At 30.3% G+C, this 57,671-nt stretch carries 49 protein-coding genes (2 of these 49 only partly in view); 13 read left to right on the plus strand and 36 right to left on the minus strand.

The window, feature by feature from the left end:
• From H518_RS0116605 to H518_RS0116680, 16 genes are all read right to left on the minus strand, one after another.
• Window positions 1-441, minus strand: partial view of a hypothetical protein gene (locus H518_RS0116605; protein WP_028890111.1) — the 5' portion only. The gene continues 735 nt to the left of window position 1, outside the view; the window shows 441 of its 1,176 coding nt (coding positions 1-441); it begins with the start codon at window positions 439-441; its stop codon lies beyond the left edge, outside the window.
• Window positions 442-661: 220 nt separating this feature from the next.
• Window positions 662-1,240, minus strand: coding sequence for an NAD(P)H-dependent oxidoreductase (locus tag H518_RS0116610; RefSeq protein WP_028890112.1), 579 nt, complete (start codon window positions 1,238-1,240; stop codon window positions 662-664).
• Between the two features lie 61 nt (window positions 1,241-1,301).
• Window positions 1,302-1,865, minus strand: a complete 564-nt coding sequence (locus H518_RS0116615; protein WP_028890113.1) for a Crp/Fnr family transcriptional regulator — start codon at window positions 1,863-1,865, stop codon at window positions 1,302-1,304.
• Between the two features lie 152 nt (window positions 1,866-2,017).
• Window positions 2,018-2,680, minus strand: coding sequence for an SH3 domain-containing protein (locus tag H518_RS0116620; protein ID WP_028890114.1), 663 nt, complete (start codon window positions 2,678-2,680; stop codon window positions 2,018-2,020).
• Window positions 2,681-2,736: 56 nt separating this feature from the next.
• Entirely contained in the window at window positions 2,737-3,198 is a 462-nt protein-coding gene (locus tag H518_RS0116625; RefSeq protein WP_028890115.1) for a hypothetical protein, read from the minus strand.
• Window positions 3,199-3,310: 112 nt separating this feature from the next.
• A complete protein-coding gene (locus H518_RS0116630) occupies window positions 3,311-4,345 on the minus strand; it encodes a S66 family peptidase (RefSeq protein ID WP_043707190.1) in 1,035 nt (344 codons plus the stop codon).
• A gap of 106 nt (window positions 4,346-4,451) precedes the next feature.
• Window positions 4,452-4,991: a sigma-70 family RNA polymerase sigma factor gene (locus H518_RS0116635; RefSeq protein ID WP_028890117.1), complete on the minus strand. Its 540-nt coding sequence runs from the start codon at window positions 4,989-4,991 to the stop codon at window positions 4,452-4,454.
• A gap of 267 nt (window positions 4,992-5,258) precedes the next feature.
• The gene (locus tag H518_RS0116640) at window positions 5,259-5,600 is read right to left on the minus strand and encodes a DUF3703 domain-containing protein (protein ID WP_028890118.1); all 342 of its coding nucleotides are present in this window, start codon (window positions 5,598-5,600) and stop codon (window positions 5,259-5,261) included.
• 50 nt (window positions 5,601-5,650) lie between these two features.
• On the minus strand, window positions 5,651-6,094 hold the full coding sequence (locus H518_RS0116645; RefSeq protein ID WP_028890119.1) for an FKBP-type peptidyl-prolyl cis-trans isomerase: 444 nt from the start codon (window positions 6,092-6,094) through the stop codon (window positions 5,651-5,653).
• A gap of 29 nt (window positions 6,095-6,123) precedes the next feature.
• Window positions 6,124-7,737, minus strand: a complete 1,614-nt coding sequence (locus H518_RS0116650; RefSeq protein ID WP_028890120.1) for an amidohydrolase — start codon at window positions 7,735-7,737, stop codon at window positions 6,124-6,126.
• On the minus strand, window positions 7,738-8,106 hold the full coding sequence (locus tag H518_RS0116655) for a DoxX family protein (RefSeq protein WP_028890121.1): 369 nt from the start codon (window positions 8,104-8,106) through the stop codon (window positions 7,738-7,740).
• Window positions 8,107-8,113: 7 nt separating this feature from the next.
• Entirely contained in the window at window positions 8,114-9,550 is a 1,437-nt protein-coding gene (locus H518_RS0116660) for a M20/M25/M40 family metallo-hydrolase (protein ID WP_028890122.1), read from the minus strand.
• A 63-nt stretch (window positions 9,551-9,613) separates the two neighbouring features.
• Window positions 9,614-11,170 carry an alanine/glycine:cation symporter family protein gene (locus tag H518_RS0116665; RefSeq protein WP_051263826.1) on the minus strand — a complete coding sequence of 519 codons (1,557 nt, stop codon included), beginning with the start codon at window positions 11,168-11,170 and terminating at the stop codon, window positions 9,614-9,616.
• A 111-nt stretch (window positions 11,171-11,281) separates the two neighbouring features.
• Window positions 11,282-12,424 carry a helix-turn-helix transcriptional regulator gene (locus H518_RS0116670; RefSeq protein WP_028890124.1) on the minus strand — a complete coding sequence of 381 codons (1,143 nt, stop codon included), beginning with the start codon at window positions 12,422-12,424 and terminating at the stop codon, window positions 11,282-11,284.
• A 30-nt stretch (window positions 12,425-12,454) separates the two neighbouring features.
• Window positions 12,455-14,248, minus strand: a complete 1,794-nt coding sequence (locus tag H518_RS0116675) for a hypothetical protein (protein WP_155995258.1) — start codon at window positions 14,246-14,248, stop codon at window positions 12,455-12,457.
• A 27-nt stretch (window positions 14,249-14,275) separates the two neighbouring features.
• Window positions 14,276-17,296, minus strand: a complete 3,021-nt coding sequence (locus tag H518_RS0116680; protein ID WP_028890126.1) for a tetratricopeptide repeat protein — start codon at window positions 17,294-17,296, stop codon at window positions 14,276-14,278.
• Window positions 17,297-17,421: 125 nt separating this feature from the next.
• On the opposite strand from H518_RS0116680, the gene H518_RS0116685 reads away from it, so the two are divergent.
• Window positions 17,422-18,105 (plus strand): cell division ATP-binding protein FtsE, encoded by a 684-nt coding sequence (locus H518_RS0116685; RefSeq protein WP_028890127.1) that lies wholly within the window; start codon window positions 17,422-17,424, stop codon window positions 18,103-18,105.
• A 220-nt stretch (window positions 18,106-18,325) separates the two neighbouring features.
• Here H518_RS0116685 and mdh read toward each other — a convergent pair whose 3' ends face one another.
• The 7 genes from mdh to asnB all read right to left on the minus strand — a co-directional run bounded on the left by mdh (window position 18,326) and on the right by asnB (window position 30,867).
• Window positions 18,326-19,252, minus strand: a complete 927-nt coding sequence (gene mdh / locus H518_RS0116690; protein WP_028890128.1) for a malate dehydrogenase — start codon at window positions 19,250-19,252, stop codon at window positions 18,326-18,328.
• Window positions 19,253-19,344: 92 nt separating this feature from the next.
• Window positions 19,345-21,237, minus strand: a complete 1,893-nt coding sequence (locus H518_RS0116695; RefSeq protein ID WP_028890129.1) for a PQQ-binding-like beta-propeller repeat protein — start codon at window positions 21,235-21,237, stop codon at window positions 19,345-19,347.
• Window positions 21,238-21,273: 36 nt separating this feature from the next.
• Entirely contained in the window at window positions 21,274-22,305 is a 1,032-nt protein-coding gene (locus H518_RS0116700; protein ID WP_028890130.1) for a DUF6588 family protein, read from the minus strand.
• A gap of 86 nt (window positions 22,306-22,391) precedes the next feature.
• Window positions 22,392-24,329, minus strand: coding sequence for a DNA topoisomerase (ATP-hydrolyzing) subunit B (gyrB, locus tag H518_RS0116705; RefSeq protein WP_028890131.1), 1,938 nt, complete (start codon window positions 24,327-24,329; stop codon window positions 22,392-22,394).
• A gap of 271 nt (window positions 24,330-24,600) precedes the next feature.
• The gene (locus H518_RS0116710) at window positions 24,601-25,344 is read right to left on the minus strand and encodes a hypothetical protein (RefSeq protein WP_028890132.1); all 744 of its coding nucleotides are present in this window, start codon (window positions 25,342-25,344) and stop codon (window positions 24,601-24,603) included.
• Window positions 25,345-25,551: 207 nt separating this feature from the next.
• Window positions 25,552-29,004, minus strand: a complete 3,453-nt coding sequence (locus tag H518_RS0116715; RefSeq protein WP_028890133.1) for a pyruvate carboxylase — start codon at window positions 29,002-29,004, stop codon at window positions 25,552-25,554.
• Window positions 29,005-29,202: 198 nt separating this feature from the next.
• Entirely contained in the window at window positions 29,203-30,867 is a 1,665-nt protein-coding gene (asnB, locus tag H518_RS0116720; protein WP_028890134.1) for an asparagine synthase B, read from the minus strand.
• Between the two features lie 465 nt (window positions 30,868-31,332).
• Here asnB and H518_RS0116725 point away from each other — a divergent pair, with 465 nt between their 5' ends.
• The 7 genes from H518_RS0116725 to trpA all read left to right on the plus strand — a co-directional run bounded on the left by H518_RS0116725 (window position 31,333) and on the right by trpA (window position 37,933).
• Window positions 31,333-32,724: an anthranilate synthase component I family protein gene (locus H518_RS0116725; protein ID WP_028890135.1), complete on the plus strand. Its 1,392-nt coding sequence runs from the start codon at window positions 31,333-31,335 to the stop codon at window positions 32,722-32,724.
• 1 nt (window position 32,725) lies between these two features.
• On the plus strand, window positions 32,726-33,304 hold the full coding sequence (locus H518_RS0116730) for an anthranilate synthase component II (RefSeq protein ID WP_028890136.1): 579 nt from the start codon (window positions 32,726-32,728) through the stop codon (window positions 33,302-33,304).
• 91 nt (window positions 33,305-33,395) lie between these two features.
• Window positions 33,396-34,382 carry an anthranilate phosphoribosyltransferase gene (gene trpD, locus H518_RS0116735; protein WP_028890137.1) on the plus strand — a complete coding sequence of 329 codons (987 nt, stop codon included), beginning with the start codon at window positions 33,396-33,398 and terminating at the stop codon, window positions 34,380-34,382.
• Between the two features lie 81 nt (window positions 34,383-34,463).
• Window positions 34,464-35,252 (plus strand): indole-3-glycerol phosphate synthase TrpC, encoded by a 789-nt coding sequence (trpC, locus tag H518_RS0116740; protein WP_028890138.1) that lies wholly within the window; start codon window positions 34,464-34,466, stop codon window positions 35,250-35,252.
• A 24-nt stretch (window positions 35,253-35,276) separates the two neighbouring features.
• Window positions 35,277-35,927: a phosphoribosylanthranilate isomerase gene (locus H518_RS0116745; protein WP_043707192.1), complete on the plus strand. Its 651-nt coding sequence runs from the start codon at window positions 35,277-35,279 to the stop codon at window positions 35,925-35,927.
• A 55-nt stretch (window positions 35,928-35,982) separates the two neighbouring features.
• Window positions 35,983-37,167 carry a tryptophan synthase subunit beta gene (gene trpB, locus H518_RS0116750; protein ID WP_028890140.1) on the plus strand — a complete coding sequence of 395 codons (1,185 nt, stop codon included), beginning with the start codon at window positions 35,983-35,985 and terminating at the stop codon, window positions 37,165-37,167.
• Between the two features lies 1 nt (window position 37,168).
• On the plus strand, window positions 37,169-37,933 hold the full coding sequence (trpA, locus tag H518_RS0116755) for a tryptophan synthase subunit alpha (RefSeq protein WP_028890141.1): 765 nt from the start codon (window positions 37,169-37,171) through the stop codon (window positions 37,931-37,933).
• A gap of 85 nt (window positions 37,934-38,018) precedes the next feature.
• Here the strand turns inward: trpA and H518_RS0116760 are convergent, their stop codons facing one another.
• The 9 genes from H518_RS0116760 to H518_RS0116800 form a co-directional block, all read right to left on the minus strand.
• Window positions 38,019-38,276, minus strand: a complete 258-nt coding sequence (locus H518_RS0116760; RefSeq protein WP_028890142.1) for a DUF6952 family protein — start codon at window positions 38,274-38,276, stop codon at window positions 38,019-38,021.
• 86 nt (window positions 38,277-38,362) lie between these two features.
• Window positions 38,363-38,671 (minus strand): thioredoxin family protein, encoded by a 309-nt coding sequence (locus tag H518_RS0116765; RefSeq protein ID WP_028890143.1) that lies wholly within the window; start codon window positions 38,669-38,671, stop codon window positions 38,363-38,365.
• A gap of 84 nt (window positions 38,672-38,755) precedes the next feature.
• Window positions 38,756-39,397, minus strand: coding sequence for a peroxiredoxin (locus H518_RS0116770; RefSeq protein WP_028890144.1), 642 nt, complete (start codon window positions 39,395-39,397; stop codon window positions 38,756-38,758).
• A gap of 389 nt (window positions 39,398-39,786) precedes the next feature.
• Complete coding sequence (locus H518_RS0116775) at window positions 39,787-39,978, minus strand: hypothetical protein (protein WP_028890145.1); 192 nt, start codon at window positions 39,976-39,978, stop codon at window positions 39,787-39,789.
• A gap of 299 nt (window positions 39,979-40,277) precedes the next feature.
• On the minus strand, window positions 40,278-41,441 hold the full coding sequence (locus H518_RS0116780) for a sigma-54-dependent transcriptional regulator (protein WP_028890146.1): 1,164 nt from the start codon (window positions 41,439-41,441) through the stop codon (window positions 40,278-40,280).
• 157 nt (window positions 41,442-41,598) lie between these two features.
• Window positions 41,599-42,291, minus strand: coding sequence for a hypothetical protein (locus H518_RS0116785; protein ID WP_028890147.1), 693 nt, complete (start codon window positions 42,289-42,291; stop codon window positions 41,599-41,601).
• Window positions 42,288-43,118 carry a mechanosensitive ion channel family protein gene (locus H518_RS0116790; protein ID WP_240472530.1) on the minus strand — a complete coding sequence of 277 codons (831 nt, stop codon included), beginning with the start codon at window positions 43,116-43,118 and terminating at the stop codon, window positions 42,288-42,290. The genes H518_RS0116785 and H518_RS0116790 overlap by 4 nt, the downstream gene beginning before the upstream one ends.
• Window positions 43,119-43,194: 76 nt before the next feature.
• Window positions 43,195-44,520, minus strand: coding sequence for an ABC transporter permease (locus H518_RS0116795; RefSeq protein ID WP_028890149.1), 1,326 nt, complete (start codon window positions 44,518-44,520; stop codon window positions 43,195-43,197).
• Window positions 44,521-44,523: 3 nt separating this feature from the next.
• Window positions 44,524-45,453 (minus strand): ABC transporter ATP-binding protein, encoded by a 930-nt coding sequence (locus H518_RS0116800; protein WP_028890150.1) that lies wholly within the window; start codon window positions 45,451-45,453, stop codon window positions 44,524-44,526.
• A gap of 190 nt (window positions 45,454-45,643) precedes the next feature.
• Between H518_RS0116800 and H518_RS0116805 the strand changes: the two genes are divergently transcribed.
• From H518_RS0116805 to H518_RS0116820, 4 genes are read left to right on the plus strand one after another with little or no spacing between them, the layout of a single operon-like run.
• Window positions 45,644-46,102 carry a MarR family winged helix-turn-helix transcriptional regulator gene (locus H518_RS0116805; RefSeq protein WP_028890151.1) on the plus strand — a complete coding sequence of 153 codons (459 nt, stop codon included), beginning with the start codon at window positions 45,644-45,646 and terminating at the stop codon, window positions 46,100-46,102.
• A 16-nt stretch (window positions 46,103-46,118) separates the two neighbouring features.
• The gene (locus H518_RS0116810; protein ID WP_028890152.1) at window positions 46,119-48,524 is read left to right on the plus strand and encodes a 3-hydroxyacyl-CoA dehydrogenase/enoyl-CoA hydratase family protein; all 2,406 of its coding nucleotides are present in this window, start codon (window positions 46,119-46,121) and stop codon (window positions 48,522-48,524) included.
• A gap of 3 nt (window positions 48,525-48,527) precedes the next feature.
• Entirely contained in the window at window positions 48,528-49,718 is a 1,191-nt protein-coding gene (locus tag H518_RS0116815) for an acetyl-CoA C-acyltransferase (RefSeq protein ID WP_028890153.1), read from the plus strand.
• An 18-nt stretch (window positions 49,719-49,736) separates the two neighbouring features.
• Entirely contained in the window at window positions 49,737-51,533 is a 1,797-nt protein-coding gene (locus H518_RS0116820) for an acyl-CoA dehydrogenase family protein (RefSeq protein WP_028890154.1), read from the plus strand.
• Between the two features lie 346 nt (window positions 51,534-51,879).
• Here H518_RS0116820 and H518_RS0116825 read toward each other — a convergent pair whose 3' ends face one another.
• A complete protein-coding gene (locus tag H518_RS0116825) occupies window positions 51,880-52,335 on the minus strand; it encodes a hypothetical protein (protein WP_028890155.1) in 456 nt (151 codons plus the stop codon).
• A 283-nt stretch (window positions 52,336-52,618) separates the two neighbouring features.
• Between H518_RS0116825 and H518_RS0116830 the strand changes: the two genes are divergently transcribed.
• Window positions 52,619-54,640 (plus strand): ComEC/Rec2 family competence protein, encoded by a 2,022-nt coding sequence (locus H518_RS0116830; RefSeq protein WP_028890156.1) that lies wholly within the window; start codon window positions 52,619-52,621, stop codon window positions 54,638-54,640.
• Between the two features lie 6 nt (window positions 54,641-54,646).
• Here H518_RS0116830 and H518_RS0116835 read toward each other — a convergent pair whose 3' ends face one another.
• The 3 genes from H518_RS0116835 to H518_RS0116845 form a co-directional block, all read right to left on the minus strand.
• Window positions 54,647-55,165, minus strand: coding sequence for a thioredoxin family protein (locus tag H518_RS0116835; protein WP_028890157.1), 519 nt, complete (start codon window positions 55,163-55,165; stop codon window positions 54,647-54,649).
• A gap of 97 nt (window positions 55,166-55,262) precedes the next feature.
• Window positions 55,263-56,846: a peptide MFS transporter gene (locus tag H518_RS0116840; RefSeq protein WP_028890158.1), complete on the minus strand. Its 1,584-nt coding sequence runs from the start codon at window positions 56,844-56,846 to the stop codon at window positions 55,263-55,265.
• A gap of 69 nt (window positions 56,847-56,915) precedes the next feature.
• On the minus strand, window positions 56,916-57,671 hold the 3' portion of the coding sequence (locus tag H518_RS0116845) for a peptide MFS transporter (RefSeq protein WP_028890159.1). Its footprint extends 648 nt past the window's final position; only the last 756 of its 1,404 coding nucleotides appear in the window; the start codon falls outside the window, past its right edge — the gene reads right to left on this strand; its stop codon occupies window positions 56,916-56,918.

The raw sequence follows: 57,671 nt of genomic DNA on the forward strand, positions 1-57,671 counted from the left end.
TAGTCTAGTAAGTGAATCATTAACACTAAAACTTTCCTTGTAAGTAGCGTTACGAATAACCTTCTTAGTTGAATATTTTTTTGATAAACCATTTTCTAAAATATCAATAAATTTTTGCTTTAAATCTAGATTATAAAGTACGATTTCATCTAATTGATTTGCTTTTCGGGTAAGTAACAAAGTGTCTTTATTTTTAAAATCTTCAAAAATAAAGACACTTTCAATATAGTTTATATGAGATACAACAATTCTATTATTTTTTAAGGGAATTTTTATTTTACCATCTGCATTAGAAACACTTCCCACTTCTATATCAGGATAAAAAACTTGAACTAAATCTATTGGTTTTTTAGATAAACTATCTAGAATTAAAAACTCTTTAGATTGTGCTAAACTTATGTAGGCTATAAAAAACAGAAACGAAGTAAACTTTATTCTCATTTTATTAACTGGTTAATTGTATGAAATTTATAACACTACCTCAAAATTATTGCCAAAGTATTAAATTATAAATTTATTCTTAATAATCAACAGAAAATGTGTTAAGAATCATTCCTTTTTTCACTAAAATTACCATAATTATATATGCCATAGATTTTATTTTTAAACTTTTGAAAATTAAATCACATTTTACAATACCACCCCAACTTATTCGTTCTAATTATTCCATCTTTTCTCCTAATAAAACTACTTTTTTCAACCATTTTTCTCTAAAATTTAAAGTAGAATCTTTAATTACTGAAATAAAAGTAACTTTAACAGGGTTTATTCCGCAAAACTGTAGTGTCCCTTTTTTAAACTGATTAATAGCTGGTCGTTTCATAATTAAAAAATCATACCATTTTGGTGTGTCTGAAGTAATAATTAACCGTGCAGATTTTCCTTTTAAAAGTTTCTTAGGTAATGGTTTTCCTTCAATTGGTTGAAAAGTAACTCCTGGTAAAAATGTTCTATCAATAAAACCTTTCATTAATGCAGGATAACCTCCCCACCATATTGGAAATATCCATACAATGTGATCTGCTTTTTTAATTTTATCAATTGCATCAACAAGGTCTGGTTCTAACTCCATTCTTTTTCGGTAACCAAACCTCAAATTAGGATTAAAATCTAAATCAGAAATATTAATTTGAGTAAGTTCAGCATCCGTTTTATTTACTCCTTTTATATAAGCTGCTGATAAAGCGTAATTAAAACTCTCTTTATCTGGGTGCCCGTTAATTATTAAAATTTGTTTCATGCTTGTTCTATATCTTTTTACAAAGAACTGCACCTTTTAACTTTTTTGAAAGGACATATGTCTAATTCGAAATAGACTTTCGTATTCTACTTAAATGTCTTTGAGTAATACCTAAATATGAAGAAAGATAGATTAATGGAATTAACTGTAAGAGTTCTGGCTGATTGGTAAGTAAATCTCGATATCGCTGCTCTGCTGTTTCCCTTTGTAATAAGAAAACTCTTTTTTCTAGCTTAATATACTCTTGCTCTGCAATAACCTTTAAAAACTTTAACCAGTTAATACTTAACTCTTCTAATTTTAGAATATCTTCTCTTGAAATAGTTAATAGTTCAACATCAGTTAAAGCCTGAACATTTTCAGCTGTTTTATTTTGTAATAAAAATGAAGAATAAGCACTAACAAAAGTATTAGAGAAAATAAAACAGTATGTAACTTCTTCTTCTGTTGAGGAGTGATAAAATGACCTAAACAATCCTGAAGTTACAAAACTAACTTCTTTACAAACCTGACCTTCTTTAATGTAAAAATCTCCTTTTCTAATTCTTTTTTGCGTTACTTTTTGTTCAAATAAATCAATATCCTCACTCGTTAAGATATTAAATGCTTCTAAATAACTTCTCATTTTACTTATCACTTCGACCATAGCTTATATAAAAAAGGTTTTACACTGAATGTAAAGATACACAAGTCATCAAAATAGTGTATCTAAAACCACATTGTTTATAAATACTTCTTCTATCTTACCTTTTTCAAAATAAAGTAAACGCATAAAAGCTATTCTTTTAAAATTTCTAATTTTACTATCGAAGGAAGGTAAGCTTTAACAATTGTATAATCACCTGAACAACAAGGAAAAGGTGAAACTTTCCAGCTCCAAAATATTTTAAACGATTTCCCTAAATATTTTGGATTATCGTTTAATTCTTTTTTATCAAAAAGTGATATACCTCTAAAATCATTTTGTCCAAATCCAAAATCATATGTTTTTCCTTCTGAATCTTCAAAATTTATGTGATGATAGTCTCCTATGTCATTCCCTTTATAAATAACGATAAGAGGATTCGGAACATCTTGCCATTGCTCTCTTTCATATTCAATAAGCTGTTCTAGTTCTAATTTATAATTCTCTGAACACTCAACTATAAAATCATGAACAGTCCATTCATTCATGTTTGATTCACTCTTTTTATTTATTAGATATTTATCCAAAACATACCCAAAAATGGAGTCCCTCTCAACGCAACTTATTTTAAGCCATTTTTCATCTATTTTTTTAATAACCTGAATCTTTTCTAAATAATTAAGTTGACCTATTATACCAGAGCTTGAATTTGGTTTTTCTCTTATATTCAAACCATTTTTAAGATTAACATATTTTATCTTTTGACTAAAAGAAAAAGTGCTAACTAATAATAAAATTATGTATACTATTCTCATTATTTTTAAATACAAAGTTCACATAAACCTAAAATTTGAAGTAATGATAGGTCTTATTAATTATTTTCTATTTTCGCTACTACTCGTAAATTTAATACCTCTTTTTTGAATTTATATTCTAATTCTTCAAAATTTCTTTCCTCAATTATTTTTCTTTCTTTTAAATCGATAATAAAACTCACTTTTGTAATCCATGTATTTGATACATTTGAAAAATCAGATTCAATAGTTCTTTCATCTGAATTAATTTCTATTTCATAGTCTTCAGTTAGTAAAGTTATTTTAGCCCCTTTAAATGTTTTTAAATCAATTCGACTTAAAATGGTAGAGTTCATAAATAAAACTTCATTTAATTCTTGAAATTCAACCCAAAATTGACCGTCTTTTGATTCCGAAATTTTAATACCTGAAACATTTTTTATTTTATTCTCAGTAAAAGTATCAACATGTAACCTTTTCATTGCTCTCATGTTACCAAGAGATGCTAATATTTCATCTTTTTTTCTAAAAATATTCATTTTGGATTTACTTTTTTAAGTTTAGCTAAAATTAAAATTCTTATTTTATTATTTATCTAGTTTTAGAAAAAATATAGCCTTTTACAATAGCTATCTTTATTAATTGCTTTTTTTAATTTTCTAAAGCATTCTCAACTATAGAAAAAGTCTTATTTATTGGATCTATTTCAGCTTTTATTCCATAAGGAATCGTAAAAGTAGGACAAGTATGCCCAAAATCCATTTCAGTAATTATAGGTAAATCTGTTAAACCAGATTCGTTTCTAATTACTTTTATTAATGCATTCTCATATTCTTTTATATATTTATTATCATAAGGTCTTCCTACTATTAGCCCATTAATATTATGCATTATGCCAGAGGCTACATAATTTCTTAATATCCAAAGAAAATAATGAGGTAACATAGTTGCTTCAGATGTTTCTAAAAACATTATTTTACCTTGCCATTCAGAAGGGCTCACCCACAATTTTGTATCTTTTAAAGTTTCTAAAACATCAAAACACCCTCCTAATAATTCTCCTGAAACAATTTTAGAACCCTGTAAGAAATTCCAACCATTGGATTTTGTTAACTGTCTAGATATATTTTGATTTTTTGGATTATTCCATTCAAGTCGTTCAGATGTCCACCCCTCAATATTTGGTTTAATTTCATTTCTAACTCCATTAGAAAATAAGGTGTTTTTTATATCTGATATTTGATAATTATGCATTCCATTATTTTCTGCAAACCCAACAAGTGTTGATGTTCCATAGAAAGATGTTACTCCTGCTTTATAAAAGCAAAAATGCGCCACTGTTGAATCAGAAAAACCAATAAAAATCTTAGGTTTTTTTTTAATAACATCAAAATCAATAAATGGTAATATTCTTATGCTATCATCACCTCCAATATTAGAAATAATTGCTTTTATTGAATCATCTTCAAGAGCCTCCATTAAGTCTTCTGCTCTTGCTTTAGGATTTTCATAAATCCATTTAGCTGGTTTCAATGCATTTTTGGTTTCAAGAACTTCTAATCCAAAATTGTCATATATCTGCCTTTTACCAATTTCATATCTACTAGGAATTTCACCTGCTCCACCCCATGATAAAGAAATGGTAGCTACCTTATCTCCTTCTTTTAATTTTTTGGGTTTTATCATAGTTATTTTTCTTTCTATACAACGTTATTAAAAATACAATTATACAATAACTAATTATATTCAGTACAAGCTAAATTATTAAAAAAATAAGGAATCAAAGTTGTTTCTAACCGCAAACTTTACAATCGTCTTTATCTTGAATTTCACCAACTAATTTACCATCATCATTTAAAATAAAACCACAACAATCCATAAACCCTTTAGCTATTAATTTACGTGCTCGCTGAATTTGTGATTTTGTGGTTGGTAAACTTTGCTTTAAAGTCGTTGCAACTTCTTGTTGTTTTAATCCTTTAATATCTGATAAAAATAAAGGATCTCTATATTTTTTTGGTAAGTTTTGTAAAATACCACGCAAACAATCTTTTTCTGTATGCGTATGCTCTTCTATTTTTGTTTCCGTTTCAAAATTAGCTAGTTCAAAAGTTTTATTTGTACTTTTAAAATAGTCCATTATAGCGTTTCTAGCAATGGTGAATATCCACGCCTTTAATTTCGTAATATCTTTTAGCGTATGAAGCTTTGTGTGTATTTTAATAAAAGTGTCTTGCAAAATATCATCTGTAACCGTAGCGTCTTTAACCTTACTTAAAATAAAGTATTTAACGTCATCAGCATATTTTGTCCAAACTTGATTTGTTGTCATTTTATAAATTTACAAAAATGTTATTACGAAGTCAAGGCTAATTTTCAATGAAACATTAGAAAAAACACCTTATACTTCGTAATAACAAAAGTTAACAAATTTGCGATTTAACAATTGCAGTTATTACATGAACAGCTTTCGCATGTGCAGTTTGTACAACTTCCTGTTTTACAACCGTCACAATTACACGTACATTGATTTTTATATTTCATGATATTTAATCTTTAAATTCATATAGTAGACTTATTTATATTTAAAAAGATGCATTTATTTATAAAAATATTTTTGAAGTTCTTTTCTAATAGGCATGGGCTTTATTGGCGAAATATTTGCTCCTCCAGTATTTCCTTTTGGTACCCAAATGTTTGTAAACAATATAGCAGCTAAAATTCTAGTAAACTGCCCAATTATTTCTTTTACGCTTATTATTCTAATTCCGTAAATAAACATCCAACAATGAGATAACGTGTGCCTATACAAATGTTTTTGACCTAAAACATGAGCGTTTTCTAAATGATAAAAAGACACTTTAAAGCGATTGCTTTTAAGTGCCTTTTTAGCCAATGTTAATTGATTGTAATATTCTTGTTTACGTTGTAGCTGTGTCATAATTATATCGTTTTAAGAATATGACACTCACTTATATAAAAAGATGCTTTTTAATGTATTTTTAATAAACTAATATCAAAAATTAAAACAGATCCTCCAGGGATTCCTGCATAGTTTTTGCTACCGTATCCTAATTTTGATGGAATTAATAAAATACCACTTCCTCCTTCTTTAAAATAAGTAACACCTTCCGTCCATCCTCTTATTACGCTTTGTAAATTAGTTTTAAACGTTGAGTTTTGATCAAATACTTTTCCATCTAAATAATAACCTTTATAAGCTATGGTTACAGTTGAGTTAGATGTTGGCTGCCCACCAGTACCTTCAGTATTTATAACGTAGTATAAGCCTGAATCGCTTTTTTTAGCTGTTAGGTTATTATCCGCAATATATTTTACAATTTCAGCTTCATTTTGTGCGTCAAAATTAGGTTCTTCACTTGAACAAGAAAAGAATGCTGAAATAATTGTTAATAGGGATGCTATTTTTTTCATTTTTAATAATTTAATATTAGTTCTAAATTCTATTTAACTTTTTCACCGTTTACATAAGTTGCTATAACTTTTGTATTCGGGATTTTATCTCCTTTAACTGTCATAATATCATTTTCTAAAATGATAAAATCGGCAACTTTACCAACTTCAATACTTCCTTTCTCTGCTTCTTCAAAATTACCATAAGCATTCCAAATAGTCATTCCTTTTAAAGCATTTTCTCTAGATAAGGCATTATTCATTTGATATCCGTCTTTAGGATACCCTTTTAAATCTTTTCGTATCGTAGCTGCGTAATAGGTATAAAGTGGACTTACATTTTCAATAGGAAAATCTGTTCCTAAAGCAACTTTACCATATTGTTTTAATAAATCGTTATACGCATATGCTCCTTTAATTCTTTCTGCTCCTACACGGTCTTCCGCCCAATACATATCAGATGTTGCATGCGTAGGCTGAATAGATGGCAAAATGTTTTTAAAATGATGAAAGTCTTTTATAGCTACAATTTGCGCATGTTCTATTCTCCAACGGCGATTTTCTTTATTTTTAAGCGCTTTATTATATGTATTAAGCATTACATAATTAGCTGAATCACCAATAGCATGTGTGTTCATTTGATATTCTGAAGCTGCAATTCTTGTTGCTAAATTTTGAAGGTTAGCATACGAGTTTACTAAAGCTCCAAAATGACCTTTTTTATCAGAATATTCACTTTTTAATGTTGCTCCACGAGAACCCAAAGCACCATCAGCATAAACTTTTACCGAACGAACATGTAGCCTATCTGTTTTTATGATTCCTTTTTTCAAATAATAATTTAAATTGGTTTTATTATTTGAAATCATCGCATAAATACGCATTTTTAAATCACCTGACTGCTGTAAACTATCTATTAATTCTATTACTTGCTTATCTAAGCCAGCATCATCAACAGTGGTTAACCCTAAATCAAAACAAATTTTCTCAGCATCTTTTAATGCTTGAATCTGTTCTCTTTTACTTGGCTTTGGAACTTTAATAAAATTCATAGCATTGTCAATTAATACACCAGTAAGTTTTCCATCTTCTTGTAAGAACTCTCCGCCTTCTATTTTTGAGTTGATTGAAATTCCTGCTAAATTAATTGCTGCTTGATTTACCAACATTGCGTGTCCGTCAATTCTACGAACGGCTACAGGAATTTCAGGAAACAATTTATCTAACTTTTCTTTTGTTGGAAACTCTTTTACCTCCCAATCATTCTGATCCCAACCACGACCTGTTATAAATGTTGTGTTTTTCTCTTTTTGAAACTCAACTAGTTTTTGTAAAACTTCATCGTAACTTTTTGTTCCTACTAAGTTTACTTTTTGTTGCTGTAAACCAAGTCCATAAAAATGACAATGTCCATCTATAAACCCTGGATATATTGGATTATTTTTCGCATCAACAGTTTTTAAAGCAGCATACCTAGCTTTAATTTCTTTATTACTTCCAATAGCTATAAACTTACCATTTTTAATTGCAAAACTTTCAGCTTTATCAAAATTTGAATTTACGGTATAAGTGTTCGCGTTAATAACAATTACATCTGCTTTTTCTTGTGTTTTACAAGAGAAAAATAAACTTACACAGACTACTAATAATACTTTTTTTTTCATTTATTTAATTTCATTTTTATAAATAACATATGCCCACACAATAAATAACACTTGTACTGCAATTCTAATATATGCTGCCATTTTTGAACCTATTGCTGGTACTTCTTTAAAAGCATCCCAGATATGAATAGGCATAAAAGCAATCATTAATAAAAAAATACCATAGGCAGATTTCTTCTCATAACCTTTTTTAAACAACCCAATACCTAACAGAATTTCTATAATACCCGAAATATAATTTACACCTAGTTTTGGTAAAAAATCAGGAATAAATCCATTATAAAACTCTGGGTTTTGAAAATGATTGTACCCTCCGTAAATTAAGAAAACAGCTAATACTATTTTTAAGGCTAAAAAAACATATTTCATATATCAATTAAGGTTTTAATGTTTCGTTATTGTATAAGTATTTATCCATTAAATAAATAATACTCGCCATAGATGCACTTCCTAACTCTAATTCTCTTTTATTAACCTTATCAAACGTATCACTAGCAGCATGATGATAATCAAAATAACGTTGACTATCTGGTCGATATCCTACCAAGGTAACATGCTCATCTTTTAATGGTCCAATGTCAGCACCGCCGCCACCTGCTGTTATATCATGTAAACCATAAGGTGCTAATAGTTTTTTCCAGCTTTGTAATAATTTTCTATTTTTATCATTTGCATCAATTGAAAAACCTCTAGGCGTATGACCACCTGCATCTGATTCTAATGCACCGATATGAACCTCTTTATTTTGTTTTGCTAAACGTGCGTATTCTGTAGCACCTCGCAAACCATTTTCTTCATTCATAAAGAATACAATTCGGATTGTATTTTTTGGTTTAATATTGTTTTTTTTAAGTAAATAAGCAACCTCTAATGACTGTACAACCCCTGTTCCGTCATCATGCGCTCCATCACCTAAATCCCAAGAATCTAAATGCCCTCCGATTACCATAATTTTATCAGGGTTCTCACTTCCTTTAATTTCTCCAATTACATTATGTGAAGGAGCATCTGGTAATGTTTCACAACTTTGTTTTAAATAAAACTTAAGTGTAGGGTTTTCTTTTAAATGCTTACTTAAATTCTCTGCTCCTCTCGAACTAATTGCCGCAGAAGGAATATATTCCGATTTTGGAATATCTCCATACCCCATAGAACCTGTATGCGGATAGTCATCAATTCCATTAGTCATCGAACGAACAATAACTGCTTTAGCCCCAAATTTACCAACTACAGATGCTCCTGCATATCGCTGACCAACACAACCTCCATAAGCTTTAAATGTTTGAATTAAAGTATTATCAAAAGCGCCATTAAAGAAAATAATTTTACCGCTTGCTTTATCTCCTAATCTTTTTGCTTCTTCTATACTTTTTACTTCTATAACTTCGGCTGTAATTCCGTTTATAGGCGTAGCAATAGAACCTCCTATTGCACAGACAGGTACATTTATTTTTTGCCCATTAAAATTATAATTAGCAACTTCTTTTTCTCCACGAACCCAATGTGGAACCATAACAGGTTGCAACCAAACAGAATCTAACCCAACGCTTTTCATTAATTTTTCACTCCAAACTACTGATTTAGCTGCGCCTTCTGACCCAGATAATCTACTACCAATATTGGTAGTTAAATCCCGTAACCATTCATACGATTTACCTTCGGTTAAGGCTGAATTAAAAAGGTGTTTTATTTGAGTTGAATCTATTTTTTCTTCAACAGAGAAAGTAGATGTTATTTTTGATACTTCTTTATGTTCTGGTTTGCAAGATGCTATTAGTAAACTGGATATTAAAAGTAGCGATATGTTTTTCATTTAGTTTTGTAGTTTAAGATTATAAATCTACAAAATTGAATTAAGCTTTTGGTTGTTTAACATTTACAATTTATTTTGAATAGCATTTTTGTATCGATTAAGCTCTTTAACTACTTTAGGTGCTAATAAGATTAAACCAATCATATTCGGAACCATCATTGCAAACACCATAGCATCTGAAAAGTTAACAACGGCATTTAATGTTGCTGACGCACCTATTATAGTAAAAATGCAAAAAATGATTTTATAAACATTTCCCGTTCTTTTTTCTCTTCCAAATAAATAAGACCATGCTTGGTACCCGTAATAAGACCAAGAAATCATTGATGAAAAAGCAAATAATATAACTGCAATTGTTAACACATAAGGAAACCATGATATACCACTTTCAAGAGCTTTTGAAGTAAGAATAGCTCCTTGTTCAAACGATACCTGACTTCCCACTGTAATTTGCCCTGTAATAACTAATGCTAAAGCAGTCATAGTGCAAACTACAACGGTATCTATAAAAGGCTCTAATAAAGCAACCAACCCTTCACTTGCAGCATAGTTTGTTTTTACTGCAGCATGTGCAATTGATGATGAACCAATACCTGCTTCATTTGAAAACGCTCCTCGACGAAACCCTTGAATCATCACTCCAATAACACCTCCTGCAATACCATTAGGATTAAATGCTCCTTGAATAATTTGATTGATCGCATTTGGTATTTGTGTGTAGTTCATTACCAAAATAGTTATAACTGCCAATACGTATACAACTACCATAATTGGTACAACTTTATCTGTAACTTTTGCTATTTTTTTTATGCCTCCTATAATAACAATTCCTGCAAAGATTGCCATGATTAATCCAAATAACCATCCTTTTCCATAAATAAAACTTTGCTCTCCTCCCGTAACGTATTCAAACAATTTAAAAGCTTGGTTTACTTGAAACATATTTCCTCCTCCAAAAGAACCTCCTACACACATAATAGCAAATAGAATAGAAAGTCCCTTTCCTAATTTACTATACCCTAATTCTTTTAACCCTTTTTTTAAATAATACATAGGGCCTCCAAACACTGTTCCGTCAACTTCTATTTCACGATATTTCACTCCCAAAGTACATTCTACAAACTTTGAAGCCATACCTAACAAACCAACAACAATCATCCAAAAAGTTGCCCCAGCTCCGCCAATAGATAATGCTATGGCAACACCTGCAATATTACCCAATCCTACAGTTGCCGAAAGAGCCGCTGTTAATGCTTGAAAATGCGAAACCTCTCCTTCACCTTCCACCTTTATAGTTTCTGAAATATCTATTTTATTTTCAGGCTTATCTATATCATCATACTTACCTCTAACCACATTAATTGCAGTTACAAAACCATTAAAGTTAATTCCTTTAAAATAGAAAGAGAAATAAAGAGCTCCGCCAACTAAAATTATTAACACCCACGGAATAGTTATATTTTCACTTATTGGTATTTGATATAATATAATATCTGTAAACCAACTTGTAGCATTATGAAATGATTGATCGATTTGTTGATCTAAAGATTGAGTTTTATTTTGAGAGATCGTAAAAAAAGAACTGCAAAATAAAGTAATGAATGTAAAAAATTGTTTCATGGTTTTTAAAATTGATTTTGGCTAAATTGCCTATAATCAACATTAAAAAAAAGGTTACGCATTGATGAAAGTTAAATACACTAGTAGTTAAGTATATGATTAAGTAGTAATCTAATCACAAGAAATAGTGGCGAAATCTATTAATTTTTTATCAGTAGCATAAGTGATCAATTGTTCTTTTCCGTCAGCCCCTGAAATGTTTAATGCCTTTTTAATTTGATAAATATGTGCTTGAAAACCATCTACACTTATATTCATAGCCTCTGCAATTTCAGTGTATGATTTTTCAGATCCACAAACACCAAGGTTTGCTAAAACTTCTTTTTGACGATCGGATAACTCAACCTTTGAAGATTTTTTTAATTTTTTATATTTCTTTTTTCTACTTGTTATTTCATATTTCAAGTGCTTGATTGTATCTAAATGGCTTCCGTTAGCTATTAATAAAATTTCTTTATCTTTTTCTAAAGACTCTTTTTTAGTTTTAATTTTTACAAACTCTGACTGTTGTTCTTCTTTTTCTAAGAGTAGTTTCCAACTATAAAGTAAAATGATAAATAAAAGAATAAATAAAAATTTAAAAGAAACTGCAGTAATTACCCCAAGTGAATTCCAAGTATTTAAATACCCCAAAGTTTTAACATATTCAATTGGTATAATTCGATGGGTAACAGCAATAATTATCAAAGTAAATAAAGCAAATGTAGGTAAATACATAAATTGCATTCCTCTATTTTTAAACGCTTTATTTAATTCTTGTAATAAAGAAAAAGCTACGACTAAAGATATAGGGATATCTATCAACCAAATAACATTATTACTTGAATTTTCTTGATTATTACTATAAAAAGAAATCAAAAATACTGACGCTATCATTAATAAAATTCCACCAAAAATGATAAACACTTCTTTATTTGTGAATCGTTCTATAATTCTAATAACCAAATTTCTTTTTTCATAATGCTCTATAGAGGGTATAGACATTAAAATAAATAATGAGTTTATTAATGAAATAAAAACACCTAAACTAACAATGATTTTATGATTACTACTTACATCAAAAAATAAAATTATAAAGATGTTTAAAAAAGCCCCCAATCCCCATGAAAAAATAGCTAATGAAAACCATTGAATACCCTGTACAGATTTACCATCTACATTTTTAGCCCTCTCTTTCACATACACTCGTTGAATTACGAAAGCTGTAATTAAACAAACAATGGCTGTGATATAATTAGATACGATGGCTAACATTCTTCGAATGTAAGACTTTTCTATTAATTTTTAAAACAGCGTATCAAACTTCCATGTTAATCCTCCCATTGCTTGAAAACCTTGAACATTAAAATTATTAAATCTTTGATAACTATTATTTAAAACGTTATTTAAGTTTAAAAACACTGAAAAAGAATCATTAAAATGGTATCCTCCATTAAAGTTTATATCAAAATAACTGTCTATATCAACTGTTGTAAAAGTATCTAATGGTAAAATCTCATGCAATTTCCCTTTTCGTTGACCAACAAAAAATAAATTAGCTCCTGCAAACCATTTCTCTACTTTATAAGTACCAAAAAGCTCTCCTTCAATTTTTGGCGCATTCCAAGCTTCTAATTCATTTGTTAAGGTAAACTTGTTAAATTTCCCATTTACTCCTAGCGTTAAATTTTTAATTCCGTCATAAGCTATTTCTCCAAAAAACGTCATTAATTTAATATCATCATATGTTGTATTAAATGAATTTCCATATTCATATCCTAAAAATGAAAAAGCATTGGTACCCGCATTGTTCGTTCCATTAGATTTTGATTGATTTAATGAAATAAATGGATTGTTTTCTATAGCTGCATAACTTGCTTTAAAGTTATAACTAAACTGAAAATCTAATTTACCTCTAATTCCAGCAAAAGCATCATACTTCTTATTTGTTTGTAATACTTGTTGCGTAGGCGATATATGCGGATTTTTATCTACAAGAGATTTATACGAATTTGTTTCTAAATCACCCGAAGCTCCAACAAAAATATTTGCAAATTCATTTACAATAGGGTATGATATTTCTACATCAGGATAAATGAAAAAATTATTTCCTTTATTTTGAATATCTAATGAGAAATAAGACTTTGCTCCTATTTTTATAGCTAAATCTTGTACTAAAAACTTATAAGTTGGATGAACTCCTACCGTAAAAAAGCTATGCTTTAACTCATCTTGAGTATTATATGAGTTCTCAAACTTACCTCCTAAATAACTAAAAGTAGTGTTTATATATAAATCGTTTAACTCACGGTGAAAACGATCTAAAGAAACTTTAAACTTAGCATTTCCATCAATTAAAAACTCACTACTACTTAACACATCTGAGAAAAAAGAAATGGAACCATTTGCCTCTTCTATATAAGAATCATCAAATTTAATTGTCCCAAAAACCTTAAAAAGATTGTGTGCTTGCTCTTCTTCTATACGGCTAATAGTAGCATCTGTAAAAGTTATATTTTTTGGCAAACCATACCAATTGTACTTGTTTCTTCCCGCGCTTATACCTGCTCTCCAATTAAGGTAACGTTCTTGCTGGGCATAAAACAAGTTTAAATTCATATTGTAATAAGTACTACTAAGTTGTGTTTTTTCAACAGGATCTGCTGAAAGAAGAAACTTTAAATGCACTCCATATTCACTATCATAACTCTCATTTCGTCTCACATACGCCTCAAGAAAAGGAGTGATTTTATTTCCTAATCCAAGAGAAAAATAATTAGGATATAATTGTTCTCTTTTACCTAAATCTACTTTTTTCATAACACCACTTTTAGGAATAAAAGTAGAAGCAACTGGCACTGAAAATATTTTATATTCTAACTCTTTTTTCTGAGTTTCCTTTGTATGCTTTATTACAGGTTTTTGCTTTATTTTAAAAGCGTCAGTTATTTTAGGCACATAAGATGTTACTACTTTAACTACTTCTGTTTTAATTATAGTATCTTTTGTTTTTTCTGGTGCGTTTTTCTCTTGCGAATTTGCAATAGATATTACAAATAAAACTAGTAAACTTAAATGCTTTTTCATTGATCTAATCATTGAACTCTTTTTTGTTATTAACAAATTTTAGTTTTGTGTAGTTACAGATTTGTTTGTTTTTGCTTCTTTATTTTTAATAGTACTAAGCTCATTTTTTGCTTCTTCTATTACATCCTTATACTGCGTAAAATTTTTAACAATGTTCTCTAAAATATAAGTAGCTTGGTAAGCATCTTTTAATGCATAATGATTCTTAGCCATTATAATATAACTTTTAACTCCCCAATATTTATATGATGAGTAATTTGCTATTAAACTTTGCACTGCTTTATTAGATGCTTCATAATCTTTATGATCATTTAAAAAGAAAGCATTATAATACAAACTTTCGGCCTTTAATTCTCCCGTTGCATTTTTACTAACTTCATTAAAAAACTCTTCAGCGTTTAAAAAGTCATTTGTTTTAAATGCTGAACGTGCAAGAATTACTTTTGCATCTTCAGCAATACTCGCATCCAATTTGCTTGTTCCCAAAACTTTCTCGGCATAACTAATTGCTTTTGAATACTCTTTTTTATTATAATAGCCTTTCATTAAATTACTTTGTGCAAAAATGATGTTCTGCGGATAATTAGCTATTTTTTCTAATTTTTCTAAAACTATAATTCCTTTCTCCCAATTTTCTTCTTCTAAATATATTTTAGCAAGCTTATTTAAAGACTCTTCTGAAAACTCACTCTTTTCTTCACTAATTACATGTGCGTAATGAGGAACTGCTTTCTTAAATTGACTTGTATTATTATATGATTCTGCTAGGTAAAAATTAGCTTTTAAAGCATTTAATCCAGCAGGGAAAGCCTGAAGATATTTAGCAAATCCTTGTATTGCTTTAGCGCTATTATTTTCTAAGAATTTATTTTCAGCAGATTGATATGTTGCATTATCTAATTCAGCATCTGTAACATTTACAAATTTCACATTTTTAACCCAAGCTGCATATTCATCTACTTTACCAATATCAATATATACATTTTTAACATTAGTAACAGCTTGTTTAGCTTCTTTAGAGTTTGGATGCTTTGCTACAACTTCTTTATATTTTTCTAAAGCCTTTTTACTATTATTTTTATTGTAATACAACAATCCTTGTCTTAACAGCACATTAGGTACATAGTTACTATTTGAATGTTTTAATAATAAACTATTGTATGTTTTTTGCGCCTTTGATACGTTATTTAAAGTCGTATATGTTGTTGCTAATTGAAACAATGCGTCATCTTCTAATTGAGAACCTGTATATGTAGTAATAAGATTTTTTAAATTTTCAATTTTCTTATCGTTGTCTCCCATAAACCCATTACTCATTGCTGTTTGATATTGTGCGTAATCTGAACCTACACCTCCTTCTTGAATTACCTTATCGTAAGAATTTATTGCCTTCGAGTAATTTTTAGAAGCATAAAAAGAATCTCCCAACCTATTTGAGGTATCATCGTTTAAGTCGTTATCATCTAATTTAAGGTCTAAGAAGTTTTTAAAATATTTCGCAGCATTCGTGTATTTTTTTTGTTTAAAATAAGTGTATGCTATATTATAGTCTAACTTTTTAGCTTCTTCAATATCTTTATCTGTAACCTTTAAAAAACTAGTTAAAGCGGCTTCATAATTACCTAATAAATACTCAGTTTCAGCCAACCAAAAAGCTCCTTTACTACTAACAGTTGAATTTTCTGCTAAAGTGGCTTTTGTAAAATATGGTTTAGCTTGTTTTAGTTTACTTTCATTAAATAATTGAATTCCTCTATACAAAGAAACTTCATTTGCTAGTTTTTCGTTTTCTACAGACTTCGAACTACTTATATAATCTAATGCACCTTGATAATCTTGTTGATATAAATAAGAAGTAATTAATAAATTATTTATTTCAATAGCATTTGGTGAATTAGGATATTTAGTTAAAAAGCTTTTTAATACATCTGGAACACTTTCATATGGGTTTCCTTGCTCATAACTTAATTTAGCATAACTCAACGAAGCACTTTCTGTTATTTTTAAATCAAAATCCATTTCACTAGCATTTTTAAATGCATTTAAAGCTTCAGGTTTTTTCTTTAATTCTAAATAACATTCTCCTAAGTGATAATATGCGTTTTGTGCTACTTTATTATTACCATTTATAATTTTATTAAAATTACCAATAGCTAATTCATATTCCTTTTGCTGATAATAAGCATATCCTAAGTAATAGTAATCAGTATTTGTCCATTTACCCTTTGTTCCTTTATATGCTTTCAAGTATGGAATTGCCTGATCATATTTTTTAAGGTTAAAATAGCTTTCTCCAACTATTTTAGAAACTTGAGAAATTTCTTTTTCGTCTTTTGATTCTTCTAAAAGTTTCTCTCCAATTTTTACTGACTTATCAAAACGTCCCGCTTTAAAACTAATATCTAAAATATAATAGTTTGCTTTGGCTTGATATGTTGCATCGTTTGCTAATTGACTTAAATTATCTTCGGCCTCTCCAAAATTTTCTTGTTTATATGCTATAAAACCGAAATAATAACGAGCATCTGTACCATAAATAGGATTCCCTAATAAAGTTTGAAAACGAGATTTTGCTTCCTTCAAATAATTAGAAACCAACATTGCGTACCCCATTTTGTAATTAAGCTCATCTCTTTCTGGCTGACTTAATAATTTTTCATTTACTTTTTGATACCATCTTAACGCGTGAGCCGCTTTTCTGTTCGCAAAATAATAGTTACCCACATTTAAAAAAGCTTTCTCTTTTTTATTACTATATGGGTAGTTTTCTACAAAATTCAGCACTTTTTCGTTTGCATCATCTTGTATTAATTTTATAGCACACATAGCATCATAATAATCCGCATCAGCTTTAGCGCTTCTATGTTGCTCAGCCTCTTTAGAAACAGCTACAAACAACTGCTGTGCTGCTGCATACGCTTTATTATTGTAAAGTTTTACAGCTTTGTGTAAATTAGATGTAACAGCTGAATTAATTGCTGATTTTTGTGCCACTATAGTTGTTGAAAAAGCAATTAAAAATAACAAATAACAACTCTTCTTATAACAAATAAATTTCATACTTTTTAGTTCTCTAAGGATTATAACGTTCCTTTTTTGTTTTTGTTGGGAAACAATGCATCAAAAGTAAGAAATGTTATAGAATTACATAATAAAATTTTAGATTTGTAAAAACAATTTGATATATGGAAAGACCTGTTTTACATCTTGAAAATGCCGATATTTATCAACAAGATAATTTAGTGTTGTCAAAAATTAATTTCAAATTAAATAAAGGTGGCTTTTATTATTTGATAGGAAAAACAGGAAGCGGTAAAAGTAGCTTGCTAAAAACCCTGTATGGTGATTTAAGACTACAACGAGGCTTAGGTGAAATTGTTGGTTTTGATTTAAAAAAAATTGAAGAAAAAGATATTCCTTTTTTACGAAGAAAGTTAGGTATCGTTTTTCAAGATTTTAAACTATTAAATGACCGAAATGTTTTTGATAATTTAGAGTTTGTTTTAAAAGCTACTGGATGGAAAAATAAAATGGATATGAAAAGTAAAATTCATGAAGTTTTAGATAAAGTAGGAATGAAAGAAAAATACTATAAGAAAACTTTTGAACTTTCTGGAGGTGAACAACAAAGAGTTGCAATAGCACGAGCTTTATTAAATGACCCTGAATTGATTTTAGCTGATGAACCTACTGGAAACTTAGATCCTAAAACGTCATTAGAGGTAATGGAATTACTAAATGAAATTCATAAAAGCGGTAAAACAATATTAATGGCTACTCACGATTATCAATTAATTGTAAAATTTAAGCAAAAAACAATTAAATGTGAAGGCGGAGAACTATTTGAAGTAGTACAACAATCTATTTAAGAAACATTCATAAAAAAAAACCCACTCCATAAAATGAAGTGGGAAAATTGCTATGAAAAACTATGAAAAAAGAAACATTACTAATGTTTCTCTTATACTTAAAGACGTGTTTCTCTAAATAAACTTACAGTTTAGTATAAACTTTAACATTTTTTATAAAAAAATCCCTGAATAATATAATTATTCAGGGATTTATATATTACAAGAAATTAATATCTCTTTATAAATTTAAAGCAGCATTGTTATTCTTAACAGCTTCTGCAGAAGATGCTAAATGCTCTTTTTCTGCATCAGATAAGTTAATCTCAACGATTTTTTCAATTCCGCTTTTTCCTAAAACAACAGGAACTCCAATACATAAATCAGATAAACCATATTCACCATCTAATAATGTTGAACAAGGAAAAATCTTCTTAGTATCACAAGCAATAGCTTGTACCATACCTGAAACTGCTGCTCCTGGAGCATACCAAGCTGAAGTACCTAACAAACCAGTTAAAGTAGCTCCACCAACTTTAGTATCTTGCATAACTTGTGTTAATCTTTCTTCTGATAAAAATTCAGAAACAGGAACTGAATTACGAGTAGCTAAACGTGTTAAAGGCACCATTCCTTTGTCAGAGTGACCACCAATTACCATTCCGTCTACATCAGAAATAGGCGCTCCTAAAGCTTCTGCTAAACGATATTTAAAACGTGCAGAATCTAAAGCTCCTCCCATACCTATAATTCTGTTTTTAGGTAAACCAGTTGCTTTATGAACTAAATAAGTCATAGTATCCATTGGGTTAGAAACTACAATAATTATTGTATTAGGCGACTGTTCTACTAAACTAGAAGCTACTGTTTTTACAATACCTGCGTTTATTCCTAATAACTCGTCACGAGACATACCTGGTTTACGAGCAATACCAGAAGTAATTACACAAATATCAGATTCAGCAGTTTTACTATAATCACCAGTAGTACCGGTAATTTTAGTATCAAAACCATTTAAAGAGGCTGTTTGCATTAAATCCATTGCTTTACCTTCTGCAAAACCTTCTTTAATATCTACCAATACAACTTCTGATGCGAAGTTTTTAATAGCAATATACTCTGCACAACTTGCACCTACAGCACCTGCTCCTACAACTGTTACTTTCATTTTTTTATATTTTTAATTGTGATGATTAATTCTTACCTCAAAAATAAGAAAAAAACAAAAAAGAGCACTGTTAATCAGCGCTCTTTTTCTTTCTATTTAAAAATTTTAACTTGATTTTTTCTTGAATAATAAATTATATCTGTTGCAAAATCAACATCATAAACAGGTTTATTATTCTCTAAAACTATTTTATCAATTTCTTCTCCTGTCTCTTTATTTACTTTAACAAGTAATTTAGCTTTGTTTTCACCTTTCGCAAAAATCAAAGCGTACTTATTGGTTTCTTGCATTGCATTGAATCTATCTTTAAGAAAGCTTGTTGCAACACCTGCAGCAATATAACCTGCCTCTCCAATTGCTTTTGTTCTTTCACCAAATAAAGCTGAAGTATTAGAATTCTTCACTGAATTCCCCTTAGGATCCTTGTATTCAGTAGTAACAGTAACTTCAGCAGTAGCTACTGCTGAAGCAGCTTGTGCTGCTTGCGATAATCCTTTAAATAATTTCCTTCCAAATTCCCCTGGTTGAGAATACTTCTTATGAAACAAAAGTTTTCCACTAAAATCAACTCCTACAACCTCACTCTGCCCTGAAATAGAAATATTATTAGGAAAAAGAATCATACTAGAGATTGTCTTTTCACTCTTAAGCTTTAGTTTTGAGAAAGGCTTTGGTCTTTTAGTTGAATTTTCATTAAACTTATACAATTCTTCATCGTTAAAAACAATAAAATTTCCACTTTTCGCATCATAATCCGCAAATGTTGGTCTTTTTTCATTAAGCTTTAAATTCTTACTCCAAACTTTTTTCCCTGTCTTATAGTCAACCATGTTAGCATAAGTAGAGGTAACATATAATATTCTATTATTATTTGTTTTTTCTAAGAAGAAAATAGGATCATCGTCGTTATCTGATATAGTAACATCTCCTCTCCATAATTTTTTACCATCTTTATCTATTAGCATCATCTCATCATCATACACATAAAGAAAATCACCATCAATAGGAATTACAGATTTAATACCCTTTCCTTTCGGATCTTTTTTCCACAACTTTTTCCCTGTACTATAATCATAAAAATTAAAACCCTTATAATGTGCTAAAAGCATTTTATCTTGCCAATCTTCAAATAATATTAAGAATTTAGTGCTTAAAGGTTTTTTCCATATTTTATCCCCTGTAGGAACATCATAAAGTTCTATTTCATTTTTAAAACCAAAAAAACCTTTTTTCTTAATCGTTATTAATTTATTACCATCTAAAGAATTTTTATAATCAAGAATATTCTTCTCTTCTGATTTCCATAACAATTTCCCTGTTGATTTATCTAAAGTATAAAACTTAGTTTTTATTAAAGCAAAAACTTTATTTTTAGTATACGTAAGCTTGTCTTTAAAAGCTGTAGGGTTTAATTTCAAAAAAGATTTAAAGAAATTTAGAAATTGGTCAGATACAGGAGTCTTCCATGCGAATTTTTTATCAGAAAGCAAATACTTAGCTACTATTAATTTACCTTTGGTAACACCGTATAATAACAAAGCGTTTTCATCAAATAAATATTTAGAATCAAAGTAACTTTCATTATTCGAAGGCTTAAAAATTAGCTCACCACTAAAACTATTGTAAACATATAATTTATTTGAGTAAAATAATTGAATGAATGGAGTGTCGTTAATTATTGAAAACTCTCTTTTACCTGGAAATAAAGAACCTAACACATCTAAATTAACTTTTCCATTAGCTTCAGTAATATCTAAAGTTATATTTTTCTCTTTTAAAACAGTCCATAATATTTCATCTTTAGTAGAATCATAACCATGTATATTATCTCCTTCAGAAATAACACTAATACCATTAAAGGGTACTACTATCAAATCTTTTACTTTATCCTTAAAAGTTAACGTCTTTGATGCTTTACGCTGTGAAAAAGCAACAAATGATACTGTAATTATTAATAAGGTTAGAAACCTCTTTAAGTTAAACATTTTCTATAATTTTTATTGTTTTTTTTTACTAAATTTTTACCTAAAACTAAAAGCAATACCTGCATTTACAGAGTTGTATTCTTGCATAGTATAACTTCCAAATATTTTAAAGAACCCTAAACTTAAACGAGTACCAATTGTAGCATTAAAACTACCTGTATTATTTTTTACTGAAACAGGATCTGTAATTGTATCAACAACTCCACCTCCATAATTCAAATTAAAATCACCTAACATATTAACCTTTGTATTACCTCCATTATACCCTAAACCACCATAGAAATTGATAATCGGAAAATTTATAGAAGCAATTGCCTGAACTGTATAAGCATTTAACCTAAATTGAGCATTAGCGTTATCTGTAGTTATTTGTGTAGAATTTTCGGTGAAATTATAATCTACTGACATATTTGTGTATGCTGCTAAAAAAGATAAATGTAATGGTGTTTTTCCTAAAGGACTTAATAAATCTGTAAACTCCTTTTTTAAACCAAGTCCCCATACACTTCCTTTTGCATCATCAGTTCCGACTTTTGGAACCAAACGTAGCATAACATCAAATTTATAAGGTAACCCTAGTCCTACCTGTACAGAAGGAGCAGGAACTGCATTTACAGGTAAATCAGCACCTTTTGGAAGACTTATTTCTATAGGTGTATTTATTGTTGTACCATCAGCAATTACCGAAATTCCTAATCTAGCAGGAATAGCATCATCACCACCCGCTATAGTAGGAGATGTAGCTCCCTCTGGAATAGCTGCGCCGTTAGGAAAAGTTAAACCTTTTAAACCTAAACTAGAAATATTAAAAATTTCGTCTTTAGCAGGAACAAAAGAAGCGTTAGCTCCAATAGAAATATCAAATCCGAATTTCTTATGCACTTTAGCCGTATGATACCAACCATTATTCATACTGTAAACAAGTCCTTTCATTGCAGGAGCCATATACGCAGATGTTAATTTAGAAGCATCCTCGGTATTAGCTAAAAAAAAGTCTTGAATATTCTGTGCTTTTGCATTAAAAGCTAAAGCAAAAATAGTTAATAGTGATAAAGTAGTTTTTTTCATTTTTCTAAGTTTTTATTTTACAAATATATAAAAAAGCTCAATTCTATTGAAATTGAGCTTTTTTATATATTTAATTTAAATTGCTGTTACGCATCAATATTTGCATATTTTGCATTACGTTCAATAAAATCTCTACGAGGTGGTACCTCATCTCCCATTAGCATAGAGAATACTCTATCTGCTTCTGTTGGACTATCAATAACAACCTTACGTAAAGTTCTAAATTCAGGGTTCATTGTAGTATCCCACAATTGCTCCGCATTCATCTCTCCAAGACCTTTATAACGTTGTATATTTACATTACCGCCTAATTTTTGAGCAATTAAATCACGTTGATTATCATCCCATGCATATTCTCTTTTCTGTCCTTTTTTAACTAAGTATAAAGGTGGAGTAGCAATATAAATATATCCTTGCTCAACCATTTCTCTCATGTACCTAAAGAAAAAAGTTAAAATTAAAGTTGCAATATGACTACCATCTACATCGGCATCACACATAATAACTACTTTATGATAACGTATTTTAGATAAGTTTAAAGCTCTCGGGTCTTCTTCTGTTCCAATTGAAACACCTAAAGCTGTAAACATGTTTTTGATTTCTTCATTCTCAAAAACTTTATGTTGCATCGCTTTCTCTACATTCAATATTTTTCCACGTAGTGGTAAAATCGCTTGAAAATTACGATCACGTCCTTGTTTTGCTGTTCCACCTGCCGAATCTCCCTCAACTAAGAAAATTTCACATTGAGCTGGATCTGTTTCAGAACAATCAGATAATTTACCAGGTAAACCACCAATACTCATTACAGTTTTACGCTGTACCATTTCACGTGCTTTGCGTGCAGCATGACGTGCTTGTGCAGCTAAAATTACTTTCTGAACAATTGTTTTTGCATCATTAGGGTTTTCTTCTAAATAGTCAGTTAACATTTCTGACACTGCTTGAGAAACCGCAGAAGTTACCTCTCTATTCCCTAATTTCGTTTTTGTTTGCCCTTCAAACTGAGGTTCTGCTACTTTCACAGAAATAATAGCTGTTAAACCTTCACGAAAATCATCACCAGCTATTTCAAATTTCACATTTTTAAGCAACCCAGATTCATCTGCATATTTTTTCAACGTATGTGTTAATCCACGTCTAAATCCAGATAAATGTGTTCCTCCTTCATGTGTATTAATGTTATTTACATATGAATGTAAGTTTTCAGAATACGATGTATTATATACCATCGCTACCTCAACTGGAATTCCATTTTTCTCACCTTCCATTGAAATAACATTCGCTGTTAATTGCTCGCGAGTACTATCTAAATATTTGATAAATTCAGGTAATCCTTCTGTACTTCTAAAAGTTTCTTGAATATAATTACCTTCATCGTCTGTATTTCTCTTATCTGTTAAAGTAATTGTAATTCCTTTATTTAAATAAGCTAGCTCTCTTAAACGTGCAGATAATGTATCATAATTATACTCTGTAGTTTGAGCAAATATTGATTTATCTGGTAAAAATGTTACAATTGTACCTGTAAAATCAGTTTCTCCAATTGTTTTAACAGGATATAAAGCTTTTCCTTTCTCATATTCTTGCTGCCAAACCTTACCTTCTTTATGAACCGTTGCTGTTAAATGATCAGATAATGCATTTACACAACTTACACCAACTCCGTGTAATCCTCCAGAAACCTTATAAGAATCTTTATCAAATTTACCTCCAGCTCCAATTTTTGTCATTACAACCTGTAATGCAGAAACACCTTCTTTTTTATGAATTCCGACAGGAATCCCACGACCATTATCTTTGGTCGTTATAGAATTATCTTCATTAATAGTAACATCAATCATATCACAATGACCTCCCATTGCTTCATCAATAGAGTTATCTACAACTTCATATACTAAATGATGTAAACCTCTAACACCAACATCTCCAATATACATTGATGGACGCATTCTTACATGCTCCATTCCTTCTAGTGCCTGAATACTAGAAGCATCATAATTCTTCTTTTTTTCTTCGCTCATTATAAAAAGTAAATGTTTTAATTATTATAATTATAGATAGTGTATTTTAAAAAATACTACACATACAAAACTAAGCTATTTATAGCTCGAATAAAACTTTTTTAATAAATATGAACAAAAATAGCTGTAAAAACAAAACACCTTTAAACCCTTCTTAAAACACCTTAAAGATCCATTGAAATATTTTTCACACTTTTCAATCACTCATAAAAAGCAAAAACCTCGCATAAGCAAGGTTTTTAAAGATTGTAATTTTATAAAAACTTGTGATTTAACCTAAATTAATGGTTTTTTGCCCTGCCGAAAGGCCTTCTATTGAAACAATTACTTTGTAACCGCCTGGTTTAACATTTTCTCTATCAACCTCAATATACGAGGTAACACCTAGTAATTCATTTTTGTAATCTACAATTAGGTTGTTTTTAGTTCCGTTTTTAGCAACAACTATATTATTCTGAGAATCTAAAATTTTTATAGAAACTCTTTTTTTTCCTGGAGCAGCCATTTCATTTTCTAAAACAGAAAAACTAACTTTAAAAGCATCTACCTTATTCTTGTTAGTTGTTTTTGTAAACTTACCACTATTCCTTTTCTTCATCGTTAGGATTTCAGAAATATTTACTTTTAGTAATTTAGCTTTATCTATTTTAGAAGCTAAAAAATTAACTTTTTTTGAAAGTCTTTTAGTTAGCGTTATTTTTTTAGTTAATGCATTTTTATCTTTTTTTAAATCATTATCTAAATCATCTACAGAATCTTTTAAATCTATAATTTTGTTTATTTCAGAAATAACTCGCTTAGATAGTTTTTTATTCCGGACAGCCAACTTTTTATAACTAGCTATTTTTTCATCTAATTCAAGTTGTAATTCATTTTTTTCTTCTACAGATTTTTTAAGTTTAGAACTCACAACTTTATAATCGTAACTCTTATTAAATGCATATATAAAGGAAAATACTGTTGCTATAAATAATAATACAAGTAATAATTTTTTCTTAAATATTGGGGTACTCATTCTCTTTGGGGGGTATTAGTTTCACAAAAGATAAATCTAAATATAGATATAAAATAGTAATAATAAAAAATATTTTTTCTTATCATCCCTAAAACACCATAAAATTAATGGTTTAATTATTTAAAAAACACACAAAACACTTTAAACTTAAAACAAAAAAATCTCGCAAGTGCGAGATTTTTTCTTACCTTTTTATATAAAAAACAATTAAACTAATTCAATTACCAAATCTTCTGAGTTCACCATTATTCCCGATTCTAATACTAATTCCTTTATCGTTGAATCTTCAACAGCAGTAATAGTAGTTTCCATTTTCATTGCTTCAATAATAAATAAAGGTTGATTTTTTGTTACTTTTTCACCTTTTTTAACCAAAACAGTAGATAACATCCCTTGCAAAGGAGCCCCTATTTCTTTTGAATTGTTTTTAGCAGCTTTCGTATTTACTACTTTAGTTATTTTAATTGATTCGTCTTTTACCTGAACAGACCTACCTTGCCCATTTACTTTAAAATAGACTGTTACCATTCCATCTTCATTTGGTCTTCCAACAGAATCTAAGGTAATTAATAACCTTTTACCTTTATCTAACTCAACAATTATCTCCTCACCTCTTTCCATTCCATAAAAGAAGTTCTTTGTTGGTAAATTTATTAAACTATCATATTTTAAGTGCTTGTTAAAAGCATCAGTAAATACTTTAGGGTATAATTTATACGATAAGAAATCTGTAAAATCTATAGGCCTACTTAAATCATTTTCAAATATTTTTTTAAAATCATTATACTCTTCTTCAATATCTAAAGGCTCAATATGTGCATTCGGCCTATCGGTATATGGTTTTTGATCTTTTAAAATTAATTTTTGAAGGTCTTTCGGAAAACCTCCTACAGGCTGACCTAAATCACCTCTAAAAAAACTTACTACTGATTGTGGAAATGAAATTGTATCTCCGCGCTCTAAAACATCCTGAACAGTTAAATTATTACTTACTAAGTATTGTGCCATATCACCAACAACTTTAGAACTTGGCGTTACTTTTACGATATCACCAAAGAGTAAGTTTACATCTCCGTACATTTTAGTAATTTCATGAAAGCGATCTTCTAAACCTAATGCCTGTGCTTGTGGTTTTAAGTTAGAATACTGCCCTCCTGGTATTTCATGCTTAAAAACCTCTCCAGAACCTGATTTTAAACCAGATTCAAACGGATAATAATACTCTCTTACAGCTCCCCAATAATTAGAGTACTCATTTAAGGAATCTATATTCAAATGACTTTCTCTATCATTAAATTTCATCATTTCTACAACCGAATTGAAATTAGGTTGTGATGTTAATCCAGATAAACCACCAAGAGCTACATCAACAACATCAACTCCCGCTTCAATAGCCTTTAAATAAGTTGCCGACTGAATAGATGAAGTATCATGTGTATGTAAGTGAATAGGAATATTAACTTCTTGTTTTAAAGCAGAAACTAATTCAAAAGCTGCATATGGTTTTAATAAACCAGCCATATCTTTAATAGCCAAGATGTGCGCTCCTGCATTTTCAATATCTTTAGCTAATTGTGTATAGTATTTAAGATTGTATTTTGTATTCTTCGGATTTAAGATATCACTTGTATAACAAATTGAACCTTCTGCTAGTCCCTGAGTTTTAGTACGAACATGTTCAATACAAGGTGCAATAGATTTCATCCAATTTAAAGAATCAAAAATTCTAAAAATATCAACTCCATTTTCCCAAGATTGCTCAACAAACTTTTCAATTAAATTATCTGAATATGCTGTATATCCTACACCATTTGAACCTCTAATTAACATTTGAAGCAAGACATTTGGCATAGATTTACGCAACAAACGTAAACGTTCCCATGGGTTTTCTTGTAAAAAACGCATACAAACATCAAATGTTGCACCTCCCCAAACTTCCATACTAAAAATGTCAGCGTTATTTTTCGCATAACCTTCTGCTACTTTTAACATATCAAAAGTTCGCATTCTTGTGGCTAATAAACTCTGATGCGCATCACGCATTGTTGTATCAGTAAAATGAATTTTATTTTCATTCTTTAACCATTCAGAAAACTTTTCTGGACCTAATTCAGTTAATAAGTCTTTTGTTCCTTTGGGGTAACTAGCATTTGCATCAAACGAAGGAACTACTGGTTGAATAAACTTCTTCGTTGAGTCTAACTTTTTAACATCTGAATTTCCGTTTACAATAACATCACCTAAATAAGTAATTAACTTCGTAGCTCTATTCCTTGGTGCTTTAAAAGAAAATAAATCAGGGGTCTGCTTAATAAAATTAACTGTTACTTCTCCTTTTCTGAAAGTATCATGTTTTAAAATATTATCAAGAAAAGGCATATTTGTTTTAACACCTCTAATTCTAAACTCTGCTAAAGCACGACTTACTTTTCGGCATGCTCCATCTAAAGTTCTACTATTTGCAGTAACTTTAACAAGCATAGAATCAAAAAACGGTGAAATAATAGCTCCTTGATATACACTACCCGCATCTAATCGAATACCAAAACCAGAGGCACTTCTATAGGCCGTAATTTCGCCATAATCTGGTTTAAAATCATTCTGAGGATCTTCGGTTGTAATTCTACATTGTAAAGCATAACCGTTAATCTTTACAGCTTCTTGGTTTGTTATTTTTATTTGTTGGTCAGCTAATTTATAACCTCCCGCAATAAACAATTGTGTTTTTACTAAATCGATGTTTGTTACTACTTCAGTAACCGTATGCTCCACTTGAATACGTGGATTTACCTCTATAAAATAAATAGAACCATCATCATCTACTAAAAATTCTACCGTTCCTATATTATTATAATTTACTGCCTTACAAATAGCTATTGCATATTTATAAAGAGCTTCTTTTGTTTCTTGTTTTAAACCGAATGATGGTGCAAATTCAATTACTTTTTGATAACGGCGTTGTACAGAACAATCACGTTCAAATAAATGAACTGTATTCCCATAATTATCTGCTACAATTTGAATTTCAATATGCTTTGGATTCTCTACAAACTTCTCAAGAAAAACCGTATCATCTCCAAATGCATTTAAAGCTTCACGCTTACTTTCGTTAAAAGCTTTTTTTAACTCTTCAGCCTTTCTAATAACACGCATTCCTCTACCTCCACCACCAGAAGCGGCTTTTAGCATTATAGGATACCCTATTTTTCCTGCTTCTTTTAAAGCAACCTCAATACTCACTAAAGCCTCTTCGTTACTTTTAATAATAGGAATATTGTTTGCTAAAGCAACCTCTTTAGCTGTTATTTTATCTCCTAGTGATTTTAAAACCGACACTTTAGGTCCAATAAAAATAATACCGTTGTTTTCACATTCTTGGGCAAAATTTGCATTTTCAGACAAAAAACCATAACCTGGATGAATCGCATCTGCACCACACTCTAATGCAACTCTAATTAGCTCATCAATATTCAAATACGGCTTTAAAGGTTCGTTGTTTTGACCTATTTGATATGCTTCATCTGCTTTATATCGATGCAATGAATATCGATCTTCAAAGGTATAAACACCTACAGTTTCAACATTAATCTCAGTACAGGCTCTAAAAATTCTAATAGCAATTTCTCCTCTATTTGCAACAAGTACTTTTTTTATTTTCATCTTAAGTGGTTTATTTTGAGTGTAAAAGTATTTTTTTGTTTAAAAAAAATCAAATTCGTGATAATTTACAACGAATTGTTTAAAACTGTGTTATTATTCTTATTTTACTCTTAATCGATTCTATTTTAAAATCAATTTTGCGACAACTTATTTAAAAGTATTTCTTAAAATCATTAAGAATACAAACTGATATTAAATTTAATATGCATCATCATGTACACTCATTATTGCTCTTCCTGAAGGCTCATTCATGTTTTTAAATGCTTCATCCCACTCAAGTGCCGTAGCAGTACTACAAGCTACACTAGCTTCTTGCGGAACACTTAAAGCAGCAGTATCACTTGGAAAATGCCCCTCAAAGATTGAACGATAATAAAACTCTTCTTTATTGGTTGGTGTTTGAATTGGAAATCTAAATTTAGCATTTGCTAATTGCTCATCAGTAACTTCCTTATCAACAACTTCCTTTAATGTATCAATCCAACTATAACCTACACCATCAGAAAATTGCTCTTTCTGTCTCCAAGCAACACTCTCAGGCAACATATCTTCAAAAGCTTTACGAATCACCCACTTTTCCATGCGCTCTCCGTTAATCATTTTGTCTTGTGGGTTAATACGCATAGCAACATCCATAAACTCTTTATCTAAAAATGGCACACGACCTTCAATTCCCCAAGCCATTAAACTTTTGTTAGCTCTTAAACAATCATACATGTGTAATTTATCTAATTTACGAACAGTTTCTTCATGGAATTCTTCTGCACTTGGAGCTTTATGAAAATACAAATAACCTCCAAAAATTTCATCAGCACCTTCACCCGACAACACCATTTTAACTCCCATCGACTTAATAACACGTGCCATTAAATACATTGGTGTAGAAGAACGAATTGTTGTAATATCATATGTTTCTATGTTATAAATAACATCTTTAATTGCATCTAAACCTTCTTGAATAGTGAATTTTATTTCATGGTGAACAGTACCAATATGATCTGCTACCTTTTGAGCAGCAGCTAAATCAGGCGAACCTTCTAACCCTACAGAAAAAGAGTGTAATTGAGGATACCAAGCTTCTGATTTATCGTCAGATTCAATTCTTTTTTGCGAGTATTTTTTAGCAACTGCTGATATTACAGAAGAATCTAATCCTCCAGAAAGTAAAACACCATAAGGTACATCACTCATTAATTGCCTGTGTACAGCAGCTTCTAGAGCTTCTTTAACTTCTCCAATACTAGTTTCGTTTTCTTTTACCGCCTGGTAGTCAGACCAATCTTTTTTATACCATTGTACAAATTTCCCATCTTTACTAGACATATAGTGCCCTGGAGGAAATAATTCTATTTTAGAACAAACCCCTTCTAAAGCTTTTAATTCAGAAGCAACATAAAAAGTTCCGTTTATATCCCAACCAATGTATAAAGGAATAATTCCCATATGATCACGAGCAACAAAATACTCGTCTTTTTCAACATCATATAAAGCAAAACCAAAAATCCCGTTTAAATCATCTACAAAATCAACACCTTTTTCTTTGTAAAGTGCTAAAATCACTTCACAATCAGAAGCTGTTTGAAACTCATAAGAACCTGTAAGGTTTTTAGCTAACTCTCTGTGGTTGTATATTTCTCCGTTTGCAGCTAAAATTAGTTTTTTATCAGCACTAAATAAAGGTTGTTGACCAGAAGCAGGATCAACAATTGCTAATCTTTCATGAGCCATTATAACTTTATCATCACTATAAACACCACTCCAATCTGGGCCACGATGCCTAATTTTTTTAGCCATTTCTAAAACCTGAGGTCTTAAACTATCCGAAGTTTGTTTTAAATCAAACGCACATACAATTCCACACATAACTTTATATTTTAATTACTTTCTTAAAAAAGAAGATTTGTTTCTATTTATGACACAAACTACGGTATATAGTTTCTTTTTGAAAACACAAAACAATATTTTAATATAAATTTGAAACAAAAAAATAAATAAAAACAATAATATGTAATGACATTAGCTAATTATCTATAAAAACAACAACACTTTAATAGTTATTAATAAAAAAGCAAAATAAAGTTTGTGAAATCAAAAATCTATTTTACATTTGCCTTATAATGATGAAACAAAACAACATATGGTGGTGGAACTCTCTTAAAAGTTAAGTGAGAAGAAACCCGTATGTATATAATATAACGAAAAGGCTTATCTCACGATAAGCCTTTTTTTGTTTTTAATACTAAAAATGTCACCTCGAGCGCAGTCGAGAGGCCATTAAAATAAAAGAGATTAAAACGGTCTCGACTGCGCTCGACCAGACAAGATAAAATGAATAAAATAGCATTCAAAACAGTTAGTAAAAAACGTATTTCAGATACGATTACCCCTGTAGGTTTGTATTTGAGGTTTAGAGATAAATATGCAAATACATTATTATTAGAAAGTTCAGATTATCATAGTAAAGAAGAAAGTTTTTCTTTTATTGCTATTGAACCTATTGTTACGATGAAAGTTGACAATTATCAATTTTCTATTTCTCATAAAGGTACAGAAACCGACAAACAACCTGTTCATAAAAATTTTTATCAATTATTTGATCAGTTTACAAATTCGATAACCTTAGATTGCCCTGCTGAATTAAAATCATTTAATGGTTTGTATGGTTATTCAACTTTCGATTCTGTTCAATATTTCGAAAATATTCAGTTTAAAAACAAAAAAGCACCTTCAGCAATTCCTGAAATGCAATACAGTTTTTATCGCTTTATTATTGCTATCAATCATTTTAATGATGAAATGACTTTGATTGAGAATATCGAAGAAGGAACAACTTCAAGAATTTCAGAAATAGAAACGATTATTGAGGCACAAACATTCAATACTCAAAAATTTGAAATCAACGGAGAAGAAACCTCAAACTGCACAGATGAAGACTTTAAAGAATATGTAGTTAAAGCAAAAGCTCACTGTAAACGAGGCGATGTTTTTCAATTAGTTTTATCACGTCAATTTCAACAAGAATTTAAAGGAGATGAATTTAATGTATACAGAGCGTTACGTTCAATAAATCCTTCTCCTTATTTATTTTATTTCGATTACGGATCATTTAAATTAATGGGTTCTTCACCTGAGGCACAAATTAAAATTAACGCAGGTAAAGCAATCATCAACCCAATTGCTGGAACATTTAGAAGAACTGGCGATATGGCTGAAGATATTAAGCTAGGAAAATTACTATCTGAAGACAAGAAAGAAACTGCCGAACATGTAATGCTAGTTGATTTAGCAAGAAACGATTTAAGTAAACATGCCGAAAACGTAAAAGTTGAAGTTTTTAAAGAAGTTCAATATTTTAGTCATGTAATTCACTTAGTATCTACAGTGCAAGGTAAAATTAAAGGAAACCCAATTAATATAGTAGGAGACACATTTCCTGCAGGTACATTAAGCGGAGCTCCAAAATACAAAGCCATGCAATTAATTGACAAATACGAAAATCAATCTCGTGGATTTTATGGTGGTGCCGTTGGAATAATCGGTTTAGATGGCTCTGTAAATCTAGCTATTGCAATACGTTCTTTCGTTAGTAAAAATAATGTATTGTACTACCAAGCAGGTGCAGGAATTGTAATTCATTCTGATGAAGAAAAAGAATTACAAGAAGTAAACAACAAACTAGCAGCATTAAAAAAAGCATTAACCTTAGCAGAAAACATTTAAGATGAATATATTAATACTAGATAATTACGATTCGTTTACCTACAATTTAGTACATATGGTAGAAGATATTACTGGTAATTTACCAGATGTATATAGAAACGATGAAATTTCTATTGAAGAAATAGATCGTTATGATGCTATCATTTTATCTCCGGGACCAGGAATTCCTGATCAAGCTGGTATTTTAAAAAATGTTATAAAGCAATATGCAGGTAAAAAACCTATTTTTGGCGTTTGTTTAGGACTGCAAGCAATAACAGAAGTTTTTGGTGGAAAAATTGAAAACATGGGAGAAGTTTTTCATGGAGTAGCTACAGAAATGGAAGTTATCGATGAAAATGCAACAATTTTTAAAGGAATTTCAAATAAATTTGATGCAGCAAGATATCATTCTTGGATTGCTTCAAACGAAAATTTTCCTTCAGAGATTATGATTACTGCAAAAGATGAGGACGGAGGTATTCAAGCGATTCAGCATAAAATATTTAATTTATCAGCAGTACAATTTCATCCTGAATCAATATTAACTGAAGTTGGCGAGCAAATAGTTAGAAATTTTTTAGATACTATTAAAAACTAACACTTTCACAAATATAACGAAGTAATCTCTTAATTAATAAACAAATTAACATAGCAAATCATCACTTACTTCGCTATTACAAGATTGAATTATGAAACAAATATTAAACAACTTATATCAACATAAAAGATTAACAAAACTTGAAGCTAAACAGGTTTTAATTGATATTGCTTCAGGAAAATTTAACGATGCACATTTAGCATCTTTTATGACTGTTTTTATGATGCGTCCGATTTCTGTTGATGAACTTTCAGGGTTTAGAGATGCTCTAAAAGAACTAGCCATAAAAGTCGATTTTTCTGAATACAACACCATAGATATTGTAGGAACTGGCGGAGACGGGAAAGATACTTTTAACATATCTACAATGACTTCTTTTATTGTTGCAGGCACAGGACAAAAAGTAGCTAAACACGGTAACTATTCAGTTTCTTCACAATCTGGATCCTCTGACATGTTAGAAAGTTTCGGTTATAAATTTACAAATGACGAAGCTATTTTAAAATCGCATTTAGAAAAAGCAAATATTTGTTTTTTACACGCTCCTAAATTTCATCCCGCAATGAAAGCTGTGAGCTCAACAAGAAAAGCATTAGCATTAAAAACCTTTTTTAACATGCTAGGGCCATTAGTAAATCCTAGTTCACCGCAAAATCAGTTATTAGGAACATTTAATTTAGAAGTTGCTCGCCTATACAATTACATTCTACAAGAAGAAGGCAGTAACTACGGAATTGTACACGCCTTAGATGGTTATGATGAAATATCATTAACAAGCGGATTTAAATTATTTACCAAAAACGGAGAACAATTAATTAACCCTGAAGATTTAGGGCAAAAAAAATTACAACAATCAGATATTTTTGGAGGAATTTCTGTTGCCGATGCTGCAAAAATATTTAAGAATATTATTGAAGGAAACGGTACTGAAGCACAAAACAGTGTTGTTTTAACAAATGCTGCTTTCGCTTTAAAAATTATTGATCATAAAAAGAGTTTCATAGAAGCTTATGAGGAAGCCAAAAACTCATTACTAGGTTTAAAGGCTAAAGAATGTTTAAATAAATTAGTAAATTAAAATATCATTACAAGAAAGAATAACGAAGTAATCTTATAAATAAAGGTTACCTACTTTGTTTGAATGACAAAAGAATAAAAAATGACAATACTAGATAAAATAATCGCATTTAAGAAAACAGAAGTTGCTAAAATAAAAGCAGAAGTACCTGTAAAAAAATTAATTGAAAGCCCTAATTTTAAGAACACTTCGTTTTCACTAAAAAAGTCTTTACTTTCAGTAGGTTCAACTGGTATCATTGCCGAGTTTAAACGCCAATCTCCTTCTAAGGGGGTTATTAACGATAAGTCTACAATTATTGAAGTAACAGAAGGCTACTTAGACGCAAACGTTGCTGCACAGTCTATTTTAACAGATACTTCATTTTTTGGAGGAACAATGGCTGATTTACTAGAAGCTAGAACTGTAAACCAGATAAAACCTATTTTAAGAAAAGATTTTATTGTGGATGGATTTCAAATTGTTGAAGCCAAAGCTATCGGCGCAGATGTTATTCTTTTAATAGCAGCTTATTTAACACCACAAGAATTAAAAAATTACGGTCAATTAGCAAGTGATTTAGGCTTAGAAGTTTTATACGAAGTACATACACAAGAGGATTTAGATAAAATTAACGATTTAGATAATAAAATTATCGGAATTAATAATAGAAACTTAAAAACTTTCGAAGTTGATTTAGAGCATTCAATTAATCTAGCCAATCAAATTCCAGACACAGCAATTAAAGTCTCAGAAAGTGGAATTTCTGACCCTAGAATTATTACTGGATTAAAAGAACATGGTTTTCAAGGTTTTTTAATTGGTGAGACCTTTATGAAAACAGATAATCCTGGGCAAGCTTGCCAAGAATTTATTGATCAAATACGATAAGCTATGAAGCTAAAAGTTTGTGGAATGAAATACATAGAAAACATCCAACAAGTTGCAGCACTGCAACCTGACTATTTGGGGTTTATTTTCTATGATAAGTCGAAAAGAAATTTTGAAGGGATTATTCCTGATTTACCTAAAGAAATAAAAAAATCGGGTGTCTTTGTAAATGAAATTCCTGAAATAGTAGTTTCATTAGTCGAAGAGTATGGCTTAAACATGATACAGTTACATGGAGATGAAACACCCGAATATATAGATCGTTTAAGATCAATATTTAAAGAAAGTATCGCTGAAAAACACCCAAAGGCTAAATATAAAATGCCAGAAATTGTAAAAGTTTTTGGAATTAAAGATGATTTCGATTTTAACATTTTAAAGCCCTACGAACAGCTAGTTGATTTCTTTTTATTTGACACCAAAGGAAAAGAAAGAGGCGGAAACGGAATTACATTCGATTGGTCGGTTTTAAAAAGTTATAATTCTAACACACCTTTCTTTCTTAGTGGAGGAATTGGCTTGGAAGAAATAAATGAAATTAAAGAATTACAAAAAACAGATTTACCTATTTATGCTTTAGATGTAAATAGTAAGTTTGAAACCGAGACTGGCTTAAAATCAGTAAAAAACATAGCGAAATTTAAAAAACAAGTCATTACAAGTAAAGCAAAGTAATCTATTTCTTAATTAAGAGATTACTTCATTCTTCTCAATGACAGAAAATTAGAATATGGAATCAAAATTTCAACCAACTAAAGAAGGGTATTACGGACAATTCGGGGGAGCATTTATCCCTGAACTACTATACCCAAACGTAAAAGAGCTAGAAGATAATTATTTAGAAATTCTTGGTTCAGAAGCTTTTCAAAAAGAGTATAAAGACTTATTGCAACATTATGTTGGCCGACCAAGTCCGCTATACTTAGCAAAACGTTTATCTGAAAAATATGGAGCTACCATTTATTTAAAACGAGAAGACTTAAATCATACTGGTGCTCATAAAGTAAACAACACTATAGGTCAGATTTTAGTTGCTAAACATTTAGGTAAAACTAAAATTATTGCTGAAACAGGCGCTGGTCAACACGGTGTTGCCACAGCTACTGTTTGTGCGTTAATGGATTTAGAATGTGTTGTTTTTATGGGAGAGACTGACATTAAAAGACAAGCACCAAATGTAGCACGAATGAAAATGCTTGGTGCAAAAGTAATTCCCGCAACCAGCGGAAGTAAAACTTTAAAAGATGCTACAAACGAAGCTATCCGTTACTGGATTCAACATCCTGAGACATATTACTTGATAGGTTCAGTTGTTGGTCCACACCCATACCCAGATATGGTAGCACGTTTACAAGCTGTTATTTCAGAAGAAATGAAAGCACAGTTGAAAGAGCACACAGGGAAAGAAAACCCTGATACAATTGTTGCTTGTGTTGGAGGAGGCTCTAATGCAGCAGGTGCTTTTTACCATTATTTAAACGACAAAGAGGTTGAACTAGTTGCTGTTGAAGCTGCTGGTTTAGGTGTAAATTCAGGTGAAAGCGCAGCTACCTCTCAACTTGGTGAAGTTGGTGTTATTCACGGTAGTAAAACAATTTTAATGCAAGATGAATATGGACAAATAGTAGAACCTTATTCAATATCAGCAGGATTAGACTACCCAGGAGTTGGCCCTTTACACGCCTATTTACATGAAACTAAGCGAGCAAAATTCATGAATGCAACAGACAAAGAAGCTTTAACTGCGGCTTATGAATTAACTAAAATCGAAGGGATTATTCCTGCATTAGAAAGTGCACATGCATTAGCTGTTTTACCTAAAATGGATTTAAAGAAAGATCAAGTTGTTGTAATTAATCTATCTGGTAGAGGTGATAAAGATTTAGAAACCTACATTAAACATTTAGAAGAATAAAATGAATTCAGTAAAAAATATATTTCAAAATAAAAGTCAAGATTTACTCTCTATTTTCTTTACTGCTGGCTTTCCAAAACTTAACGACACTAAAGATATAATCTCAGAACTAAGCTCAAGCGGTGTTGATTTTATAGAAGTAGGTCTTCCTTACTCCGATCCTTTGGCTGATGGCCCAACAATACAACACAGCAGTGCTGTTGCTTTAAAAAATGGGATAAACCTTGATGTTATATTCAATCAATTATTAGAAATAAAAGAAACTAATAAAACGCCATTAGTATTAATGGGGTATTTAAATCAGATTATTAAATACGGTGAAGATCGTTTTTGTAAAAAAGTAAAAGACTGCGGAATAGACACCGTAATCATACCTGATTTACCAATGATTGAGTATGAAAATCATTACAAAGAACTATTCGCTAATTACGGAATAATTAATGTATTTTTAATTACTCCACACACTTCTGAAGAACGAATTCGCAAAATAGACTCATTAACCGAAGCGTTTATTTACGTAGTCGCATCTGCTGCTATTACAGGCGCAAAAGGAGAAATATCACAACAGCAAATTGATTATTTTAATCGAATAAACGCAATGAAACTAAAAAGTAAGTTAATTCTTGGTTTTGGTATTTCAGATCGCAAAACATTCACAACTGCTTGTAGTTATACCAACGGAGCTATTATTGGATCTGCCTTTATAAAAGAGTTAGATAAGAATGGAATTACTGGTATTTCTAATTTCATAAAGCAAGTAAAGTAAAAAACACCTTTACAATGTTAAATTTTATTACGCATAAAAAATCCTGAACTTTAAAGTTTAGGATTTTCTTTATTTTGTTTAAAAACTATTTATCTATAGACCCTAAAACACGTTTCATAAAGCTATTTAACGCCTCTTTTTTAGGAGTACCTTCTTTTATCATCTTATCTACTTCAATAGCTCCATACATATTAGAGATTAACTCTCCTATAACATCTAATTCTTCGTCTTTTAACGATGGAACTTCAGTTAAAGCTTCTAATGTTTCTATTGTTTCAAGTAAATAATCTTGATCATTTTCTTCAATAAAAGAAGTTAAATGTTTAATAACTGGTAATTTCATAAGAATGTGTATTTATTTCTAAGTAAACTAATCATTTACTTTAAATATTTTTATTTATTAAGATTATTGATTTCTTAATAAAAGCATTAAACAACTTCGTTTACCAAGCCTTTTAATACATCAAACTTATTGGTTTGTACTTGATTCACAATTTTACCATTTACAAAAGTTGCAAAAGTAGGTAAGTTACTTACATCTGCTAATTTTCTACTCTCAGAAAATTTTTCTGCATCAACAATTACAAAAACCATACTCTCATTCTCTGAAGATAGCTTTTTAAATTTTGGTTTCATAATACGACAATTACCACACCAAGTTGCTGAAAATTGCACTACTACTTTTGGATTATTTACAACTAACTCTGCTAAATTATCATTGCTTAATTCTTGTATCATAATTTATATTTTTTTCGAAAGGAGTTCGTGCTTAGTCCCTTCACTTACCGCGCACGAACTTATTCCCTTCTTTATTTTAATTTCTTAGTGACTTGCTAAATATGCTGCAGTTCCTTTTGCGTTTGGTTGCATAGCATCTTTACCTTCTTCCCAGTTTGCAGGACAAACTTCACCTTTTTCTTGTACATGAGTATACGCGTCAATTAAACGTAAAAATTCATTTACATTACGACCTACTGGCATATGGTTTATACCTTCATGAAAAACAGTTCCTTCTTCATCAATTAAATAAGTAGCTCTGTATGTTACATTATCTCCAACTACTTGTACTGTTTGAGTAGCTTCGTCAAAAATCTCTTCAGAAATATCTAAGATACCTAAAATCGATGATAAATTACGATTACTATCTGCTAATAAAGGATATGTTACACCTTCGATTCCACCATTATCCTTAGATTGGTTTAACCATGCGAAATGTACTTCAGGAGTATCACAAGAAGCTCCTATTACAATCGTATTTCTTTTTTCAAATTCACCCAATGCTTCTTGAAAAGCATGTAACTCTGTAGGGCAAACAAATGTAAAGTCTTTTGGATACCAAAATAACAATACTTTTTTCTTATTATTTACTGCTTCTTCTAATACATTTAATTTAAATGTATCACCCATTTCGTTCATTGCGTCAACGCTTAAACTTGGAAATTTTTTACCAACTGCTGTAGCCATTTTATATGTTCTATTAATTATTATTCGTTTTTACAGCCACAAAGATATTTTATTATGAAAGTATTTAAATATTAAAACCAACTTTATTTTCTATCATACTATAGTTTTTACTGATCAAAATAATACACTTAAATATATTTAACTTATACGTAGATAAATTTTCTTATTTTTTATAATAATATTTTATACATAAAGTAAAAGCCATAAATTAAAACTATTTACTCTAGAATTGAACCTCAACAAACTACAAATTATGTAAGACACAAATCTACATCCATCTTCTATAAGTGAAACTAAATACTCTTTTACGGGATGTAAACAAAACAAAGCTGTTAGAAATTATTTTTCTAACAGCTTTTTCATAGTTATTAAAACTTAAAAGGAATCTCTTAACAATTAAAAAGATTAGTCTTTCCATCAAAACATATACCAGAACCCGGTGTTGAATCATCTTCTTCACAAGGCCCCATTCTACCAGAACTTACATCAAGACAGAGTTTCAACCCTCCACCATTAACTTTTTGTTGTTCTAATTTACTCAACTGCTTTACTCCTGATAAATCTGAAATTGTCTTTAACATATTTTTATTTTTTAATTCGATATAAATATAAAATTTTATTTTTCACCAAACACTTTTTTACTTTTTTTAACATTTATTTAATAAACTCATTTTCAATATTATAAAAAACACAATACAGAGCATAATCATGCTTTCAAGTTCATTTTTTTTGAGTAAATAATCTTAATTCCATCCAACTTCTAACCTTTACTTTTGATCAATAATTTTGTTAAAGAATCATCCTTTAGCATATTTAGAGCTATTTCAAGAAGTATAGTTAAGTTTCATTAGAAGATTAAAAAAAATAAAAATGCCCCTATTTACTTAGTTGCAAATAGTTTCACGTCATTCTCTGAGACTATTTTTTCCCCTAAGATAATTAAACGCTCTACAACATTACGAAGCTCCCTAATATTACCCGTCCAATCGTATTCTTGTAGCAACTTAATTGAAGTTACTGAAAATTCTTTTTGAACCATTCCTTGTTCTGAAGCAATCTTCTCAGAAAAAAAATCAACTAACAAAGGTATATCTCCTCTTCTATCGTTTAGAGCAGGAACCTTTATTAAAATAACTGCTAAACGATGGTATAGATCTTCTCTAAATCGACCTTCTGCAATTTCCTTTTTTAAATCTTTATTGGTTGCAGCAACAATACGTACGTTTACCTTTATATCTTTATCTGAACCTACTCTTTGAATTTTATTTTCTTGTAGAGCTCGCAGTACTTTTGCTTGAGCAGACAAACTCATATCACCAATTTCATCTAAAAAAATAGTACCTCCGTTTGCTGCTTCAAACTTACCTGCACGGTCTTTGTTTGCTCCAGTAAAAGAACCTTTCACATGACCAAATAACTCACTTTCTATTAATTCAGAAGGAATTGCAGCACAGTTAACTTCAATCATTGATGCTTTTACTCTATCTGATTTTTCATGTAACCAATGCGCCACCAATTCTTTTCCTGTTCCGTTTGGCCCAGTAATTAAAACTCTTGCGTCTGTAGCTGCTACTTTTTCAATGATTTCTTTAATATGAGTAATTGCATCACTCTCCCCAATCATCTCGTAACTCTTACTAACCTTCTTTTTAAGACGTTTGTTTTCAACTACAAGCTCTTTACGATCTAACGCATTTCTAACTGTATTTAATAAACGGTTTAAATCTGGCGGCTTAGAAATATAATCAAATGCCCCTAAACGCATTGTATTAACAGCAGTATCTAAATCTCCATGCCCAGAAATCATTACCATTGGTGTTTCTGGTTTTATTTTCTTAGCTTTTTCTAATACCTCAACACCATCCATTTTTGGCATTTTAATATCACAAAGTACTAAATCGTAATCTTTATTTTTAATCATTTCAATCCCTGCCAATCCATCTTCTGCCTCTTCAACTTCATAAGCATCATTCTCTTCTGAAATGATTTTCTTTAAAACTCTACGGATTGCCGCTTCATCTTCTATGATTAATATTTTTGACATTCTTTTATTTATATTTTTAGGATAAAGAAAGAAAAGTTTTTTTTATCATTCTTCTATTCTTTCTTCTACACCGATTAACTTCTTATTTTTATCTATTCTTTGTGATTGGATAAAACAACTAGTGCTTGTAAATCAAAAAGCGAGCCAAGTACTATTACTAATTTTTCAACTTATTTAAATCAACTTTAAAATAAGTAATTTGCTTTGGGCTATAACATAATACTTTAAAATAAACTACTTCTTCAAACAAATAGTAATTCTCTATTTCCCTATTATTTAGCGAAAAATAGAAATATGTTTTCCTCTCAAAATTATTATACTCAAACTCATCTTCACCATAATAGTGATTTAATGAAATCACCTCGTTTTTATTTAAAAACATAGGTGAACTTGAATACACTGAAATCACACAAGAATTTATATTTAACATAATTGTATGTCCCTGTTCATAACTTGTAATATCAAAAACTAAGTTTCCTTCAATAGTATAGGCTTCAAAAAATTGAAAATCTCTATCATTTGTTAAAGATTTATAATTTTTTATCAACTCTTTATTATTAAGACCTGTAATTTCAATAGAATCTTTAGAATAGACTTTAATTAAATTCGGATATTCTTTTGCTATTTTTCTAATATCATTTATTGATTGCTTATTATATTTTTTATAATAATCTTCAGAGAACTTAAATCCTTTACCTGCATTTTTTGAGAACTCAGACTTATCAATAAATTTTATTTTATTAAGATTCTTTTTATTTTTAGAATAGAATATAGAATCATTACCCTGACTATAACAATAATTCAAGCTAAACAAAGTTAGAAAACTAATAATTAAAATACTTCCTTTCATCTTTCCTCTTTTATAATATGTATATCTCTTTGAGGAAAAGGAATTGAGATATTATGCTCCCTAAATAGTTCATCAATTCTAAATCTAATTTCACTCTTAGGTATTAACGCCTGAAAACTGTCATTTAATGTAAAAACGACCTTAAACTCTAAAGCACTATCTCCAAAGTTTTCAAAAACAACCAATGCTGCTGGATGTTTAAAAACTTTAGGGTGTTCATCTACCGCTTTTAATAGTAAACTTTTCACCAACTGCGTATCACTACCGTAGGCCACTCCAACTGAAACACTCTCACGCGTTGTTGTGCCGTTTTGAGTCCAATTATATAAACTATTAGATAAATATTTATGGTTTGGTATTACCAATACCTTATTATCAATAGTTACAGCTCTTGTTGTACGTAGTTTTATCTCTTCAACCCTTCCAACCTTATCATCTAATTCAATAATATCTCCAACTTGTACACTTTGATCCACAATAATAAAAATACCCGATATTATATCTTGAAAAAAAGTTTGAAGTGCTAAACCAACACCAATTAACAATGCTGCTGAAGCTGCAAAAACTGCCGTAACATTTACACCTGAAGAGTTTAATGTTGTTAAGAATATAACAATATATAATAGCCAACTAACAAAAGAAAAAACAGTATCAAACTTATTTTCATCCTCCTTTTGCAATCTCTTTTTTACAAATTTCTTAAAATATTTAATTAAAAATGAAGCTAAAATCAACACCAATATTAGCATTAAAATCGACTTTACACTTATACCAATCTCTTTATTAAACTGAAATGTGTAGTTAAGTATTTTATTAAGTTCTTTCACTAAAATAATTTTATAGTAAATATATAGTTTTTAGATAAAAAAAGCAGCTATCTTTTTATGATAACTGCTTTTTTTATTATCCGTTATAACGAATCCATTTCCATAAGTCTTTATATGTTGGCTTTTTCCCATACATTAAAATACCTACTCTATAAATTTTTGCTGCAAACCACACCATAAACATAAATGTTATTACTAGTAACAACATTGACAATGCGATTTCCCACCAAGCTACACCAAAAGGAATACGCATTAGCATAACAATAGGTGAAGTAAATGGAATATATGAAAAGATAACAGATATAGGTCCGTGAGGATCATTAATTACGGTAAAGAAACCTACATAAATCCCCAACATTAAAGGAAGCATAATTGGCATCATAAATTGTTGCGTATCTGTTTCATTATCTACTGCCGCTCCAACTGCTGCAAATAAAGAACTATATAACATATAACCTCCTAAGAAATAGAAAATAAATAAACAGAATATTTTAAATAAAGGAAGGTTTAATACCTCTTTCATTATTTGCTCTAATTTACCGCCACTTGCAGCTTGCTTCATTGCATCCATTTGCTCAGCAGGAACTTTAGAAGTTTGCATTTCTACCATATCAATTCCTAATAAAGAAGATGCAACAATGCTTATTATAAATAGTATAATTCCCCAAATTAAAAACTGCAATAAGCCTGCTGATGCATTACCTATAATCTTACCAAGCATCAATTGAAAAGGTTTTACAGAAGAAACTATTATTTCAATAATTCTACTTGTTTTTTCTTCAATAACACTCCTCATTACAGAAGTTCCGTAAATCATTACAAACATAAAAAGTAAATAACCCGCAGCTCCTCCTGCAATAATACTAGCTACATTTTTCGCTTTTGAAGATTCTTCTCCTGAGAAATTAAACATTTTAATATCTGAAGAAATCTTTGAGGCTTTTATCTTCGCTAAATCAATACCAAAATTATTAAGCTTTAAATTTCTAAAGCGTGTTTCTATCTTTCGCTCTATATTTCCTAAAACCGACATCCCAGGTGAATCTTTAGAATAAAACTCAATCGATTTAGCTAATACTTCTAAACTATCTAATTGTGGAATATACAAAGCTCCATAATAATCACCTTCTTCTACTTTCTTTTTGGTATCAACTAATCCTAGTTTTGTAAAATCTTCGTATTTAATAGTCTTAGAATCTTTAAATATGTCTTTAGAAAACAATCCAGATTCATCAACATAAACTATTTTCTTAACTTTTTCATCGTTTTTTTTCATTAAGAAAAAAACCAATGCCCCCATACCTACCATTAGTAAAGGGCTTAAAAAAGTCATCATTAAAAATGATTTATTTCTAACCTTAGCAATAAACTCACGTTCTATAATTAATCGTAATCTGCTCATAGTTTAACTGTTTTTATTTATTGCTTGAATAAAAATATCATTTGCACTAGGTATTAACTCAACAAAATGCTGTACCTGTCCTTGAGTTGTTAAAAATGATAAAAGCTCGTTAGCTGATTTACCTTCAGTTAACTGAACATTTAACTTTAACCCATCATTTAACAACCTAAAATCAGCTGGTAAAACTTTAAAATTCTCTTTTAGTTTCGCTTCTACCTCTTTTTCATTTGAAGTATTTAATCCTACTTGAAACGTGTTGGTTCTAAATTGACGCTTAATATCATCTAAATTACCATCTAATATTTTATTAGACTTATCAATTAAAGCTATATTATCGCACATCTCTTCAACACTTTCCATACGGTGTGTAGAAAAAATAACCGTAGCTCCTTCGTCTCGTAATTGTAAAATTTCTTTCGCTATTAACTGTGCATTAATTGGATCGAATCCAGAAAAAGGTTCGTCAAAAATTAATAATTTAGGCTGATGCAAAACTGTAACAATAAATTGCACTTTTTGCGCCATTCCCTTAGACAACTCTTCTACCTTCTTATTCCACCAAGCACCAATATCAAACTTATCAAACCAATATTTCAATCGCTTTTTTGCTTCCGATTTACTCAACCCTTTTAATTGTGCCAAATACAAAGCCTGCTCACCTACCTTCATCGATTTATACAAACCTCTTTCTTCTGGTAAGTACCCAATATACTCTATATGATTAGGAGCTAACTTTTCTCCATCTAAAATTATCTCTCCACTATCAGGCATTGTAATTTGATTAATAATTCTAATCAAAGACGTTTTTCCTGCGCCATTAGGCCCTAAAAGTCCAAAAACACTTCCTTTTGGTATATGCATTGACACATTATTCAATGCTGTGTAATCGCCATAGCGCTTTACTACATTATTAATTTCTAATAAATTATTCATTGATTTTATAGTTGATTAACTGCTGTTTGTCAAAAAAACCAGCTATGACAAACTTACATATTTTACAATGATTAGTAGTAATTTTAAAACAAACGTTACACATAATTCCATATTAAATTTACTATGCATGCATAACTTTTTTACAAAATACTATGCGTGCATAATAAATTTCTGTATATTTGGCATCAGTATGGATAAAAACAAATCAATAGATCATCAATTAAGAGCCACTTGGCAAGCTGTTGCAAAAATGTACAACGAACAAGCTGCAAAGCATGATAGCACTATGGCAACTGCTTTTGTTTTATTGAATATAGATTTTGAGAAAGGTACACCTTCTACTGCCCTTGGCCCTTTAATGGGAATGGAACCTACAAGTCTTTCTCGATTATTAAAAACGATGGAGGATAAGGGCGTAATTTGTAGAGAAAAAAGCCCGACTGATGGAAGGAGTGTTATCATAAAGCTTACAAATTATGGTAAAGAAATGCGTGAAATTTCAAAAGGTCATGTATATCAATTTAATAATGAAGTAAAAAAACATATTACTGAAGAGGAGTTAAACACTTTCTTTAAAGTAACTACAACAATAAACAAACTTATTACAGACAAAACGGTGTATAATGATACCGACAAAAAAGCTGTATAAATAAACCTGTAAACAAATGACAAGAAGAATTAAAAAAGTAGCAATTATCGGTTCCGGAATTATGGGTAGCGGAATTGCATGTCATTTTGCTAACATTGGCGTTGAAGTCTTATTACTAGATATCGTTCCTAGAGAACTTAACGACAAAGAGAAAGCAAAAGGACTAACGTTAGAAGACAAAGCTGTACGTAATCGTTTGGTAAATGATGCTTTAACTGCTTCTTTAAAATCAAAGCCTTCTCCAATTTACTCTAAGAAATTTGCTAGTAGAATTACTACTGGAAACTTAGAAGATGACATCGCTAAAGTTGCTGATGTAGATTGGATTATGGAAGTTGTTGTTGAACGATTAGATATTAAGAAAATCGTTTTTGAAAAATTAGAAAAATATCGTACTCCAGGTACTTTAATTACCTCTAACACTTCAGGAATTCCTATCAAATTTATGAACGAAGGAAGAAGTGAAGATTTTCAAAAGCATTTTGCAGTAACTCACTTTTTCAATCCTCCGAGATATTTAAAATTATTTGAAGTTGTTCCAGGTCCAAACTGTAAACAAGAAGTTACTGATTTCTTAATGGATTACGGTTCTAAATTTTTAGGAAAAACTTCAGTTTTAGCAAAAGATACTCCTGCTTTTATTGGTAACAGAATTGGAATCTTCGGAATTCAATCTTTATTTCACCAAGTAAAAGAATTAGGATTAACTGTTGAAGAGGTAGATAAATTAACAGGTCCAGTAATCGGTCGTCCAAAATCAGCAACTTTTAGAACTGTTGATGTTGTAGGATTAGATACTTTAGTGCATGTTGCTAACGGTATTTACGAAAACTGCCCTAACGACGAAGCACACGAATTATTCAAATTACCAGATTTCATCAACACCATGATGGAAAACAAATGGTTAGGAAGTAAAACTAAGCAAGGATTCTACAAAAAATCAGTAAATGCTGAAGGAAAGAAAGAAATCTTAACGTTAGATTTAGATACGATGGAATATCGTTCTAAAAAACGCGCAAAGTTTGCTACTTTAGAATTAACTAAAACTATTGACAAACCAATTGATCGCTTTAAAGTATTAGTTGGTGGAAAAGATAAAGCGGGAGAATTTTACCGTAAAAACTTCGCAGCAATGTTTGCGTATGTTCAAAATAGAATTCCAGAAATTTCTGACGAATTATATAAAATTGACGATGCTATGAAAGCTGGTTTCGGTTGGGAAAACGGACCTTTCGAAATTTGGGATGCTGTAGGTGTAGAAAAAGGTATCGAATTAATGAAAGCTGAAGGAAAGGAACCTGCTGCTTGGGTTACCGAAATGGTAGCAAAAGGAGAAACTTCTTTCTATACAGTAAAAGAAGGAGCTACCTATTATTATGATGTTCCTGCAAAAGCACAAACTAAAAAACCTGGTCAAGATTCATTTATCATCTTAGATAACATTCGTAAAACTACTGAGGTATTTAAAAATTCAGGTGTTGTAATTGAAGATTTAGGAAACGGTATCTTAAACTGTGAATTTCAATCTAAAATGAACACCATAGGTGGTGATGTTTTAGCAGGATTGAATAAGGCTATTGATTTAGCTGAAAAAGATTTCCAAGGACTAGTAGTTGGTAACCAAGGAGCAAACTTCTCGGTTGGTGCTAATATCGGAATGATTTTCATGATGGCTGTAGAGCAAGAATATGACGAATTAAACATGGCTATCAAGTATTTTCAAGATACAATGATGCGTATGCGTTATTCTTCAATTCCTACAATCGCTGCTCCTCATGGTATGGCTTTAGGTGGTGGATGTGAATTGTCATTACACTCAGACAAAGTTGTTGCAGCTGCTGAAACTTATATGGGATTAGTAGAATTTGGAGTTGGAGTTATCCCTGGTGGTGGTGGTTCTAAAGAAATGGCATTACGTGCATCAGACACTTTCCGTACAGGAGATGTTCAATTAAACGTATTGCAAGAGTATTTCTTAACTATTGGTATGGCTAAAGTTAGTACTTCTGCTTATGAAGCTTACGACTTAGGTTTATTACAAAAGGGAAAAGATGTTGTTGTTGTAAACAGAGAACGTCAGATTGCTGAAGCTAAGAAACATGCAGTATTAATGGCTGAAGCTGGTTACACGCAACCTGCTGCTCGTAAAGATGTATTAGTACTTGGTAAACAAGCATTAGGTGCATTTATGGTAGCTACCGATTCTATGCAAGCAAGTAAATTTATTTCTGAACACGATCAGAAAATCGCAAATAAATTAGCCTACGTAATGGCTGGTGGAGATTTATCAGAGCCAACAAAAGTTTCTGAACAGTATTTATTAAACTTAGAACGCGAAGCATTTTTAAGTTTATGTACAGAGCGCAAAACATTAGAGCGTATTCAACACATGTTAAAAACTGGTAAACCATTAAGAAACTAAAAGATGAAAACAGCATATATAGTAAAAGGATATAGAACCGCCATAGCAAAGTCTAAAAGAGGTGCGTTCAGATTTAAAAGAGCTGATGAGTTAGCTGCTGAGACTATCGAATATATGATGGAACAGTTACCTGAATTTGATAAAAGTCGTATTGATGATGTAATCGTTGGTAATGCAATGCCAGAAGGTTCTCAAGGTTTAAACATGGCTCGTTTGATCTCTTTAATGGGATTAAAAACTGAGGATGTTCCTGGTGTAACTGTAAACCGTTTTTGTTCTTCAGGAATAGAAACTATTAGTATGGCAGTTGCAAAAATTCAATCAGGAATGGCTGAATGTATTATTGCAGGTGGAGCTGAAAGTATGAGTTCTGTACCAATGACAGGTTTTAAACCAGAATTAAACTACGATACGGTTGCTGCAGGTCATGCAGATTATTACTGGGGAATGGGAAATACAGCAGAAGAAGTTGCCAATAAGTACAATATTTCTCGTAAAGACCAAGATGAGTTTGCTTTACAATCTCATTTAAAAGCATTAAAAGCACAAGAAGAAAACCGTTTTCAAGATCAAATTGTACCAATTAAAGTTGAAGAAACTTATGTTGATGCAAAAGGAAAACGTGCTACAAGAGAATATACAGTAACTAAAGATGAAGGACCTCGTAAGGGATCAAACATTGCTGGCTTAGAACGTTTACGTCCTGTATTTGCTACAGGTGGGAGTGTTACTGCTGGTAACTCATCTCAAACAAGTGATGGTGCTGCATTTTTAATGGTTATGAGTGAAGATATGGTCAAGGAATTAAACCTTAAACCAATTGCTCGTATGGTAAGTTATGCTGCTGCTGGTGTTCCTCCTAGAATTATGGGAATCGGACCTGTAGCTGCAATTCCAAAAGCATTAAAACAAGCAGGATTAAAACAAGAAGATATTAGCTTAATTGAATTGAATGAAGCATTTGCTTCTCAATCATTAGCTGTAATTCGTGAATTAGGATTAGATGCAGATATCATTAACGTAAATGGTGGAGCAATTGCATTAGGACATCCACTAGGTTGTACTGGTGCTAAATTATCAGTTCAATTATTTGATGAAATGCGCAAGCGTAATATGCAAGGGAAATATGGAATGGTAACGATGTGTGTAGGTACTGGGCAAGGTGCTGCTGGTATTTTCGAATTCTTAAACTAACAAAAAAACAAAACAAAAATGGCAGATTTATTAAGAGGAGGTCAATTCCTAGTTAAAGAAACAAAGTGTGAAGATATTTTTACTCCAGAAGATTTTTCTGAAGAGCAAAGAATGATGAAAGAAGCGGTTATGGAGTTTAACGATCGCGAAATCATTCCTCACAAAGAACGTTTTGAAAAGAAAGATTATGCTTTAACCGAAGAGACTATGCGTAAAGCTGGAGCCTTAGGTTTCTTAGGTGTTTCAGTTCCTGAAGCTTATGGCGGATTAGGAATGGGATTTGTTTCTACCATGTTAACTTGTGATTATATTTCAAGTGGAACAGGTTCTTTTAGTACTGCTTTTGGTGCACATACGGGTATTGGTACTATGCCAATTACTTTATACGGTACCGAAGAACAAAAACAAAAATTTGTTCCTGCTTTAGCAATGGGTGAGCGTTTTGGTGCTTACTGTTTAACAGAGCCAGGTGCTGGATCAGATGCTAACTCTGGGAAAACTACCGCTGAGTTAACTGAAGACGGAAAAAACTATAAGATTAACGGTCAAAAAATGTGGATTTCTAATGCAGGTTTTGCAGAAGTGTTCATTGTATTTGCTCGTATTGGTGACGATAAAAATATTACTGGATTTATTTTAGAATATGATAAAGCAAATCCTAACGGGGTAACTTTAGGTGAAGAAGAACACAAATTAGGTATTCGTGCATCTTCTACACGTCAAGTATTTTTTAGTGATACTTTAGTTCCTGTTGAAAATATGTTATCTGTTCGTGGTGGTGGATTTAAAATTGCCATGAATGCATTAAACGTAGGACGTATTAAATTAGCAGGAGCTTGTTTAGATTCTCAAAGAAGAATAATTACTCACGCTACACAATATGCTACCGAACGTAAACAATTTAAAACTCCTATTGCAGAATTTGGAGCTATTAAATTAAAATTAGCAGAAATGGCTGCTAATGCTTATGTAGGTGAATCTGCATCATACAGAGCTGCTAAAAACATTGAAGACAGAATTGCTATTCGCGAATCTGAAGGAAACTCTCATCAAGATGCAGAATTAAAAGGTGTTGAAGAATATGCTATTGAATGTTCTATCTTAAAAGTTGCTGTTTCTGAAGATGTACAATCTTGTGCTGATGAAGGAATCCAAATTTTTGGAGGAATGGGATTCTCTGAAGAAACTCCAATGGAATCTGCTTGGAGAGATGCTCGTATTGCTCGTATTTATGAAGGTACTAACGAAATTAACAGATTACTTTCTGTAGGTATGTTAGTTAAAAAAGCAATGAAAGGTCATGTTGATTTATTAGGACCAGCAACAGCTGTTGGTAACGAATTATTAGGTATACCTTCTTTTGATACCCCTGATTACTCTGAGTTATTTGCAGAAGAAAAAGAAATTGTAGCGAAGCTTAAAAAAGTATTCTTAATGGTTGCCGGTGGTGCTATTCAAAAATACGGAACAGAATTAGAGCAACATCAACAATTATTAAATGCTGCTTCTAATATTTTAATTAAAGTGTACATGGCAGAATCTGCAATTTTAAGAACTGAAAAGAATGCAAAGCGTTCTGGTGAGGCTTCTCAAAAAGAGCAAATTGCTATGACGCAGTTATATTTATACAATGCAGTAGATGTAATCATTAAAAATGCGAAAGAAGGAATTGTTTCTTTTGCTGAAGGTGATGAGCAACGTATGATGTTAATGGGACTTAAGCGTTTTACAAAATACGCAAACTATCCTAACGTAGTTGAACTACGTAATACAATTGCAGAAAAGTTAAAAGCAGAGAATAAATACTGCTTCTAATTAATAATATATTTAATAATTAGTAGAAAGTACTAGAATAACTTTTATATTCTATTTACAAAAGCTGATTACTTATTTAAAATCTTCTACAGCCAATAGGTTTTAGAATTTAGTTGTTTGTTTAAAAGATCGTTGAATTAATTTTTAACGATCTTTTTTTATATCAAAGTAACTTAATAGGCTAGAGTATTTTCTTTTAAACTGTTTACAAACTTAATAAGTACACATTACCATATCTAATTCAAAAAACTAAATATCAAAATCAATAAAAATGCTCTGGAATATCTCCAGAGCATTTATTATAACAGATTTTTTAATTTAATCTATTAATGAATTTAGTTATTAATTAACTACCGCCTCCACTACATGGTCCAAGGCTATTCCATCCACTAGCGGTTCTCTCATACAATGTTCCTTTGTAAACCATTAAGTCTCCAACGGCATAAGAAGAATCATCTCCATTATACTCACCAACACCATCACATGGACCTCCACTAGTACCACACGTGGCTACAAAATCCCATCCAATAGCCGTCTTAACATATAAAGCTCCTAAATAAGTTACCGTATCTCCTATAGAATAAGAAGAGCTATCTCCATTAAACTCAGCAACCCCATCACAAGGATCTGCCACGAGAGTAGTAAATTCATTAACACCAATATTCTGTTTCGCCATCGGAATTATAACATCTGCTGGAGTTAGAACTTGATCGGTTTGAATAATGTCTTCTGCGTTATTAGCACAATTGTACAATAAAACTGAAAGTGTTAGCACGAAAATTAATTTAATTAATTTTTTCATAATTTTTAAGTTTAGTTTGGTTAAAATTATTATTCTAAAGATAACGATTAATAACGTAAAAGACTAACAATCAGTAAATTATTTAAAAACCATTTACTTTAAAAGATCAAAAAAACATTTATTTATAATAAGAATTAATAATAATTACAGATATAAACTAGAGAAATAAAGCTTAGTAGCATGCTATTCATTTTTAAAAGAGGGAATAATAAATCTAAATAAAAACAACACGTTGCAAATCAATTAGTTACATTTAAAATTATTTTCATAACTTTAGTGTGCTATGAAAAAATTGATTGAATATTTACCCTTACACTTTCTTATATGTGTAATATCTGGAATTATTATACAATTCTATACTAACCTTTGGGAACATAACTTCATACTACTAGTAGGTCTGATGTTATTAATGCTTTGTTTATTGTATATTTTTAAAAGAAATGGAAACCGTAAGACTTTTACGGTAATGTCAATGATATTATTCATTTTAATTGGAACATCTACAACCTTTATAAATAACCCTAAAAATTATGCTAATTATTACCAACATAATACTTCTAAAAATACAAGAACAACATTATGCATAAATAGAATATTAAAATCTAGTAAATACTATCATAAACTTGTAGCTGAGGTAGTTCAAATTAACAGTAGACAAACTATTGGTAATATATTAATAAAGTTAAAAAAAGATAGCACTACTACTCAATTAAAAGTGGGAGATAAAATTTATATAGCTAAGAAATTTAAAAACTTATCTCCTCCATTAAATCCTTATCAATTTAACTATAAGGACTATTTAGGTAAACAATACATTTATCAGCAAGTTATTATTAATAAGGAAGATTATAGAAAGTATAAAAAAGGTACTACATCTATTTATTCCTTATCAGCAAAATTTAGAAATATAATTATAAGTTCATTAAACGAATATTCATTTACTAAAGATCAACTTTCTGTAATAAACGCACTATTATTAGGTCAACGACAAGATATTTCAAAAAACATACTTAATAGTTACTCAAAAGCTGGTGCAATACACATATTAGCTATTTCAGGGCTGCATATAGGAATCATTCTATTAATTTTATCATATCTATTAACCTTTATAGAAAAAGTAAAACATGGTACTTATATAAAAATTATACTCATTATTATATTGCTATGGACATTTGCTTTTATTGCTGGTATGTCTGCTTCGGTAGTTAGAGCAGTTACCATGTTCTGTTTTGTAGCTGTTGGTGAATCATTTAAAAAGAAAAAAGTTGTTGAATTTTCATTAATTAGCTCAATGTTTTTCTTATTATTAATAAAACCTTTATTTATTTTCGATGTTGGATTTCAACTAAGTTATTTGGCTGTTTTTGGAATTATTTGGATACAACCACTTCTTTACAAATTATGGAGCCCAAAACTTTGGTTATTTAATAAAATTTGGAAGCTTGTTACCATATCTTTAGCGGCACAAGTAGGTATATTACCTATAAGCTTATATTACTTTCATCAATTCCCTGGTTTATTTATACTTTCTAATTTATTAATAATACCTTTTATAGGAGCCATACTAATTGGAGGCATATTAATTATAGTACTTTCTTTATCAAAAACATTACCGAGTTCATTAGCCAACCTATATGGAGCTATTATTTCACTAATGAATAAATATGTTAATTGGATTTCAAACCAAGAGTCATTTTTATTAAATGAAATTTCAATGTCATTTAATGAAATGATTATTTGGTATCTTATAATTATATCTGCTTACCAATTAAGCATGCATAAAAAAACTAAACAACTTCTATTCTTGCTAATCTCGATAGTCATACTACAAACTGCTTTACTTATTAATAAATTTGATAGGGAGTCTAAACAAGAAATAATAGTTTTTAATAAGAGTAAAGAAAATTTACTAGGTTATAGAGATGGGAAAAAATTTAAATTATTACAATATGGTGATACTTTAAAAAAGTATAACAATAATGTTATTAAGGCATATCGAATAAATGAAGATATCAAAAGTACTTTTTCTCCTAAAATAGCTAACGTTATTCGTTATAATTCGGATATTATTTTAATAGTAGATAGTTTAGGAGTTTATGATTTAACACTAAAAAAACCGATAGTAGTGCTACAAAATTCTCCAAAAATAAATTTAAGTAGGCTAATTGAGACTTTAAAGCCTAAACAGATAATTGCTGATGGCAGCAATTACAAAAGCTCTTTAAATCGATGGAAATCGACTTGTAAGAAACAAAAAATTCCGTTTCATCAAACTAGACAAAACGGAGCGTTTATTATTAAATAAGGTTGATTAAATAGAACCTTTAAAAGCTTTTGAAAACTCAGACCACTTTTTTGTTTTATAATTATCTTTTGTAAAAAAAGCTAAAACCATCTCGAATTTTTTTTCAGCTAAATAACCTGGTACAGTTTGAATTAACCTTTCTTCTAAATCGAAAAAAGCTGTAGAAGGGTAACTCATTTTACCTTTCATAATAGCAGCTGCTAATTCATGATATTTGCTCTTACCTTCTTGTACATATTTATAAGTTTTACCTTTAAAACTAATGTCATCTTTTCCTTCACCATCCATTTTTACAGCATAATAGTTATCGTTAATAAACTTAACGATAACATTATTTTTGTAAGTAGTTTTATCCATTTTCTTACACCAACCACACCAGTCAGTATACAAATCTACCAAAATAGGTTTTGGATTTTCTTTATTTTTTTCTAATGCTTCTTCAAAAGTTAACCAATTAACTTTCTCTTGCGCCTTTACTCCTACTGAAATAATTGCTAAAACTGCTACTAAAATTAATTTCTTCATATCTCTTAAGTCTCAATAAGTATTCCAAATTTACAAAAAACCTGTCAATTATTTATTATTGACAGGTTTTTGAAATATTATATATGTTTGATTAAACTTATTTAACCCCGTGCATTAACTTTTTTACTAATGGAGTTAACCCCATTAAAATGAAACCAGCAAGTATTGGTACAATAGTAAAAATTAAAAAGAATGTACTCATATCATATGTTGCAGTAATCTTATCGATCATACCTCCCATAGATCCTGCTGCTTTATTACCCATACCTACTGCAATATACCAAAGTCCGAACATTACACCAATTGTAGACGCTGGAACAAGTTTTGATACATAAGATAAACCAACAGGCGACAAGCATAATTCACCTAAAGTATGAAGTAAATATGCTAATATTAGCCAAACCATACTTACAGATGCTGTTTGTGCTCCTTGTGGAATCTCAGAAGATCCATAAGCTAACACACCAAAACCTAACCCTAAAAGAACTAATCCCAATCCAAACTTTACAGTAGCTGGAGGATTAAATTTACTTTCCCATATTTTTGAAATTAAGGGAGCAAAAGCAATAATATAAAATGAATTTAAGATAGAGAACCAAGATGCAGGAACTTCAGTTTTCACATCACTAAATTGATTCTTTAGCATCCAAATAACAATACACCAAATAATAGCAAAACTAGCTCCTAGAAAAAGGTTAGATAAAGCATATTTTTTAAAAGTTATTTTAAATAATTGGAATAAAACATATGTTATTATCAATAAAGGAACAACTGTTAATAACGTATTTGCAACTCTAAATATATTTGCAGAATCTCCTTCTAAAACTCTATTTGTATAATCTCCTGCAAAAATAGTCATAGAACCACCAGCTTGCTCAAAAGCAGCCCAAAAGAAAACAGTAAAAAATGCTAAAATAGCGACAACGATATAACGATCTCTTTGAACATTAGCTGGTATTTTCTCTTCTTCAATTGTTGCTTTTTCTTCTACATTTTCAATTGCATCATTATATTCAATTGTCTTTGATGGTGATAATCCTATACGTCCAAAAATTCCTTGAGCAAACCAAAATTGCAACATTCCTAAAAACATAAATACACCTGCTAATCCAAACCCATAATGCCAACCAGCAGTTTCACCAACATATCCACAAAGTAAAATACCAACAAAAGCACCAGCGTTTACTCCCATATAGAATATGGTAAAAGCACCATCTTTTTTATCTTGAGCATTTTTGTAAACACCATTAATAATAGATGTAATATTTGGCTTAAATAATCCATTTCCCGCAACTAACAAACCAATACCTAAATACAAACTCCACGGTGTATTTAAAGCCATTGTTGCATGCCCTAAAGTCATTATAAAAGCACCAATTGCCACAGCGTATCGATATCCTAAGAATTTATCTGCTAAAAACCCACCAATAATTGGAGAAAAGTACACAAGCATTGTATATGTACCATATAATCCTAACGCATCCTCTCTTGACCATCCCCAACCAGGATTATCTCCGGTGATAGCTGATGTTAAAAATAATACTAAAATTGCACGCATTCCATAATAAGAAAAACGTTCCCACATTTCAGTAAAAAAAAGAACAAATAAACCAGATGGGTGTCCCATCAATAACTTACGATTCATTTCTGAACCTTCAAATCTAATCGTGTCTGTACTCATATTTTTATTATATAATTTATAAATAAAAAGCCTTGTAATATTTACTATTACAAGGCTTTAATTTTATTCTTAGTTATTATCTGCTAATTCAAATCCTTCAGCTTCTTCGTTTGAAGTTCCTTTAATATCCTCAGCTCCATGTGTTAATCGTTTTAGAGGCTTTAATATTAAAATTATTAGTATTCCGAAAATAGTACAAAAAACTGCAATACCTGTAAAAACCTGAAACTCCCCTGCTCCTTCTGACATTGCTCCAACTAATCCAGCTACTTTATTACCTAAACCTGTAGCTGCAAAATATGCCCCCATCATAAATGATGCATATTTTACTGGTGCTAATTTTGTTATAAATGATAATGCTACTGGTGAAGCACATAACTCTCCTATAGTATGGAATAAATAAGCTAACACCAACCATATCATTGCTGATTTTTCAATAACATTCTCACCGTCCATAACTACTTCTGTACTCGCTTTACTCATAAAGAAAAAACCAAAAGCCATAATTATTACACCTATTGCCATTTTAAATAAAGAAGAAGACTCTTTACCTTTTTTACCCCATTTATACCAAAAGGCACCAACAGCAGTTCCTAAAATAATAATAAAGAATGCATTTACAGATTGAAATACAGCAGCAGGAACTTCATAATCTAAAAAAGAAAGAAGTCTATCTGTTTTTTGCTCAGTATATAAACTCATTAATCCACCAGCTTGCTCAAAAGCTCCCCAAAAAACAATGATAATTAAGAAAGATAAAAACATTACTAACATTCTATCTTTCTCTACAGCTGTTAAAGGTTTTTTCATTAATTCTTTATCTGG

The organism is Tenacibaculum ovolyticum DSM 18103 (assembly GCF_000430545.1).
In the GTDB taxonomy this organism is placed as follows: Bacteria; Bacteroidota; Bacteroidia; order Flavobacteriales; family Flavobacteriaceae; genus Polaribacter; species Polaribacter ovolyticus.

What these genes read in the sequence shown, in the direction of transcription:
- H518_RS0116610 (WP_028890112.1), bottom strand. Translation starts at nt 1,240, where the DNA reads ATGAAACAAATTTTAATAATTAACGGGCACCCAGATAAAGAGAGTTTT.
- H518_RS0116615 (WP_028890113.1), bottom strand. Translation starts at nt 1,865, where the DNA reads ATGAGAAGTTATTTAGAAGCATTTAATATCTTAACGAGTGAGGATATT.
- H518_RS0116620 (WP_028890114.1), bottom strand. Translation starts at nt 2,680, where the DNA reads ATGAGAATAGTATACATAATTTTATTATTAGTTAGCACTTTTTCTTTT.
- H518_RS0116625 (WP_028890115.1), bottom strand. Translation starts at nt 3,198, where the DNA reads ATGAATATTTTTAGAAAAAAAGATGAAATATTAGCATCTCTTGGTAAC.
- H518_RS0116630 (WP_043707190.1), bottom strand. Translation starts at nt 4,345, where the DNA reads ATGATAAAACCCAAAAAATTAAAAGAAGGAGATAAGGTAGCTACCATT.
- H518_RS0116635 (WP_028890117.1), bottom strand. Translation starts at nt 4,991, where the DNA reads ATGACAACAAATCAAGTTTGGACAAAATATGCTGATGACGTTAAATAC.
- H518_RS0116640 (WP_028890118.1), bottom strand. Translation starts at nt 5,600, where the DNA reads ATGACACAGCTACAACGTAAACAAGAATATTACAATCAATTAACATTG.
- H518_RS0116645 (WP_028890119.1), bottom strand. Translation starts at nt 6,094, where the DNA reads ATGAAAAAAATAGCATCCCTATTAACAATTATTTCAGCATTCTTTTCT.
- H518_RS0116650 (WP_028890120.1), bottom strand. Translation starts at nt 7,737, where the DNA reads ATGAAAAAAAAAGTATTATTAGTAGTCTGTGTAAGTTTATTTTTCTCT.
- H518_RS0116655 (WP_028890121.1), bottom strand. Translation starts at nt 8,106, where the DNA reads ATGAAATATGTTTTTTTAGCCTTAAAAATAGTATTAGCTGTTTTCTTA.
- H518_RS0116660 (WP_028890122.1), bottom strand. Translation starts at nt 9,550, where the DNA reads ATGAAAAACATATCGCTACTTTTAATATCCAGTTTACTAATAGCATCT.
- H518_RS0116665 (WP_051263826.1), bottom strand. Translation starts at nt 11,170, where the DNA reads ATGAAACAATTTTTTACATTCATTACTTTATTTTGCAGTTCTTTTTTT.
- H518_RS0116670 (WP_028890124.1), bottom strand. Translation starts at nt 12,424, where the DNA reads ATGTTAGCCATCGTATCTAATTATATCACAGCCATTGTTTGTTTAATT.
- H518_RS0116675 (WP_155995258.1), bottom strand. Translation starts at nt 14,248, where the DNA reads ATGATTAGATCAATGAAAAAGCATTTAAGTTTACTAGTTTTATTTGTA.
- H518_RS0116680 (WP_028890126.1), bottom strand. Translation starts at nt 17,296, where the DNA reads ATGAAATTTATTTGTTATAAGAAGAGTTGTTATTTGTTATTTTTAATT.
- H518_RS0116685 (WP_028890127.1), top strand. Translation starts at nt 17,422, where the DNA reads ATGGAAAGACCTGTTTTACATCTTGAAAATGCCGATATTTATCAACAA.
- mdh (WP_028890128.1), bottom strand. Translation starts at nt 19,252, where the DNA reads ATGAAAGTAACAGTTGTAGGAGCAGGTGCTGTAGGTGCAAGTTGTGCA.
- H518_RS0116695 (WP_028890129.1), bottom strand. Translation starts at nt 21,237, where the DNA reads ATGTTTAACTTAAAGAGGTTTCTAACCTTATTAATAATTACAGTATCA.
- H518_RS0116700 (WP_028890130.1), bottom strand. Translation starts at nt 22,305, where the DNA reads ATGAAAAAAACTACTTTATCACTATTAACTATTTTTGCTTTAGCTTTT.
- gyrB (WP_028890131.1), bottom strand. Translation starts at nt 24,329, where the DNA reads ATGAGCGAAGAAAAAAAGAAGAATTATGATGCTTCTAGTATTCAGGCA.
- H518_RS0116710 (WP_028890132.1), bottom strand. Translation starts at nt 25,344, where the DNA reads ATGAGTACCCCAATATTTAAGAAAAAATTATTACTTGTATTATTATTT.
- H518_RS0116715 (WP_028890133.1), bottom strand. Translation starts at nt 29,004, where the DNA reads ATGAAAATAAAAAAAGTACTTGTTGCAAATAGAGGAGAAATTGCTATT.
- asnB (WP_028890134.1), bottom strand. Translation starts at nt 30,867, where the DNA reads ATGTGTGGAATTGTATGTGCGTTTGATTTAAAACAAACTTCGGATAGT.
- H518_RS0116725 (WP_028890135.1), top strand. Translation starts at nt 31,333, where the DNA reads ATGAATAAAATAGCATTCAAAACAGTTAGTAAAAAACGTATTTCAGAT.
- H518_RS0116730 (WP_028890136.1), top strand. Translation starts at nt 32,726, where the DNA reads ATGAATATATTAATACTAGATAATTACGATTCGTTTACCTACAATTTA.
- trpD (WP_028890137.1), top strand. Translation starts at nt 33,396, where the DNA reads ATGAAACAAATATTAAACAACTTATATCAACATAAAAGATTAACAAAA.
- trpC (WP_028890138.1), top strand. Translation starts at nt 34,464, where the DNA reads ATGACAATACTAGATAAAATAATCGCATTTAAGAAAACAGAAGTTGCT.
- H518_RS0116745 (WP_043707192.1), top strand. Translation starts at nt 35,277, where the DNA reads ATGAAATACATAGAAAACATCCAACAAGTTGCAGCACTGCAACCTGAC.
- trpB (WP_028890140.1), top strand. Translation starts at nt 35,983, where the DNA reads ATGGAATCAAAATTTCAACCAACTAAAGAAGGGTATTACGGACAATTC.
- trpA (WP_028890141.1), top strand. Translation starts at nt 37,169, where the DNA reads ATGAATTCAGTAAAAAATATATTTCAAAATAAAAGTCAAGATTTACTC.
- H518_RS0116760 (WP_028890142.1), bottom strand. Translation starts at nt 38,276, where the DNA reads ATGAAATTACCAGTTATTAAACATTTAACTTCTTTTATTGAAGAAAAT.
- H518_RS0116765 (WP_028890143.1), bottom strand. Translation starts at nt 38,671, where the DNA reads ATGATACAAGAATTAAGCAATGATAATTTAGCAGAGTTAGTTGTAAAT.
- H518_RS0116770 (WP_028890144.1), bottom strand. Translation starts at nt 39,397, where the DNA reads ATGGCTACAGCAGTTGGTAAAAAATTTCCAAGTTTAAGCGTTGACGCA.
- H518_RS0116775 (WP_028890145.1), bottom strand. Translation starts at nt 39,978, where the DNA reads ATGTTAAAGACAATTTCAGATTTATCAGGAGTAAAGCAGTTGAGTAAA.
- H518_RS0116780 (WP_028890146.1), bottom strand. Translation starts at nt 41,441, where the DNA reads ATGTCAAAAATATTAATCATAGAAGATGAAGCGGCAATCCGTAGAGTT.
- H518_RS0116785 (WP_028890147.1), bottom strand. Translation starts at nt 42,291, where the DNA reads ATGAAAGGAAGTATTTTAATTATTAGTTTTCTAACTTTGTTTAGCTTG.
- H518_RS0116795 (WP_028890149.1), bottom strand. Translation starts at nt 44,520, where the DNA reads ATGAGCAGATTACGATTAATTATAGAACGTGAGTTTATTGCTAAGGTT.
- H518_RS0116800 (WP_028890150.1), bottom strand. Translation starts at nt 45,453, where the DNA reads ATGAATAATTTATTAGAAATTAATAATGTAGTAAAGCGCTATGGCGAT.
- H518_RS0116805 (WP_028890151.1), top strand. Translation starts at nt 45,644, where the DNA reads ATGGATAAAAACAAATCAATAGATCATCAATTAAGAGCCACTTGGCAA.
- H518_RS0116810 (WP_028890152.1), top strand. Translation starts at nt 46,119, where the DNA reads ATGACAAGAAGAATTAAAAAAGTAGCAATTATCGGTTCCGGAATTATG.
- H518_RS0116815 (WP_028890153.1), top strand. Translation starts at nt 48,528, where the DNA reads ATGAAAACAGCATATATAGTAAAAGGATATAGAACCGCCATAGCAAAG.
- H518_RS0116820 (WP_028890154.1), top strand. Translation starts at nt 49,737, where the DNA reads ATGGCAGATTTATTAAGAGGAGGTCAATTCCTAGTTAAAGAAACAAAG.
- H518_RS0116825 (WP_028890155.1), bottom strand. Translation starts at nt 52,335, where the DNA reads ATGAAAAAATTAATTAAATTAATTTTCGTGCTAACACTTTCAGTTTTA.
- H518_RS0116830 (WP_028890156.1), top strand. Translation starts at nt 52,619, where the DNA reads ATGAAAAAATTGATTGAATATTTACCCTTACACTTTCTTATATGTGTA.
- H518_RS0116835 (WP_028890157.1), bottom strand. Translation starts at nt 55,165, where the DNA reads ATGAAGAAATTAATTTTAGTAGCAGTTTTAGCAATTATTTCAGTAGGA.
- H518_RS0116840 (WP_028890158.1), bottom strand. Translation starts at nt 56,846, where the DNA reads ATGAGTACAGACACGATTAGATTTGAAGGTTCAGAAATGAATCGTAAG.